50 protein-coding genes (2 of these 50 cut by a window edge) are annotated in these 57,671 nt (G+C 74.5%); 35 read left to right on the forward strand and 15 right to left on the reverse strand.

What is annotated here, in order from left to right; translation table 11 throughout:
* From F1C15_RS12730 to F1C15_RS12755, 6 genes are all read left to right on the forward strand, one after another.
* A protein-coding gene (locus F1C15_RS12730; RefSeq protein WP_056052692.1) for a hypothetical protein crosses the window boundary here: on the forward strand, positions 1 to 28 show its end. The gene continues 581 nt to the left of window position 1, outside the view; only the last 28 of its 609 coding nucleotides appear in the window; the start codon falls outside the window, past its left edge; its stop codon occupies positions 26 to 28.
* Between the two features lie 154 nt (positions 29 to 182).
* Positions 183 to 740, forward strand: a complete 558-nt coding sequence (locus F1C15_RS12735) for an NAD(P)H-dependent oxidoreductase (protein WP_185231610.1) — start codon at positions 183 to 185, stop codon at positions 738 to 740.
* Positions 741 to 1,097: 357 nt separating this feature from the next.
* On the forward strand, positions 1,098 to 2,864 hold the full coding sequence (locus F1C15_RS12740; RefSeq protein ID WP_185231611.1) for an oligosaccharide flippase family protein: 1,767 nt from the start codon (positions 1,098 to 1,100) through the stop codon (positions 2,862 to 2,864).
* Entirely contained in the window at positions 2,861 to 4,420 is a 1,560-nt protein-coding gene (locus F1C15_RS12745) for a glycosyltransferase (RefSeq protein WP_185231613.1), read from the forward strand. Before F1C15_RS12740 ends, F1C15_RS12745 begins: the two co-directional genes overlap by 4 nt.
* A 20-nt stretch (positions 4,421 to 4,440) precedes the next feature.
* On the forward strand, positions 4,441 to 5,544 hold the full coding sequence (locus F1C15_RS12750) for a glycosyltransferase family 4 protein (RefSeq protein ID WP_185231615.1): 1,104 nt from the start codon (positions 4,441 to 4,443) through the stop codon (positions 5,542 to 5,544).
* 161 nt (positions 5,545 to 5,705) lie between these two features.
* Positions 5,706 to 6,275, forward strand: coding sequence for a manganese efflux pump MntP family protein (locus F1C15_RS12755; RefSeq protein ID WP_056052713.1), 570 nt, complete (start codon positions 5,706 to 5,708; stop codon positions 6,273 to 6,275).
* 345 nt (positions 6,276 to 6,620) lie between these two features.
* Here F1C15_RS12755 and F1C15_RS12760 read toward each other — a convergent pair whose 3' ends face one another.
* Entirely contained in the window at positions 6,621 to 7,601 is a 981-nt protein-coding gene (locus F1C15_RS12760; RefSeq protein WP_185231617.1) for a glycoside hydrolase family 16 protein, read from the reverse strand.
* Positions 7,602 to 7,927: 326 nt separating this feature from the next.
* Between F1C15_RS12760 and F1C15_RS12765 the strand changes: the two genes are divergently transcribed.
* Complete coding sequence (locus F1C15_RS12765) at positions 7,928 to 10,219, forward strand: hypothetical protein (protein WP_185231619.1); 2,292 nt, start codon at positions 7,928 to 7,930, stop codon at positions 10,217 to 10,219.
* On the forward strand, positions 10,212 to 12,170 hold the full coding sequence (locus F1C15_RS12770) for a PIG-L family deacetylase (protein WP_219731547.1): 1,959 nt from the start codon (positions 10,212 to 10,214) through the stop codon (positions 12,168 to 12,170). The genes F1C15_RS12765 and F1C15_RS12770 overlap by 8 nt, the downstream gene beginning before the upstream one ends.
* Positions 12,171 to 12,310: 140 nt before the next feature.
* Here F1C15_RS12770 and F1C15_RS12775 read toward each other — a convergent pair whose 3' ends face one another.
* Positions 12,311 to 12,667, reverse strand: coding sequence for a PRC-barrel domain-containing protein (locus F1C15_RS12775; RefSeq protein WP_056052725.1), 357 nt, complete (start codon positions 12,665 to 12,667; stop codon positions 12,311 to 12,313).
* Between the two features lie 150 nt (positions 12,668 to 12,817).
* Here F1C15_RS12775 and F1C15_RS12780 point away from each other — a divergent pair, with 150 nt between their 5' ends.
* The 3 genes from F1C15_RS12780 to F1C15_RS12790 all read left to right on the forward strand — a co-directional run bounded on the left by F1C15_RS12780 (position 12,818) and on the right by F1C15_RS12790 (position 16,848).
* Positions 12,818 to 13,663, forward strand: a complete 846-nt coding sequence (locus F1C15_RS12780; RefSeq protein WP_185231621.1) for a gamma-glutamyl-gamma-aminobutyrate hydrolase family protein — start codon at positions 12,818 to 12,820, stop codon at positions 13,661 to 13,663.
* Between the two features lie 197 nt (positions 13,664 to 13,860).
* Positions 13,861 to 15,297, forward strand: a complete 1,437-nt coding sequence (locus tag F1C15_RS12785) for an MFS transporter (protein ID WP_185231623.1) — start codon at positions 13,861 to 13,863, stop codon at positions 15,295 to 15,297.
* Positions 15,298 to 15,462: 165 nt separating this feature from the next.
* Complete coding sequence (locus F1C15_RS12790; RefSeq protein WP_370543594.1) at positions 15,463 to 16,848, forward strand: NtaA/DmoA family FMN-dependent monooxygenase; 1,386 nt, start codon at positions 15,463 to 15,465, stop codon at positions 16,846 to 16,848.
* 83 nt (positions 16,849 to 16,931) lie between these two features.
* Here the strand turns inward: F1C15_RS12790 and F1C15_RS12795 are convergent, their stop codons facing one another.
* Positions 16,932 to 17,393 carry a hypothetical protein gene (locus tag F1C15_RS12795; protein ID WP_185231625.1) on the reverse strand — a complete coding sequence of 154 codons (462 nt, stop codon included), beginning with the start codon at positions 17,391 to 17,393 and terminating at the stop codon, positions 16,932 to 16,934.
* Positions 17,394 to 17,598: 205 nt separating this feature from the next.
* On the opposite strand from F1C15_RS12795, the gene F1C15_RS12800 reads away from it, so the two are divergent.
* Positions 17,599 to 18,858, forward strand: coding sequence for a D-arabinono-1,4-lactone oxidase (locus F1C15_RS12800; RefSeq protein ID WP_185231627.1), 1,260 nt, complete (start codon positions 17,599 to 17,601; stop codon positions 18,856 to 18,858).
* Complete coding sequence (locus F1C15_RS12805) at positions 18,851 to 19,831, forward strand: aldose 1-epimerase family protein (protein ID WP_255465255.1); 981 nt, start codon at positions 18,851 to 18,853, stop codon at positions 19,829 to 19,831. Before F1C15_RS12800 ends, F1C15_RS12805 begins: the two co-directional genes overlap by 8 nt.
* Positions 19,832 to 19,890: 59 nt before the next feature.
* Here F1C15_RS12805 and F1C15_RS12810 read toward each other — a convergent pair whose 3' ends face one another.
* On the reverse strand, positions 19,891 to 20,208 hold the full coding sequence (locus F1C15_RS12810; protein WP_056052739.1) for a hypothetical protein: 318 nt from the start codon (positions 20,206 to 20,208) through the stop codon (positions 19,891 to 19,893).
* Between the two features lie 201 nt (positions 20,209 to 20,409).
* Between F1C15_RS12810 and F1C15_RS12815 the strand changes: the two genes are divergently transcribed.
* From F1C15_RS12815 to F1C15_RS12855, 9 genes are all read left to right on the forward strand, one after another.
* On the forward strand, positions 20,410 to 20,562 hold the full coding sequence (locus tag F1C15_RS12815) for a hypothetical protein (RefSeq protein WP_185231629.1): 153 nt from the start codon (positions 20,410 to 20,412) through the stop codon (positions 20,560 to 20,562).
* 232 nt (positions 20,563 to 20,794) lie between these two features.
* Positions 20,795 to 21,928 (forward strand): multiple monosaccharide ABC transporter substrate-binding protein, encoded by a 1,134-nt coding sequence (chvE, locus tag F1C15_RS12820; protein ID WP_167258309.1) that lies wholly within the window; start codon positions 20,795 to 20,797, stop codon positions 21,926 to 21,928.
* Between the two features lie 117 nt (positions 21,929 to 22,045).
* On the forward strand, positions 22,046 to 23,575 hold the full coding sequence (gene mmsA, locus F1C15_RS12825; protein ID WP_197982387.1) for a multiple monosaccharide ABC transporter ATP-binding protein: 1,530 nt from the start codon (positions 22,046 to 22,048) through the stop codon (positions 23,573 to 23,575).
* Entirely contained in the window at positions 23,562 to 24,827 is a 1,266-nt protein-coding gene (gene mmsB / locus F1C15_RS12830; protein WP_185231633.1) for a multiple monosaccharide ABC transporter permease, read from the forward strand. The genes mmsA and mmsB overlap by 14 nt, the downstream gene beginning before the upstream one ends.
* Positions 24,828 to 24,980: 153 nt before the next feature.
* Entirely contained in the window at positions 24,981 to 25,970 is a 990-nt protein-coding gene (locus F1C15_RS12835; RefSeq protein ID WP_056052749.1) for a LacI family DNA-binding transcriptional regulator, read from the forward strand.
* Between the two features lie 97 nt (positions 25,971 to 26,067).
* Positions 26,068 to 27,825 carry a ribulokinase gene (araB, locus tag F1C15_RS12840; protein WP_185231635.1) on the forward strand — a complete coding sequence of 586 codons (1,758 nt, stop codon included), beginning with the start codon at positions 26,068 to 26,070 and terminating at the stop codon, positions 27,823 to 27,825.
* Positions 27,822 to 28,532, forward strand: a complete 711-nt coding sequence (locus F1C15_RS12845) for an L-ribulose-5-phosphate 4-epimerase (RefSeq protein WP_056052756.1) — start codon at positions 27,822 to 27,824, stop codon at positions 28,530 to 28,532. Before araB ends, F1C15_RS12845 begins: the two co-directional genes overlap by 4 nt.
* Positions 28,529 to 30,067 carry an L-arabinose isomerase gene (gene araA / locus F1C15_RS12850; protein ID WP_185231637.1) on the forward strand — a complete coding sequence of 513 codons (1,539 nt, stop codon included), beginning with the start codon at positions 28,529 to 28,531 and terminating at the stop codon, positions 30,065 to 30,067. Before F1C15_RS12845 ends, araA begins: the two co-directional genes overlap by 4 nt.
* 233 nt (positions 30,068 to 30,300) lie before the next feature.
* Positions 30,301 to 31,308: an LLM class flavin-dependent oxidoreductase gene (locus F1C15_RS12855; protein ID WP_056052763.1), complete on the forward strand. Its 1,008-nt coding sequence runs from the start codon at positions 30,301 to 30,303 to the stop codon at positions 31,306 to 31,308.
* Positions 31,309 to 31,413: 105 nt separating this feature from the next.
* Here F1C15_RS12855 and F1C15_RS12860 read toward each other — a convergent pair whose 3' ends face one another.
* On the reverse strand, positions 31,414 to 32,652 hold the full coding sequence (locus F1C15_RS12860; RefSeq protein WP_185231639.1) for a mannosyltransferase family protein: 1,239 nt from the start codon (positions 32,650 to 32,652) through the stop codon (positions 31,414 to 31,416).
* Positions 32,653 to 32,757: 105 nt separating this feature from the next.
* Here F1C15_RS12860 and F1C15_RS12865 point away from each other — a divergent pair, with 105 nt between their 5' ends.
* The 3 genes from F1C15_RS12865 (at position 32,758) to F1C15_RS12875 (ending at position 38,267) form a co-directional block, all read left to right on the forward strand.
* On the forward strand, positions 32,758 to 33,855 hold the full coding sequence (locus tag F1C15_RS12865) for a LuxR C-terminal-related transcriptional regulator (protein WP_185231641.1): 1,098 nt from the start codon (positions 32,758 to 32,760) through the stop codon (positions 33,853 to 33,855).
* Between the two features lie 256 nt (positions 33,856 to 34,111).
* Complete coding sequence (locus F1C15_RS12870; RefSeq protein WP_185231643.1) at positions 34,112 to 37,411, forward strand: S8 family serine peptidase; 3,300 nt, start codon at positions 34,112 to 34,114, stop codon at positions 37,409 to 37,411.
* Between the two features lie 154 nt (positions 37,412 to 37,565).
* Complete coding sequence (locus tag F1C15_RS12875) at positions 37,566 to 38,267, forward strand: endonuclease/exonuclease/phosphatase family protein (RefSeq protein WP_307803270.1); 702 nt, start codon at positions 37,566 to 37,568, stop codon at positions 38,265 to 38,267.
* 142 nt (positions 38,268 to 38,409) lie between these two features.
* Here F1C15_RS12875 and F1C15_RS12880 read toward each other — a convergent pair whose 3' ends face one another.
* The gene (locus F1C15_RS12880) at positions 38,410 to 38,691 is read right to left on the reverse strand and encodes a hypothetical protein (RefSeq protein ID WP_056052773.1); all 282 of its coding nucleotides are present in this window, start codon (positions 38,689 to 38,691) and stop codon (positions 38,410 to 38,412) included.
* A 335-nt stretch (positions 38,692 to 39,026) separates the two neighbouring features.
* Here F1C15_RS12880 and F1C15_RS12885 point away from each other — a divergent pair, with 335 nt between their 5' ends.
* Complete coding sequence (locus tag F1C15_RS12885; RefSeq protein ID WP_056052777.1) at positions 39,027 to 39,866, forward strand: aldo/keto reductase; 840 nt, start codon at positions 39,027 to 39,029, stop codon at positions 39,864 to 39,866.
* Between the two features lie 160 nt (positions 39,867 to 40,026).
* Complete coding sequence (locus tag F1C15_RS12890) at positions 40,027 to 40,860, forward strand: Pr6Pr family membrane protein (RefSeq protein ID WP_185231645.1); 834 nt, start codon at positions 40,027 to 40,029, stop codon at positions 40,858 to 40,860.
* Here the strand turns inward: F1C15_RS12890 and F1C15_RS12895 are convergent.
* Both F1C15_RS12895 and F1C15_RS12900 read right to left on the reverse strand, forming a co-directional pair.
* Positions 40,749 to 42,308 (reverse strand): FAD-dependent oxidoreductase, encoded by a 1,560-nt coding sequence (locus F1C15_RS12895; protein WP_185231647.1) that lies wholly within the window; start codon positions 42,306 to 42,308, stop codon positions 40,749 to 40,751. The two genes, F1C15_RS12890 and F1C15_RS12895, sit on opposite strands and share 112 nt — an antisense overlap.
* Positions 42,309 to 42,493: 185 nt before the next feature.
* Complete coding sequence (locus tag F1C15_RS12900) at positions 42,494 to 43,291, reverse strand: alpha/beta fold hydrolase (RefSeq protein ID WP_185231649.1); 798 nt, start codon at positions 43,289 to 43,291, stop codon at positions 42,494 to 42,496.
* Between the two features lie 127 nt (positions 43,292 to 43,418).
* Between F1C15_RS12900 and F1C15_RS12905 the strand changes: the two genes are divergently transcribed.
* Entirely contained in the window at positions 43,419 to 44,117 is a 699-nt protein-coding gene (locus F1C15_RS12905) for an NAD(P)H-hydrate epimerase (RefSeq protein ID WP_255465258.1), read from the forward strand.
* A 50-nt stretch (positions 44,118 to 44,167) separates the two neighbouring features.
* Here F1C15_RS12905 and F1C15_RS12910 read toward each other — a convergent pair whose 3' ends face one another.
* From F1C15_RS12910 to F1C15_RS12925, 4 genes are all read right to left on the reverse strand, one after another.
* Positions 44,168 to 45,559 carry an MFS transporter gene (locus F1C15_RS12910; RefSeq protein ID WP_185234352.1) on the reverse strand — a complete coding sequence of 464 codons (1,392 nt, stop codon included), beginning with the start codon at positions 45,557 to 45,559 and terminating at the stop codon, positions 44,168 to 44,170.
* Between the two features lie 437 nt (positions 45,560 to 45,996).
* A complete protein-coding gene (locus F1C15_RS12915) occupies positions 45,997 to 47,493 on the reverse strand; it encodes a DHA2 family efflux MFS transporter permease subunit (protein ID WP_056052796.1) in 1,497 nt (498 codons plus the stop codon).
* 183 nt (positions 47,494 to 47,676) lie between these two features.
* Complete coding sequence (locus tag F1C15_RS12920; RefSeq protein ID WP_056052801.1) at positions 47,677 to 48,558, reverse strand: ABC transporter permease subunit; 882 nt, start codon at positions 48,556 to 48,558, stop codon at positions 47,677 to 47,679.
* Positions 48,555 to 49,532 carry an ABC transporter ATP-binding protein gene (locus F1C15_RS12925; RefSeq protein WP_185231653.1) on the reverse strand — a complete coding sequence of 326 codons (978 nt, stop codon included), beginning with the start codon at positions 49,530 to 49,532 and terminating at the stop codon, positions 48,555 to 48,557. Before F1C15_RS12925 ends, F1C15_RS12920 begins: the two co-directional genes overlap by 4 nt.
* A gap of 190 nt (positions 49,533 to 49,722) precedes the next feature.
* On the opposite strand from F1C15_RS12925, the gene F1C15_RS12930 reads away from it, so the two are divergent.
* The 3 genes from F1C15_RS12930 to F1C15_RS12940 are packed head-to-tail and all read left to right on the forward strand — an operon-like array spanning position 49,723 to position 51,811.
* A complete protein-coding gene (locus F1C15_RS12930) occupies positions 49,723 to 50,400 on the forward strand; it encodes a DedA family protein (protein WP_255465259.1) in 678 nt (225 codons plus the stop codon).
* Between the two features lie 4 nt (positions 50,401 to 50,404).
* Entirely contained in the window at positions 50,405 to 51,112 is a 708-nt protein-coding gene (locus tag F1C15_RS12935) for a nucleoside/nucleotide kinase family protein (RefSeq protein ID WP_185231657.1), read from the forward strand.
* Positions 51,113 to 51,124: 12 nt separating this feature from the next.
* Complete coding sequence (locus F1C15_RS12940) at positions 51,125 to 51,811, forward strand: histidine phosphatase family protein (RefSeq protein ID WP_185231659.1); 687 nt, start codon at positions 51,125 to 51,127, stop codon at positions 51,809 to 51,811.
* A gap of 12 nt (positions 51,812 to 51,823) precedes the next feature.
* On the opposite strand, the gene F1C15_RS12945 is transcribed toward F1C15_RS12940, so the two are convergent.
* The gene (locus tag F1C15_RS12945; RefSeq protein WP_185231661.1) at positions 51,824 to 52,936 is read right to left on the reverse strand and encodes a hypothetical protein; all 1,113 of its coding nucleotides are present in this window, start codon (positions 52,934 to 52,936) and stop codon (positions 51,824 to 51,826) included.
* Positions 52,937 to 53,011: 75 nt separating this feature from the next.
* Between F1C15_RS12945 and F1C15_RS12950 the strand changes: the two genes are divergently transcribed.
* The 4 genes from F1C15_RS12950 (at position 53,012) to F1C15_RS12965 (ending at position 56,067) form a co-directional block, all read left to right on the forward strand.
* Positions 53,012 to 53,497, forward strand: a complete 486-nt coding sequence (locus F1C15_RS12950; protein ID WP_185231663.1) for a MarR family winged helix-turn-helix transcriptional regulator — start codon at positions 53,012 to 53,014, stop codon at positions 53,495 to 53,497.
* A 182-nt stretch (positions 53,498 to 53,679) separates the two neighbouring features.
* Entirely contained in the window at positions 53,680 to 55,062 is a 1,383-nt protein-coding gene (locus F1C15_RS12955; protein WP_185231664.1) for a M23 family metallopeptidase, read from the forward strand.
* A 98-nt stretch (positions 55,063 to 55,160) separates the two neighbouring features.
* A complete protein-coding gene (locus F1C15_RS12960; protein ID WP_255465261.1) occupies positions 55,161 to 55,691 on the forward strand; it encodes a GNAT family N-acetyltransferase in 531 nt (176 codons plus the stop codon).
* Positions 55,692 to 55,701: 10 nt separating this feature from the next.
* Positions 55,702 to 56,067 (forward strand): hypothetical protein, encoded by a 366-nt coding sequence (locus F1C15_RS12965; RefSeq protein WP_185231666.1) that lies wholly within the window; start codon positions 55,702 to 55,704, stop codon positions 56,065 to 56,067.
* On the opposite strand, the gene F1C15_RS12970 is transcribed toward F1C15_RS12965, so the two are convergent.
* Together F1C15_RS12970 and F1C15_RS12975 are read right to left on the reverse strand one after the other, a co-directional pair.
* Positions 56,064 to 56,984 (reverse strand): hypothetical protein, encoded by a 921-nt coding sequence (locus F1C15_RS12970; protein ID WP_185231668.1) that lies wholly within the window; start codon positions 56,982 to 56,984, stop codon positions 56,064 to 56,066. The genes F1C15_RS12965 and F1C15_RS12970 overlap by 4 nt on opposite strands.
* A gap of 25 nt (positions 56,985 to 57,009) precedes the next feature.
* A protein-coding gene (locus tag F1C15_RS12975; protein ID WP_185231670.1) for a DNA/RNA non-specific endonuclease crosses the window boundary here: on the reverse strand, positions 57,010 to 57,671 show its 3' portion. It continues 319 nt past the right edge of the window; only the last 662 of its 981 coding nucleotides appear in the window; the start codon falls outside the window, past its right edge; its stop codon occupies positions 57,010 to 57,012.

Raw genomic sequence — 57,671 nt, forward strand, 5'->3', positions numbered from 1 at the left:
CGTGGTCAGCACGATCCGCCACGCCTGACCCCGGCCGCCGACCCCGGCCGCCGACCCGGCCGCCGACCCCGGCGACCCGCCGCCCACGGCTGCCTCGCCAGCCTGCGGGAATGCCCCCCGCCCCCGCCGGGTAGTACCTCGGTGACGCGTCACCGTCCGCAGCCCCCACCCAAGGAGAACCCATGACCACCGTCCTCGTCCTCGTCGGCAGCCTGCGCTCCGGCTCCACGAACGCCCAGCTCGCCGAGGCCGCCGCGCAGGTCGCGCCCGCCGGTGCGACCCTGACCGTCTTCGACGGCATCGCCCAGCTCCCCTTCTACAACGAGGACGTCGACGTACCCGGGTCCGTGCCGGAGGCGGCGGTCGCCTTCCGCTCCGCCCTCACCGAGGCGGACGCCCTGCTGGTCGTCACCCCCGAGTACAACGGCACCATCCCCGCGGTTCTCAAGAACGCCATCGACTGGGCCTCGCGCCCCTACGGCGAGAGCGCCCTGGCCGGCAAGCCGACCGCGGTCATCGGCAGCGCGTTCGGTCAGTTCGGCGGCGTCTGGGCCCAGGACGAGGCGCGCAAGTCGCTCGGCATCGCCGGTGCCCGCGTGCTCGACGACGTCACTCTGAGCATCCCCGGCTCGATCGAGCGCTTCGCGGAGGTCCACCCCTCCGACGACGCCGAGGTCGCCCAGCAGCTGACCGCGGTCGTCGCCGCCGTCGTCGCCTCGACGGAGCCCGCCGCGGCCTAGCCCCCCGACGGGCCGGCCCGGGGACGTCCTCGCGGTCGGCCCAGCGTCTCGGCGCCGTCCCCCGGTCGGCCCCGCCGGGGACACCGGCGCTGACGCCGAGGAGCGGACACCGAGGAGGCGCGGGCTCGGGTCCGCGCCAGGGGCCCCGTCCGGGGCGTTGTGGCGCAGGGGGCCATGGGATAGCGTCGGCTCGTCGCTCGACCCGGACGCCGACCCCTCGTCCTGGCCTCGTGACGCACTCTCACCCCGTGCGTCGACGTCGGGCGCGCCCACCCGAACCCCGACAGGACCCGACCCATGCAGGCCCTCCCGCCTGACCGTCACCGGCGCCCCGAACGCCCGACGGCTGCCTCGCCCGTGCCCGAGCACCGGCCCGCGATCGCCGCGCCCGCGATCGCCGAGCCCGCGCCCGCGACCCGCGCGCCCCGAGCGCCGCGCCACCTCGCGACCGAGCCCGCCGGTGCCGAGCCCCCCGCCGTGCCCGTAGCGCCCGCGCCCGTCCCCGCACCCACGTCACCCGAGCCCCCCGCCGAGTCCCGTCTCTTCGGCCGCGGCCTCCTCTACGTCGTCGTCTGGTCGCTGCAGCTCGTCGCCGGCACCGTCGTGTCGCCCGTGCTCGCGCACCTGCTCGGCGTCTCCGACTTCGGGGCGCTCGCCTCGGCGCAGGCGATCTTCCAGGTGGTCAGCGTGCTGGCCCTGCTCGGCCTCGACCAGGCCCTCGTCCTGCAGCACGCCGAGGACGGCGACGCCCGCGCCGCCCGCGGCCTCGTCGCCGTCGGCCTGGTGGTGTCGTTCGTCGCGACCGGAGCCGCGCTCGTCTCCGTGCCCCTGTGGGCCGGGGCGGCCGGGTTCGGCCCCGACCACGACCTCCTCCTCGTCGTCCTGCTGTGGACGGCGCCGTCCGCCGCCGTCCAGGTCATGCTCGCCCTCCTCCTCGCCGAGGACCGCTTCCGCGCCTTCGCGACGACGAGCATCGTCTCGGCCGTCGGCGGCCAGGTCATCGGCCTGACCCTGCTGCTGACGCTCGGGGGCGGCGCGCTCACGTACGCCTGGGGCAGTGTCATCAGCCAGACGCTCGCGATGCTGCTCGGCCTCGTCCTGACGCGCCCGCGCCTCCGGGGCCTCGTCGACCGCGGAGTGACCCGGCGTGCGATCGCGTTCGGCGTGCCGCTCGCCCTCGCGAGCCTCGCCTACTTCGTGCTCAACGCCGGCGACCGGATCGTGCTGCAGCGCCTGCTCGGCCCCGACGCCGTCGGTCAGTACCAGGTGGCATACGTGGTGGGCTCGTCGGTGATCCTGATGCTGTCGTTCACGTCGAACGCCTGGGCGCCGCACTTCGCCCGCATGCGCGACGCGGTCGAGCGGACGGCCCTCGCCGTCCGGTCGCGCGACGAGATCTACCGGCTGCTGAACCCCGTGGTGCTCGCGATCACGCTGGTCACCCCGTTCGCGATGCCGATCCTCGTGCCGGCGAGCTTCGACCCGACGAGCCTCGTCGTGGTCGTCTGGGTGGTGGCCCTGACCGCCTACCCGGCGACGGCCGGCGGAGCCAGCGGCCGCCTCCTCACGATCGAGCGCAAGGCGGGCACGATCGGCGTCATCACGGCCGTGGCGGCGGCGGTCAACGTCGGCCTGAACTTCGTGCTGGTGCCGCTGCTCGGCATCCTCGGCGCGGCGGTCGCGACGGTGATCGCCTACTCGGTGCTGTCGGCGCTGCAGCTCCGCGTGCTGCCCACGCGGGCGAGCTGGCGCGGAGCCCCCGCTCCGCTGCTGTGGTCCGTGCTCGCCACGGTCGTCGTCGCCGGCGCCTCCACCCTGCTGCCCCAGACCCTGGAGTGGAACCTCGGCCGCGTGGTCGTCGCGCTCGCCTGCCTGCCGTGGTTCTTCCGCCGCCTGGCCGCGGCCCGCCGAGGTCCCCAGCCCGAGGGCCCCGAGGAGTCGCGGGTCGAGTCCGCCGACGAGGGCACCGGGGAGTCGCGGGTCGAGCCCGCCGACGAGGGCCCCGGGGAGTCGCGGGTCGAGTCGGCCATCAGCTCCGCCCCCGCGCCGCAGCCCGCCCCGAGCACCGCCCCGCACCCCGCCCCGCACCCCGCCCCGCACCCCGCCCCCGAGGAGACCCCGTGACCCGCGCCCCGCACCCCGCCGACCCGGCGCCCCGGCGGGTGGTGCTCGTCGACCTCTCCCGGCCCCTGCCCGACCTCGCGGCCGACGACCGGCACGCGACCGCCCTCGTGGTGGCGACCTGGCACGGCCGGCCCGTGGGGTCGCTCGAGCTCGCGCTCGACGCCGATCCGGAGGCGACGCGGGCACGGCTTGCGCCGCTGCTCGCGCTCGTGCCCGCGGCGCGCGCCGCGGAGGAGGCGCGACCTCCCCGCCTGGGTGACGACCGCCTCCCGAGCGTCACCGTGGTGGTGTCGACCATCGTCGCGCGTCGGGAGGACCTCGAGCTGATGCTCGACGGCTTCGCCCGGGTCGACCACCCCGACGTGGAGTTCCTGATCGTCGACAACCGCCCCGTGCTGCCGGCCGACGACGTGCTGCCCGGCCTCGTCGCCGGGCGCGACCGGGTGCGGGTCGTCCACGAGCCCCGTCGGGGCATCTCGGCCGGGCGGAACGCCGGGGTCGCCGAGGCCCGGGGCGAGATCGTCGTCTTCACCGACGACGACGTGCGGGTCGAGCCCGACTGGCTCCGCGAGCTGACGCGGCCCTACGTCGACGACCCGTCGATCGACGCCGTGACCGGGCTCATCCTGCCCGCCGAGCTCGACACCCCGGCGCAGATCTGGTTCGAGCGCTACTACGGCGGGTTCAGCGGCGAGCGCACCTGGCAGCCGCTCGTGCTCACCCCGGAGCGGGCCGCCGGCGGGCTGCTCACCGGGGCACGCGTCCGCGTCGAGGCCGACGGCGAGCTCGTGCGGCGCTTCGCCGTCTACGGCGTCGGCGCGTTCGGGGCCGGCGCGAACATGTCGTTCCGGCGGAGCGCCCTGCACCGCATCGGCGGCTTCGACCTGGCCCTCGGCACCGGCACGCCGGCCCGCGGCGGCGAGGACCTCGCGGCCCTCGTGGGCGTGCTCTGGACGGGCGGGCGCATCGCCTACGAGCCGGGCGCCGTCGTCCACCACCGGCACCGTCGCGGCACCGACGAGCTGCTGCACCAGCTGCGCGGCAACGGCCTCGGCTTCACGGCGATGCTCACCGGGCTCGTGCTGCGCGACCCGCGGCACCTGCTCGGCCTCGCCTGGCAGCTGCCCCTGGCCGTGCGGTCGATGGCCGTCCAGAGCGCGCGCCGCATCGGGGGAGGCGCGGGGCCGGTCGTCGAGGACGCCCCGGCCGGTGCCCCGGGCGCGGCCCGTGCTGACCTCGCCGACGGTGGCGCCGGTGCCGCCGGTCCGGACGGTGCCGACGGCGCGGCCGGCGACGCCGGCCACGGCTACCCGCGGTCGCTCGTGCTCGCCGAGCTGCGCGGCTACCCGTCCGGGCCCCGTGCCTACCTCGTGAGCCGTCGCGCCGCGCGGCGGAGCTCGTGGGTCGCGCCGCTCGACGAGCCGAGCTGGCCCGTGCGCGGCCGAGCAGGTCGGGCAGACCGCCCCAGACCGGCCGCGGGCGGCACGGCGACCGCGCCGGCGACCGCGGGCGGTGCCGGTCACCCGGCCCGCGACTCCCTCGTGCCCCGGCCGTGAGCGAGGGGCGGCCCCTGCGGGTGCTGACGACCGTCGAGACGCTCGCGCCGGTCGGCGGCGTCGAGGTCTGCACCCTGCAGGACGTCACGGGGCTGGCGGCCCGGGGGCACGACACGACGGTGCTCTGGCACGTCGACGGCGAGCACCGGGCGGCCTACGAGGCCGTCGGGGCGACGCTGCGCGGGCCGTTCCGGTTCGACGCGGCGCCGCGGAGCGCTCTCCGCGACCTGGCGGCCTTCGGCCCGTCGGTGGGGGAGGCCCGACGGGCCCGCGCTGACGTGCTGTGGCTGAACCGCCCCGAGCAGATCGTCTGGGCGCAGGTCGCGAGGCGTGCCGCGGGCCTGCCCGTGGTGGCGCACCTGCACCACCTGCCGAACTACGAGCGGACCCGCCTCGTGATGTCGGGGGTCGCCCACTTCGTGGCCGTCTCGCACCACATGGCGGCGGTCTGGGTGGCCGCGGGCCTCGAGCCCGAGCGCGTCACCGTCGTGCACAACGCGGTCGACCCGGGCGACTACCCCCTCGGCGGGCCGGCCGAGGCGGAGACCGCGCGTCGAGCGCTCGGGCTCGACCTCGCGCCCGGCGCCCGCGTCGCGCTCGCCTACGGCCGGCTGACCGTCGGCAAGGGCGTCGACGCGCTCGTGAGGGCGTGGGGGAGGCTCGCGCTCGATCCGCGCCGGGCCGTGCTCGTGCTCGCCGGCCCCGAGCCCGACGCGGCCGTCGCCGAGGCCCTCGACGCGCTGCCGCCGGGCAGCTGGCGGCGGCTCGGGCTGCAGGGCGACGTCGTGCCGCTGCTGCACGCCGCGGACGTCGTCGTGATGCCGTCGGCCGAGCCGGAGGCCTTCGGCCGCGTGCTGGTCGAGGCGATGTCGACCGGGCGACCCGCGGTCGCGACGGCGGTCGGTGCCGCGCCCGAGGTGCTGACCGGCGAGTTCGCGCGCTTCCTCGTGCCGCCGCGCGACGAGGCGGCGCTGGCCGCGACGGTCGGCGCGGCCCTCGGGTGGCGCGAGGTCGACCGGGGGCTGGGCGAGCGGGCGCGCGAGCACGTCGCGACGGCCTTCCCGCACGGTCGGCACCTCGACGAGCTCGAGGCCGTCCTGCGGCGGCACATCCGCGCGCGCTGAGAGGTGCGGCGGCGCGGTGCGGCTGCGCCAACCCAGGATTTCGTCTCGTCGAACATGCCTGACCAGCCCTTTCCGTGCAGTCGAGCCCCCGGGGCCGTGCCAGGATCGTCGAGTTCCGCCGGGCGACGACGCCTCGTGCTCGTCTCCTCGAAAGGTCGTCCGTGAGCGTCTGGGCCCTCCTCCTCATCGCCGTCGGCGTCTCCGCCGACGCCTTCGCCGTCGCCCTCGGCAAGGGCCTCCACCTGCGGGCGCGGGCGCTGCGCAACGCCGTCGTCATCGCCCTGGCCTTCGGGGCCGCCCAGGCCCTGATGCCGCTCATCGGCTGGCTGCTGGGAACGGCGTTCGCCCCGGTGATCTCCGGCGTCGACCACTGGATCGCCTTCGGCCTGCTCGCGCTCGTCGGCGGCAAGATGATCTGGGAGGCCGCGCGGGCCCACCCCGACGACGACGTCGACGCCGACCGGGTGCCGCTGCGTGAGCTCGTCGTGCTGTCGGTGGCGACGAGCATCGACGCGTTGGCGGTGGGCGTGACGCTGGCGTTCCTGCCGGTGTCGATCGGCGCGTCGGTCGCGCTGATCGGCGTCACGACGGCGGTGCTGACGTTCGTCGGCGTGCTCGTCGGGGCGAAGGTGGGTTCGGCGCTGGGCCGCCCGGCCGAGATCGCGGGCGGCGTCGTGCTCGTGCTGATCGGGACGAGCATCCTGCTCGAGCACCTCGGCGTGCTCGCCTAGGGCGCGCCGCGCCGCGCCGCGCCGCGCGGTCCCGCGTCGAGCGTTCAGGGGCGGGCCGCGCCGCGGGCCCGCTGCCGGCCCGGGCGGCCGCTGCTCCCTGAATCGTCAACGCGCGTCTGCCGCGGCGCCGCAGCGCGGCCTGACGTCGAGCGTTCAGGGGCGAGCTGCGCCGCGGGGCTGCTGCCGGCCCGGGCGGCCGCTGCGCCCTGAATCGTCGACGCGCGTCTGCCGCGGCGCCGCAGCGCGGCCTGACGTCGAGCGTTCAGGGGCGAGCTGCGCCGCGGGGCTGCTGCCGGCCCGGGCGGCCGCTGCGCCCTGAACCGTCGACGCGCGCCGCGCCCCGGCTCAGCTGTCGTACCGGTCGATCGTCGCCCAGTCGATCTCGACGTGCCCTGCGCCGTCCGGCGGCGTCTCGCCGGCCGCCTCGACCTGCATCACCCAGTGCATCGACGCCGTCGGCAGCGCCTCGCTCGTGGTCGCCCACACGCGGTCGTCGACGAGGTAGTCGATCCGGTCGGGTCGCCACTCGATCGTGTACGTGTGCCAGCCGTCGAACGAGATGCCGGTGTCGCCGACGAACGAGTTCACCGACGGGTCGCCCGGCGTGTGGTTGTAGCCGTTGACCGTGCCGTCGAGGCGCCCCTCGGGGAAGTCGACCTCGCCGTCGTCCCAGTCGTTGTCGTCGCTCCACAGCAGGAAGGCCGCGTAGAACCCGGGCACCGCGTCGGCCCGCATCCGTACGCTGAACCGCCCGTGCACCTGCCCGCCCCACTCGCCGCCGACGAGCGGCACCACGGCGGCGCTCGTGACGGCGCCGTCGCCGGCCGACACCGCGAGGTCGAGCACGCCGTCGCGCACCGACACCGCGTCGGCCCGGTAGTCGCCGATGCCCGACGTGTCGGTGAAGCCGTCGTAGGCGACCCAGCTGTCGTCGTACCGACCGGGGAAGCGCCCGGCCGCGACCGGGTGCGCGAAGTCGTCCGAGAAGGTGCGCGTCCAGCCGGGCCCCGAGCTGGTCGGCATCGCCTGGCCGCTGCCGTTCGGGGCCACGCCGGCCCCGGCCCCCGTCCCGTCCGCCCCCGTCGACGGCGCAGGCTCGGCCGCGGCCGAGCTCGTCGGCTCCGGGCTCGGCGTGCTGGAGGGGCGGTCGGTCACGTCGGGGTGCCTCCCGGGCGTCGAGGTCGAGGTCGAGGTGGGGCCGCCCGCGTCGTCCGCCTGCCGCGCCGTGCTCGTCGACACGGTGGCCGCGACGGCCACGGCGACGGCGGCGACGAGCAGCCCGACGGCCGCGACGACGCGCCTCGGGCGCGGGGGTCTGCGGGGCACGTCTCAGCTCTCCGGCCGTCCGCGTCGGGGTCGCCGCGAGCAGCTCGCGGCCGGGAGGGCCGTCGACAGCCTCGCCGCCGGGGGCTCCGTGGTCAAGCCGAGCGGCCGTCCTGCCCGCAGAAACGCCCTGATGCCACCCGTTCGAGGGTCGCGGGGCCTCCGGGGTGCCGAGCTACACTCACAGGACCGGCAGGCTACCCGCGCCCGCCGTACCCGAACGACGCCGGCCTCGACCGTGCGTGCCCGCGACCCCTCCGCCCCGCCCCACCCAGGCTCGGCGGGCGAGCACGTCCCTCCCCGCCGACGGCAACCCCTGGAGATCGCTCGTGCCCCGAGTCGTCCCCGTCACCGTGAGCGCGCGCCCCGACGGCGTGCACCCCGAGCTCCCGCGCGACGGAACCCCCCTGCCCGTCCCGACGATGGGCCCTGTGTCGCGCCTCGCGGCCGCCGCGCTCGTCGCCCTCACCCTGCTCGGCCTCGCGGTCGCGCTGGTCGCCGACCTCGTCGTGCTGCGCCAGGCGACCGCCACGGTCTTCCTGCTGCTCGAGCTCGGCGTCGCGCCGGCGCTCCTCGCGCGCCCGCTGCGCGCCTCCCGCTTCACCCTGGTGGCTCTGGTCGGCGGTCTCGTCGCCGCGGTGCTGACCGGCATCACGATGGCGACCCTGCACGTCTGGGTGCCCGTCCCCGCGGCCGTCGTCGTCGCGACCGCCACCGTCGTGATGCTGGTGGTCGCGGTGCGACGCGACCTCCGGGCACTCCGCGACGGGCGCCTCCCGCAGGCCCCGGCCGTCGAGGTGCCTCGGCCCGGCGACCAGGCCCCGGACCCCCGTGCCCTGGACCGACGGGCACTGGACCCCGAGGCCCCCGCCGAGGCGCGGGCCGCGTCGACCGCCCGCCTCCCGCTGGTGCCCCTCGCCACCGTCGCCGGGGTCGCCCTCGTGGTCGTGGCGTCGCTGCTCGTCCGGGGCGACCCGCCCCCCGGCGGCCTGCTCTCGATCGAGGGCCCGCTGTGGTGGGCCGGCCTCGTGCTGCTCGTGGCGGCCGCGGTCGTCGCCGTCGTGTCGCGACGCAGCCCGGCGCTGCCCCTGATGAGCCTGAGCGGCGTCGCTGTGCTGTCGCAGGCGATCGCCTACGGCACCCCGACGATGGTCTCGGCGGCGCGGCACGTCGGCGTGGTCGAGTCGATCCGGGCGAACGGCGGCACGTCGACCGGCGTCGACATCTTCCAGTCGTGGTCGGGGCTGTTCGCGGCCGTGGCCTGGGCCGCCGACGTCGCGGGCCTCCGCGACGTGATGGTGGTCGCGACCTGGTGGCCGGTGATGATCAGCCCGCTGATCACCCTCGCGGCGACCGTCCTCGCGGCGAGGTTCCTGACCGACGACGGCCGCGCCTGGATCGCCGGCGGGCTGTTCGGCCTGACGCTCACGCTCAACACGCTGTACTTCTCGCCCCAGTCGCTCGGCGTCGTGCTCTCGCTGTCGGTCTTCGCGCTGGCCCTCAGCGGTCGCCCGCCGATCTCGGGCGCGCGACGTCGGTCGCGCCCCGCGTCGGTCGCGCCGTGGCGCCTCGCCGCCGTGCTGGTGCTGGGCTGTGCCCTCGCCGTCACGCACCAGATCTCGCCGTACCTCACCACGGCGGCGCTGGTCGTGTTCGTCGCGTTCCGGCTGATCCGCCCGTGGTGGCTGCCGACGCTGGTGCTGGTGCCCGCCGTGCTGTGGGCGCTGTCGAACGCGTCGGTGCTCGGGGCCTTCCTGCTGCCGACCGCCTTCGGCGACGTGGTGTCGAACGCCGCGCCGCCCGCGCACTCGGCCGCGACCCTGCCCGTGCCGGTCGTCAAGACCCTCGCCTTCACGCTGCCCGCGGCCGTGCTGGTGCTGCTCGGCCTCGTCGCGCTCGTGACGGTCGTGCTGCGGCGGGGCGACCGCCGCGCCTGGGCGCTCGCCGTCGCGGCGGTCAGCCCGGTCAGCCTGGTGGTCGCCACGAACTACGGCGCCGAGGGCATCTTCCGCGTCACGCTGTTCGCCGCGCCGTGGCTGAGCGTGCTCGCGGCGTCGCTGCCCTGGCACCGGCTGCTGCCGCGGCTGGCCCGGTCGTCCGCCCGTGCCCGCCGGCGGGCCGCGGTGGTCGTGACCTCGGTCGCCCTCGTCGTCGTGGTCGGCGTGAACGTCTTCGGCGCCACCGCCCTCGACTGGAACCGGGTCGCGAGCGCCGACACGACGCGCGTCACCGCCCGCTACGAGGAGACCGCGGCCGCCGGCGCCGCGCTGCTCGTGCCCGGCACCGGCAACGCCACCCCCGGGGCCCGCACCGCCCGCTACGACCAGGTGCAGTACCTCACCCGTGAGGCGCTCGGCGGCTGGCCCGACACGTCGTCGTACGACGCGGCCGCCGACGAAGCGCGCCTCACCTCGGGCCTCGAGGCGTGGGACGCGACCGAGCGGTGGGTCCTCGTCTCCGACGTGGTCGGCGCCTACGACGACCGCTACGGCTTCCAGTCGTACGACGACTACACCGAGCTCGCCGCGGCGTTCGCGGCCGACGACCGCTGGGAGGCCGTCATGACGACGCCCACCGCCACCCTCTACCGACTGAGCACGACAGGAGCCGGCGATGAGTGAGCCGACCAGCACGACGGCCCCGAGCCGGGGGGAGTCGCGGGTCGGCACCCGCAGGACGCCCCGGCGCCCGTCCCCCCGCGCCCTCCGCCTCGTGGCCGTCGCCGTCGCCGCGCTGGCCCTCGCGCCGCTGTTCGTCGGGCCGCTGGCCGCGCCGGCCGAGGCCGCGACCACCGGCACCGCCGCCCTGCCCGCCGCCCCGTCGCTGCGGCAGTCCGGCTGCGCGGCCGGCACCACGCTGTCGGTCGTCGCGCACCAGGACGACGACCTGCTCTTCCAGAGCACGGCCCTCGGCGCCGACCTCCGCGCCGGGCGCTGCGTCACCACGGTCTACGTCACCGCGGGCGACGCGGGGCGTGCGTCGACCTACTGGCGCGGCCGCGAGGCCGGGGTCCGGGCGGCCTACGCGCAGACGCTCGGCGTGGCCGACACGTGGTCGTCGACGACCGTCTCGCTCGGCGGCCGAGCCGTCGGGCTCTCCCGCCTCGGCGGGTCGTCGAAGGTCCAGATGGTCTTCCTGCACCTCCCTGACGGCGGCCTCGACGGGAAGGGCTTCGCGGCCACCGGCCGGCAGAGCCTGCCCCAGCTGTGGGCGGGCACGCAGTCGCGCCTCAGCACCGTCGACGGGCTCACGAGCTACTCGCTGGGCGAGCTCCGCGCGCAGCTCGTCACGATCATGAAGGGCGTGGCCCCGACCAACGTCGACACCCTCGACCACGTCGGAGCGATCGACGACGGCGACCACCCCGACCACCACGTCGTCGCCTACCTCACCGACGCGGCGCGGCGGCAGCTCACCACCGCGCCCGGCTTCGCCGGCTGGCGGGGCTACGGGCTCTCGCAGCTCCCGGTGAACCTCACCGACGACCAGGTGCGGGCCAAGTCGCTGGCGTTCTTCCGGTACGCGGCCTCCGACGACGGCACCTGCGCGAGCTGGGACGCCTGCTGGGGCCGCCCGGAGTACTCCTGGCTGTCGCGCGAGCAGACGGTCGGCACGCCGACCACGACCGCCCCGGGCGGAGGGCCCGTCACCACGACGCCCGCCCCGACGACGCCGACCCCGACCGACCCGGCGACCGACGTGACCGCCGGCGCGGTCGCGACCGCCAGCTCGGAGAACGGCGCCGACGGCCAGACCGCCGCCGCTGCGATCGACGGCGTCGCCGACGGCTACCCGGGCGTCGCCACCGCCGAGTGGGCGACGGTCGGCGGCCGCGCCGGCTCGTGGCTCCAGCTCACCTGGGCCGCGGCCCGCAGCGTCGACCGCCTGGTGCTGAGCGACCGTCCGAACGCCGACGACCAGGTGACGGGCGCGACCCTGACGTTCTCCGACGGCTCGACCGTCACGGTGCCCGCGCTGGCGAACGGGGGAGGCGCCACCACGGTCTCGTTCCCGGCCCGCTCCGTCTCGTCGGTGCGCGTCACGGTGACGGCCGTGTCGTCGACCACCCGGAACGTCGGCCTGGCCGAGGTGCGGGTGCAGTCGACCGCCGCGGCGACCACGACGCCCGCCCCGGCCCCCGCCCCGACCCGTGTCGACGTCACGGCCGGCGCCGTCGCGACGGCGGCGTGGGACGACCCGTCGACGGGCCAGACCGCCGACAAGGCGATCGACGGCGTGGCCGACGGCTACCCGACCGCGCCGACCGCCGAGTGGGTCGCCCCTTGGGGGCGCACCGGCGTCACCCTGACGCTGACCTGGCCCGCGGCGGTGACGACCGACCAGGTCGTGCTGCACGACCGGCCCAACGGCTCCGACCAGGTGACCGCCGGCACCCTGACCTTCTCCGACGGGTCGACCGTCGACGTGCCCGCCCTGGCGGACGACGGCTCGGCCACCACCGTGTCGTTCCCGAGCCGCAGCACCATGTCGGTGCGCTTCACCGTCACCGGGGTCAGCGCCAGCACGGGCAACGTGGGCCTGGCCGAGATCCGGGTGCGGGGCACGCGCTAGCCGAGCCGCGGGCGGTGCGGCCGGCCGCCCGCCCGCCTGCGCGCCTGCCCGTCCGCATTCCTGCCCGCCTGCACGACGAGAGGCGCGGTGCCGACCGGCACCGCGCCTCCTCGCTGCTCCCGTCGACCGACGGGCGCCGCCTAGCGGCGGCCGAGCCGCCGCTCGCCGCCCGTGCCGAGCGTGTAGGGCAGGCTGTAGTAGGCGAACAGCTCCTGCTCGCGCTGGGCCTCGAGCTCACCGTCGGTCTCGATCGACGGCGCCTCCTTCGCGAGCTTCTTGTCGAACTGCACCTTGAGGTGCTTCGGCGCGACGAGCGCGCCGTCGAGCGGCACGAAGACGAGGCGGGTGCGGCCGAGGATGCCGACCTGGACGGCGGCGAACGACGGCACGTCGCTCGACGTGTCGAAGTAGATGCTCTCGAGCGTGCCGATCTTGTCGCCGGTGGGGTCGACGACCGCGAGGCCGACCCAGTCTCGGAGGTTCTCCGGTTCGAACATGGCGTGACCTCTCTGCCGCCCCGGCGTGGTCCGGGGTCGTGCGCCTCCGACGGTACCGGCCCGGACCACCGTGCGCCCTGCCGAGCGGCGGGTCGCGTCGAGCTCTCAGGAGACGGCGTGGCGGCGTCCCCCGGGTGGCACGATGGGCGCATGTCGCTCCTGAGCCCTCGACACGACGACGCCCGCCCCGACGAGGCCGGCACCGACGACGCCAGCACCGCCGACGCCCACGGCGCCCGGCGCCTGCTCGTCGTCGACGTGGCCGACGGCGGCCGCGACGACCCCGCGTTCGAGGCCGAGCTGCAGCGGCTCACCGCCTCCGTCGTCGCCGCCGCCGAGGCGCTCGGCCTCGTGGTCGACCGCGTGGCCGCCGCGCAGGCCGGCGACGACGAGCTGGGGCGCCGGCTGGCCGCGGCCGACGCCGTCGTGCTCACCGGCGGCGAGGACGTCGACCCGTCGACCTACGGCGGCGACGTCGCCGAGCCGCACGGCGGCCAGACCTTCCCCGACGCCGACCGGGCGCAGATCGCCCTGGTGCGCGCGGCCGTGGCGGCGCGCACGCCGCTGGTCGGCATCTGCCGCGGCATGCAGCTCGTGAACGTCGCCCTCGGCGGCGACCTCGTGCAGCACCTCGACGGCCACGTCGCCGCCGACGTCGACGACAGCATGGTCGACCACGCCGTGAGCGTCGCCGACGACAGCAGCCTCGCCGGCGTGCTCGGGGCGACGACCCTCGACGTGCGCAGCTCGCACCACCAGGCCGTCGCCCGGCCCGGGCGGGGCCTCCGCGTGGTCGCCTGGGCCGCCGACGGCACGGCCGAGGCGATGGAGCACGAGGAGGCACCCCTCTGGTGCGTGCAGTGGCACCCGGAGGACGCGGGGTCGCGCGGCACCGTCCTCACCGACCTGCTCGTCGCCGCGCGCGACGCCGCCGGGGCCCGCGTCGACCCGGGGCGCGCGCCCGGGGCCCCGCCGGTGCGTGCGCCCAGGGCGTAGCCCGGCCCGCTCGGGGGCCTTGCGGGCGGGGGAGGGGGCCGTGTCACACTGGACGGACAGCGCCCTCGTCGTGGAGCGGCAACACCCCCACACCCGTCAGACCTGACCCGCGACGAGTGCGCAGCGCCCCGGCCCCGGCCCCGGCGCGTCCCGACGCTCGTCGTCGTGCGCCTCCGTGCGGGAGAACGGAGGCCCTCGTGACCGACTCCACCACCCGCCCCGCCGACCGGCCCGAGACCGAGCCCGTCCGCGTGCCCTCGACCTACACGGGCTCGATGCGCGTCAGCGACGTCGGCACCGCCGACCGCGCCGCCGAGGCCGCCGCCGCCCGCGGCACCGCCCACGTGCTGACCCCGTCGGCCGTGGTCGGCATCGCCGTGCTCGGCCTGTCGACCTTCCTCGCCATCACCACCGAGCTCATGCCGGTCGGCCTGCTGTCGACGATGAGCGTCGACCTCGGCGTCTCCGAGTCGCGCATGGGCGTCGTCGTCACGGTCTACGCGCTCGCCGTCGCCCTGCTCGCCCTGCCGCTCACCTGGGCGACGGCCCGCGTGCCGCGCAAGGCCGTGCTCGTGACCACGCTCGTCGGCTACACGGCGTCGAACCTCATCGTGGCGCTGGCTCCCTCCTTCGCCGTGGTGTGCGCCGGCCGGGTCGTCGGCGGCGTCGCGCACGCCCTCTTCTTCTCCGTCGCGTCGGCCTACGCGACGCGCATCGTTCCTCCCCGGCTGGCCGGCCGCGCGATCGCGTTCGTCTACTCGGGCAGCTCGCTCGGCTTCGTCATCGGCGTGCCGCTCGCGACGACGGTCGGCGACCACCTCGGCTGGCGGGCCGCCGTCGGGGCCGTGGCCGCCGCCTCCGCGCTGCTCGCCGTCGTCGCGGTGGCGTTCCTGCCCGCGGTGCGGGGCGAGTCGTACCCGCACGTCGGCTCGGTCCGGTCGTGGGCCCGCACCGGGCTGCTCGCCGTGGTCGTCGCCGACCTGCTGCTCTTCGCCGGGCACTACGTGGTCTACACGTACGTCGGGCCGTACCTGGTGACCGCGGGCCTCGGCGACGACGCGGTCGGCACGGCGCTGCTGGTGCTCGGGGCGACCGGCGTGGTCGGGCTGCTGACCGCGGGCGCCTTCGTCGACCGCGCCCCGCGGCAGACCCTCCTCGTCGCCGTGGCGACGATGACCGTCGCCCTCGCGGCGCTGCCGCTGGTGCACGGCTCGCTCGTCGGCACCTTCGTCGTCGCGGGCGTGTGGGTCGCCGCGAACGGCACGACCGGCACCCTCTTCATGGCGGCGGCGATCCGCACGGGCGGCGTCAGCCCCGACATCGCGGGCGCGCTGATCAACGCGGGATCGAACGTCGGCATCGCCGGCGGCGCGGCGCTCGGCGCGCAGCTGACCGGGGTCACCGGCCTCGGTGCGCTGCCGTTCTCGGCGGCCGTGGTCGTCGCCGCGAGCTTCGTCGTCGTGGCGCTGGCCCGCCGCGGATTCCCGCTCCACGGTCACGCGCAGGAGCAGCTGTCGACGTCGAACCTCCGCACCATCACGTCGTCGGTCGCGGCCGTGACGGGGTCGGTGCCGGTGGTGCGCGGCACGGCGACGGGCTCCGGCCCGGCCGTCACGGGCGGCCGCCGCCGCTGAGCCCCGGCCCGGCGCGACCGAGCGCAGAGCGACGCCCGGCCCGACCCGCACCGACCCAGCGCAGAGCGACCCCGCCCCGCCCCGCCCGGCCCCGGCCCCGGCCACCCGCCGCAACGCGGCGCAACGCGCCCCCGGCCGGAGGCGCGGTGTGGCATCGTCGTCGACGTGACCGACACCGAGACCCGCCCCAAGCAGCTCATCCTCAACCTGTTCGAGATGAACTGCGTCGGGCACATCACGCACGGCCTCTGGCGCCTGCCGGGCAACCACCGGCGCGAGTACACCGACATGGCGTACTGGATCGAGCTGGCCCGCCTCGCCGAGAGCGGCGGCTTCGACGCCGTCTTCCTCGCCGACGTGCTGGGCACCTACGACGTGTACGGCGACAGCCCGGCCCCGGCGCTGCTCGAGGGCATCCAGGCACCGGCGAACGACCCGATGCTGGTCGTCCCCGTCATGGCCGCCGTCACCGAGCACCTCGGCTTCGGCGTCACGGCGTCGACGAGCTACGAGCCGCCGTTCGCGTTCGCCCGCCGCATGTCGACCCTCGACCACCTCACCGAGGGGCGGGTCGGCTGGAACGTCGTCACCTCGTACCTGCCGAGCGCCGCCCGCAACTTCGGTCTCGACGACCAGATCCCCAAGGAAGAGAGGTACGCCCGCGCCGCGGAGTACCTCGAGGTGCTCTACGCCCTGTGGGAGGGCTCGTGGGAGGACGACGCCGTCGTGGCCGACCCCACGGCCGACGGCCTGGCTCCCGGCTCGGGCGTCTACACCGACCCGTCGAAGGTGCACGCGATCGACCACGTGGGCCGGTTCTTCCGGGTCGCCGGCCCGCACCTCAGCGAGCCGTCGCCGCAGCGGACCCCGGTGCTCTTCCTCGCGACGGCGTCGCCCACCGGCGTCGCGCAGGCCGCGCAGCACGCCGAGGTGGTGTTCACCGGCGGCCGGGCCGTGCGTCAGGTGGCCGAGGCGACGCGCGCCGCGGCCGTCGACGCCGGCCGGTCGGCGGACGACGTGTCGTTCATCGTGCAGGCCGGCGTCATCACGGCCGAGACCGAGGAGGCGGTGGCCGAGAAGCTGGCCCTCTACCGGTCGTTCGCGAGCGAGCAGGGCGCGCTCGTGCACCGCAGCGTCCCGTTCGACGCGCCGTCGCACCCGCGCGACCGCACGGTGCGTGAGGCCCTCGAGGCGGAGGGGCGGCTCGACCACCCCGGGGCGGCGGCCCTGCCGCTCGACATCACCGTCGGCCAGCTGGTCGACAGCGTCGACGAGGCCTGGGGCGGCGCGTTCTTCGTGGCCGGCACCCCGACGGTCGTCGCCGACGAGATCGAGCGCTGGCTCGACGAGGAGGGCATCGACGGCATCAACCTCCGCCAGTACCACTCCTTCGACACGCTGCGCGACTTCGTCGAGCTCGTCGTGCCCGAGCTGCGGCGTCGAGGCAGGGTGCGTGAGGCGTACGTGCCGGGCCAGACCCTGCGTGAGCGGTACACCGGGGGCGGCCCGCGCCTCCCCGACTCCCACCCCGCGGCGTCGCACCGCCGCTGACGGGGCCGTGCAGGAGGCGGTGGTCGCGCCCCGGGGGAGGGCTCGACCCATCGGGCGGGCGCGACCTAGCGGGCGGGCGTGGCCTAGCGGGCGGTCCCGGCCCGGTACCGCGCCGGGGTCGGCGGCACGCGCAGCCAGGCGGTGCGGGTGACGCCGTCGCGCGAGACCCACTCGACGAAGACGGTGCCGAGCGCGGCCAGCTCGTCGAGCTCGCCGGGCGTGGCGATGCCGACGGAGGCGCCGCGACGGAGGGACGACGCGGTGCGGACGACGTCGTGCGGCAGCTCGACCGACACCCGGCGCGGCGTCTGGCCGCCGATCGCGCGGAGCACGAGGCAGGTGCCGAGGGGCACCGCGGGGTCGCTGCCGTCGTTCGGCGACTGCAGGTACGTGAGGTAGAAGCGGGGGGCGCTGCGGCGGCGGAGGGCGACGACGCGCTCGGGCCGGACGGAGGAGGGGTCGACGCGGGGGCGGGTCCGGCCGCGGGCGCCGAGGCGCGCGCCGGTCGCGGTGACGCCGTCGGCGTCGGAGCTGGTGGTGCTCATGCTGGAGGGTCCCCTGGTCGTGGTGGTGCGGCGCCGTCCTGTCGGCGCATGCCAAGGCAACCGCACGGCCGGTGTCCGCGCAACGGAGGACACGGGCCCAGTTGGGGGGACACCTCGGCCCCAGAGAAGGGGGACCGGCCGCCTCGGGCGCTCGGAGTGAGCGCTCACGTAGACTGGCCACCGCCATCCGAGCCGAAGGAGTCTCATGCACAACTGGGCCGCCAACGTCGAGTACTCGACGACCGACCTCCGCCGTCCGGCCACCGTCGACGAGCTGCGCGACGTCGTCGCCTCCAGCCGCCGCGTGAAGGCGCTCGGCTCGCGCCACTCGTTCAGCCGCATCGCCGACACCGACGGCGTGCTCGTCTCGACCGAGGCGCTGGGCGTGCCGATCGAGCTCGACGCCGACCGCGACGTCGTCCGCGTCGGCGCGGCCGCCACGCACGCCGTGCTGGCCCGCGAGCTGCAGCGCCACGGCCGGGCCCTGCCCAACCTGGCCTCGCTGCCGCACATCTCCGTCGCCGGCGCCGTCCAGACCGGCACCCACGGCTCGGGCGTCGGCAACCCCGCCCTCTCGGCCTCGGTCAGCGCGGTCGAGATCGTCCGCGCCGACGGCTCGCTCGACGTCGTCCGCCGCGGCGACGAGGCCTTCGAGGCGACGGTCGTGGGCCTCGGCGCCCTCGGCGTCGTGACGGCCCTCGAGCTCGACACCGTGCCGACGTTCGACGTCGTGCAGACCGTCCACCAGGGGCTGCCCTGGGCCGCCGCGCTCGAGCAGCTCGACGCCGTGCTCGCCCACGCCTACAGCGTCAGCCTGTTCACCCGCTACACCGGCGACGTCGTCGAGCAGGTCTGGAGCAAGGCCCGGGTCGACGGCGTCGGCTCGTCGGGCCTCGACCTCCGCGAGCTCGGCGCGCGCCCGGCCGAGGCCGCGCTGCACATGCTGCCCGACACGGCGGCCGACGCGGTGACGCCCCAGCTCGGCGAGCCCGGGCCGTGGCTCGACCGGCTGCCGCACTTCCGCGCCGAGTTCACGCCGAGCGCGGGGGAGGAGATCCAGAGCGAGTACCTGGTGCCCGCCGAGCACGCGGCCGCGGCCGTCGAGGCGCTCCGGGCGATCGGCGACCGGCTCGCCGAGGTCATCTTCGTCAGCGAGATCCGCACGGTCGCGCCCGACGCGGCGTGGCTGAGCCCGAGCGGCGGCCGGCAGAGCGTCGCCTTCCACTTCACCTGGCGACGTCAGGCGGAGGCGGTGCTGGCGGTGCTGCCGGTGGTCGAGGAGGCGCTGGCCGGCTTCGACGCACGACCGCACTGGGGCAAGGTGGCGACCCTCGACCACGAGACGCTGCGCGCCCGCTACCCTCGCCTCGACGACTTCGCGGCGCACGCCGCCGCCGTCGACCCGGAGGGTCGCTTCCGCAACGCCCACCTCGACACCGTCGCCCTCGGAGGACACCGTGCCTGACGTCACCACGACCACCCCCACCACGACCGGCCCCGCCACGACCGGCCCCGCCGGCCCGCTGCCCGTCAGCGGCGCGCCCGTCTCGCTCGAGCACGGCCCCTACCGGGCCGAGCTCGCGGCCGTCGGCGCGACCCTCCGCAGCCTCACGCACGACGGCCGCGACCTCGTCGTCCCGTTCGCGGCCGACGTGGTCCGCCCGCTCTACCGCGGGGCGCTTCTCGCGCCGTGGCCGAACCGCATCGTCGACGGCGCCTACGACGAGGCGGGCGAGACCCTGCAGCTGCCGCTCAACGAGGTCGAGCGGGGGCACGCCCTGCACGGGCTGGTCGGCTGGGCCGAGTGGCGCGTGGAGTCGAGCGAGCCGCACCGCGCCTCCCTCGTGACGGAGCTGGCCCCGAGCGACGGCTACCCCTGGCGGCTGGCGCTCCGCGCCACCTACGAGCTCGGCGACGCCGGCCTCACCACGACCGTCGAGGCCACCAACGTCGGCGTCGGCGAGGCGCCCTACGGCGTCGCGCCGCACCCGTACCTCGTCGCCGGCGAGGGCCGGGTCGACGACTGGGCCCTCACCCTGCCGGCCGACAGCTACCTCGAGGTGACCGACGACCGCCTCGTGCCGACCGGCGTGCACGGGGTGACCGAGCGCGACGGCTTCGACTTCCGCGAGGAGCGCGTCGTCGGCGAGACCTTCGTCGACCACGCCTTCACCGAGCTGGCGCGCACCGGCGACGACCAGGTCGCGACGGCACGGCTGACGGCGGCCGACGGCCGGGGCGTCGAGATGACCTGGGGCCCCGAGCTGCCCTGGGTGCAGGTGCACACGGCCGACCGTCCGGAGCGCGAGAACGACCGCGTCGGCCTCGCCGTCGAGCCGATGACCTGCCCGCCCGACGCCTTCACGAGCGGCATCGACCTGGTGCGCCTCGCTCCGGGCGAGAGCCACGTCGCGAGCTGGACGATCACCGCGATCTGACGCCGACGGCGCGGGCGCCCGGGCAGCCGGGTGCCTGCGCCTGCGCCCGCGCCTGCCCCCTAGGCGCTGAGCGCCTCGTGGCCGAGCGGCTCCGACTGCCAGGTGACGGCCGACACCGTCCCGGTCGACAGCCGCAGCAGGGCCGCCTCGAGCGCGCGGCGGGTGCGACGCCCGGCCAGCTCGTCGCGCACCACGACGTCGAAGCGCAGCAGGTCGGGCAGCTCCGTGAGCAGCACCGTGCCGGCGTCGGCGAGCTGCACGAGGTACTGCCCCTCGTCGACGCGGGCGGCGGCGTGCTCGGCCAGCAGGCGTCGCGACAGCCAGAACAGGCCGGCGCTGTCGTGCGCGGTGTGGACGGTGGCGGTCACGGCGAGCATGCAGTCATGGTGCCTCGTCATCCGCTCAGGCCCGTGAACGCCGTGTTGCGAACGTGTGAACCATGCCGGATGCGCGGACGACTTGACATCGGACGGATGCTCATTCAGTATTGCCCCGAACCACCCGATGTGAGCGCTCACATGACAGTGATCGAGCACGACGGTTCACTCCGAGACACGTTCTCTGACGAAGAGGTCACCGTGAACACCAGCACCCCCGACGGCTCGCGCGCCACCCCCGCGTCGACCGTCCGCCCCCGCCGCTCGCCCGCGGCGACCGCGCCCGACGCGTCCGCGTCGCCGACCCGCGGCACGGCTCGCCGCGCCCCCGTCACGGCCCTCGACGCCGTCTGACCCCCGACCCCCGACGGGCGCTCACGCACCCCGTCGGCCCGTCCCCGACGCGGCCCCGCCGCCGACCAGGACGCGCTCCACCGGCCAGCCCGGCACGCCCTCCCGCGTGCCTCCCCGGCCGTCCGCACCACCGAGCACCACGCACGAGCACCACCCTTCAGCACCACCTCCACAGCATCACCATCCGTCATCGACGACGCCGTCGAGATGACACGGACACGAAGGAATCACCGTGAAGAACAAGAAGCTCATCGTCGGCATCGTCGCCGCCGGTCTGGCGATCTCCCTGGCCGGCTGCTCCGGCGGAGCGGGCGGCCGCGGCGGCGACAGCGGCAGCGGCAGCAGCGGAGGCGACAACTCCGGCGCCCTCGTCGGCGTCGCGATGCCGACCAAGGTCTCCGAGCGCTGGATCAAGGACGGCGACGCCGTCAAGAGCGCCCTCGAGGACAAGGGCTACAAGGTCGACCTCGAGTACGCCGACAACAAGATCCCCCAGCAGGTCCAGCAGGTCAGCAACATGATCACCAAGGGCGCCAAGGTGCTCATCGTCGCCTCGATCGACGGCGGCTCGCTGAGCGACCAGCTCGACTCGGCCGCCAAGGCCGGCATCAAGGTCATCTCGTACGACCGCCTCCTCACCGGCAGCGAGAACGTCGACTACTACGTGTCGTTCGACAACTACAAGGTCGGCGTCGACCAGGCCACCAGCCTGCTCACCGGCCTCGGCCTCGCCGACGCCGACGGCGCGAAGATCGACGGCGCGGCCGCCAAGAACATCGAGGTCTTCGCGGGCAGCCCCGACGACAACAACGCGACGTTCTTCTTCAACGGCGCGATGGAGACCCTCAAGCCCTACCTCGAGGACGGCTCGCTGACGATCGGCTCCGGCCAGGACCAGTTCACGCAGGCCGCCACGCTGCAGTGGGACCCGGCGACCGCCAAGGCCCGCATGCAGAACCTGATCGCCTCGACCTACTCGGGCGGCACGAAGCTCGACGGCGTGCTGTCGCCCTACGACGGCATCTCGATCGGCATCATCTCGGCGCTCGAGGGCGCCGGCTACAGCGACTCGGCGCTGCCGATCGTGACCGGCCAGGACGCCGAGGCCGCCTCGGTCAAGTCGATCATCGCCGGCCAGCAGTACTCGACGATCTACAAGGACACCCGTCAGCTCGCTGACCAGTCCGTCGTGATGGCCGACGACATCCTCAACGGCAAGACGCCCGAGACGAACGACGACAAGACGTACGACAACAAGGCGAAGGTCGTCCCGACGTACCTCTTCCAGCCGACCATCGTCACGAAGGACAACTACAAGGAAGTCCTCGTCGACAGCGGCTACTACACCGAGGACGACCTCAAGTAGGTCACGCCCCCTCGGGGCGGGGGAGGCGCGGCTGACGCCAGCCGCGCCTCCCCCCTCCCCGGCCCCCTCAGCACCACCCACACGGAAGAAGGAACAGTGGCGAACACGATCCTGGAGATGCGCGACATCACCAAGACGTTCCCCGGCGTCAAGGCACTGCAGGACGTCACGCTGGAGGTCGAGCGCGGCCAGGTCCACGCGATCTGCGGCGAGAACGGCGCCGGCAAGTCGACGCTGATGAAGGTGCTCTCGGGGGTCTACCCCGCCGGCTCCTTCGAGGGTCAGATCCTCCTCGACGGCCAGCCCGTCGAGTTCAAGAACATCAACGACTCCGAGGCCGCGGGCGTCGTCATCATCCACCAGGAGCTCGCCCTGAGCCCCTTCCTGTCGATCGCCGAGAACATCTTCCTCGGCAACGAGCAGTCCAAGGGCGGCTTCATCGACTGGAACAAGACGAACCTCGACGCCGCGGGCCTGCTCGCCCGGGTCGGCCTCCGTGACAACCCCATCACGAAGGTCACCGACATCGGCGTCGGCAAGCAGCAGCTGGTCGAGATCGCCAAGGCGCTCTCGAAGAAGGTCAAGCTGCTCATCCTCGACGAGCCGACCGCGGCCCTGAACGACGACGACTCGGCGCACCTGCTCGACCTGATCAAGAGCCTGCAGGGCCAGGGCATCACGTCGATCATCATCAGCCACAAGCTCAACGAGATCAAGGAGATCGCCGACAAGGTCACGATCATCCGCGACGGCAAGACGATCGAGACCCTCGACATGCACGCCGGCGAGGTCTCGGAAGACCGCATCATCAAGGGCATGGTCGGCCGCGACCTCGAGAGCCGGTACCCGGCCCACGAGTCGTCCATCGGCGAGGAGCTCCTCCGCATCGAGGACTGGACGGTGCACCACCCGCTCGACGCGTCGCGCGAGATCATCCACCAGGCCAACCTGGCCGTCGCGGCCGGCGAGATCGTCGGCATCGCGGGCCTCATGGGCGCGGGCCGCACCGAGCTCGCCATGAGCGTCTTCGGCAAGAGCTACGGCACCGGCATCTCGGGCACCGTCTACAAGCGCGGCGAGAAGATCGACACCAGCACGGTGACCAAGGCCATCGCGGCCGGCATCGCCTACGCCACCGAGGACCGCAAGAAGTACGGTCTCAACCTGATCGACGACATCCAGCGGAACGTCTCCGGCTCCGCGCTCCGGAAGCTCGCGAAGCTCGGCTTCGTGAACGGCTCCGAGGAGAGCACGGTCGCCGAGCGCTACCGCAAGAGCATGAACATCAAGGCCCCCACCGTGGCGGCCGTGACGGGCAAGCTCTCCGGCGGCAACCAGCAGAAGGTCGTGCTCTCCAAGTGGATGTACGCCGACCCCGACGTGCTCATCCTCGACGAGCCCACCCGCGGCATCGACGTCGGGGCGAAGTACGAGATCTACACGATCATCAACCAGCTGGCAGACCAGGGGAAGGGCGTCATCGTCATCTCCTCCGAGCTCCCCGAGCTGCTCGGCATCTGCGACCGCATCTACACCCTCTCGGAGGGGCGCATCACGGCCGACGTGCCGATCGCCGACGCCACCCCCGAGTTCCTCCTGAAGTACATGACCCTCGAGCGAGAGAGCCCCGTCAATGAGCGCGCCTAGCCCCACCCAGGCCACCGAGCCCAAGCCCACCGGAACGGGGAACTCCTCGCCGCGCGGCCAGTCCGGCTCCGTCAACCCGATCACCGGCGCCGTGTCGTACCTGGCCGGCCAGCTGCGTCAGATCGGCCTCTTCATCGCGCTGATCGTCATCGTGCTGTTCTTCCAGATCACGACCAACGGCATCACCCTCGCGCCGATCAACGTCTCGAACCTGGTCGTCCAGAACAGCTACATCCTGATCCTCGCCATCGGCATGGTCATGGTGATCATCGCCGGCCACATCGACCTCTCGGTCGGCTCGGTCGTCGCCTTCACCGGCGCCATGGCCGGCGTCATGATCACGCAGTGGGGACTGCCCTGGCCCGTGGCCGCGGTGCTCTGCCTCGTGATCGGCGCCCTGGTCGGTGCCTGGCAGGGCTTCTGGATCGCCTACTTCGGGATCCCGGCGTTCATCGTGACGCTGGCGGGCATGCTCGCCTTCCGCGGCGCGGCGCAGATCGCCCTGCAGAACCAGCAGATCTCGCCCTTCCCCCAGGGCTTCCGCAACATCGGCTCCGGCTTCCTCCCGGCGTTCGGCACGACGGGCTACGAGCCGCTCACGCTGATCCTCGGCGCCATCGCCTCGGTCGCCCTGATCGGCACGGGCCTCCGCGGCCGAGCCATCCGTCGCAAGTACCAGCTCGAGGACGAGCCCTTCCTGTGGTTCATCACGAAGATGGTCTTCACGGTCGCCCTCGTCATGTACATCGGCTTCCTCCTCGCCAGCTACTCGGGCACCCCGATCGTGCTGGTCGTGCTCGCCGTGCTCGTCGTCGTCTACTCGATGGTGATGAAGAACTCGGTCTTCGGCCGCCACGTCTACGCCATCGGCGGCAACCTGCACGCCGCTGAGCTGTCGGGCGTCAAGACCAAGCGCGTGACGTTCCTGCTGTTCGTCAACATGGGCGTCATCTCGGCCCTCGCCGGCCTGGTCTTCACCGGCCAGCTCAACCTCGCCAGCCCCAGCGCCGGCAACGGCTTCGAGCTGGACGCCATCGCGGCGGTCTTCATCGGCGGCGCGGCGGTCACGGGCGGCATCGGCACGGTCACCGGCGCCATCGTCGGCGGCCTGATCATCGGCATCCTGAACAACGGCATGTCGATCCTCGGCGTCGGCACGGAGTACCAGTCGCTCATCAAGGGCCTGGTGCTGCTCGCCGCGGTCGCGTTCGACGTCTTCAACAAGCGTCGCGCCGCGTCCTCCCGCAAGTAGGAGGCGAGACGTCGACCGGTCGGTCGGTCGACGACACGAGGAGGCGCGGGTCGAGGTCGACCCGCGCCTCCGGCGTCCCCGCAGGGGTCGCCTCCCCGCAGCACGGCCGGGCACCCGCCCGGCTCCCGGCCCTCGTTCCCTAGGATCGTCTCCGTGCCCACCCTCTTCGACGTCGCCAGGGCTGCCGGCGTCTCGCACCAGACGGTGTCCCGTGTCGTCAACGGCGACCCCACCGTCCGCCCGGTCACGAAGGCCAAGGTCGACGCCGCCGTCGAGGCCCTCGGCTACCGCCCGAGCCTCGCCGCCCGGGCCCTCGCCAGCCGCAAGACGCGCTCGATCGGGCTGATCAGCACCGGGTTCCCGTTCTACGGGCCGTCCAGCACGATGCACGGCTTCAACGGCGCCGCGCGGCGCGCCGGCTACCAGGTGTCGATGGCGACGCTCGACAGCGACGACGCCGACGGGGTCCGCCAGGCGGTCGACGCGCTCGTGGGCCAGGCCGTCGCCGCGGTGGTGCTGATCGCCCCCGACGCCGAGGCGCTCGACGTGCTGCGCTCGGCCGACGTGACGGTGCCGCTCGTCACGGCCGACAGCGTCGCCGACGACGGCCACCACCCGGTCTCCATCGACCAGGCGGCCGGCGCCGAGCGGGCGGTCGAGCACCTCGCGTCGCTCGGCCACCGGGCGGTCGCCCACGTCGCCGGCCCCGACGCCTGGATGGACGGCCGCGACCGCGAGCGCGGCTGGCGCGACGCCTGCGCGCGGCTCGGCCTCGACGCCTCGGTGCTGCTCCGCGGCGACTGGACCCCCGCCTCCGGCCACGCCCTGGGGCGCGAGCTCGCCCGGCGCGACGACGTCACCGCGGTGTTCTGCGCCAACGACCAGATGGCGCTCGGCGTCGTGCACGCGCTCACGGAGGCCGGCGTCCGCGTGCCCGGCGACGTGAGCATCGTCGGGTTCGACGACATCCCCGAGGCGGAGCACTTCCTCCCGCCGCTGACCACCGTCCGCCAGGACTTCGAGGCCCTCGGCCGCCGCATCATGGACACGGTCGAGGCCGTGCTCGGCGGCGACGAGACGCCCGTCGCCCCGATGGCCCCCGAGCTCGTCGTGCGGCTCTCGACCGCGCCTCCCCGGCACTAGCCGACCCGCGCCTCCGACCGGGGGCGCGATTGCACGCGTGAGCGCTCACGTGGCACAATGTGAGCGCTCACTTTCACCACCATGACAAGGATGTTCCATGGCAGCGACCCCTGACCACGCCGACTCCCACGTCGTCGGCGTCGACTTCGGCACCCTGAGCGGACGGGCCGTCGTCGTACGGGTCTCCGACGGCGCCGAGCTCGGCAGCGCGACGTTCGAGTACCCCCACGCGGTCGTCGACCGCACCCTGCCCGGCACCGGCGAGCGCCTGCCCGCCGAGTGGGCCCTGCAGGTGCCGAGCGACTACGTCGACGTGCTGAGGAACGCCGTCCCGGAGGCCCTCGCCGCCTCGGGCGTCGACCCGGCCAGCGTCGTCGGCATCGGCACCGACTTCACCGCCTGCACGATGGTGCCGACCACCGCCGACGGCACCCCGCTCAACGAGCTGCCCGAGTTCGCCGGCCGCCCGCACGCCTACGTCAAGCTGTGGCGCCACCACGCCGCGCAGGGCCAGGCCGACCGCATCAACGAGCTCGCCCGCGAGCGCGGCGAGTCGTGGCTGCCCCGCTACGGCGGGCTCATCTCGAGCGAGTGGGAGTTCGCCAAGGGCCTCCAGCTGCTCGAGGAGGACCCGGAGGTCTACGCCGCGACCGAGCACTGGGTGGAGGCCGCCGACTGGATCATCTGGCAGCTCAGCGGGCGCTACGTCCGCAACGCCTGCACCGCCGGCTACAAGGGCATCCTCCAGGACGGCGAGTACCCGAGCCGCGAGTTCCTCGCCGCGCTGAACCCCGACTTCACCGACTTCGCCGAGTCGAAGGTCGCCCACGAGATCGGGGCGCTCGGCTCCGCGGCCGGCACGCTGACGGCCGAGGCCGCCGGCTGGACGGGCCTGCCCGAGGGCATCGCCGTCGCGGTCGGCAACGTGGACGCGCACGTCACGGCCCCCGCCGCCAAGGCGACGCAGCCCGGCCAGATGGTCGCCATCATGGGCACGAGCACCTGCCACGTCATGAACGGCTCCGAGCTCGCCGAGGTCCCCGGCATGTGCGGCGTCGTGGACGGCGGCATCACCGAGGGCTTCTACGGCTACGAGGCCGGCCAGTCGGGCGTGGGAGACATCTTCGCCTGGTACGTCCGCAACCAGGTGCCGCAGTCGGCCGTGGACGCGGCCGAGGCCGCCGGCAAGAGCGTGCACCAGCACCTCACCGACCTCGCCTACGAGCAGCCCGTCGGGGCGCACGGCCTCGTCGCCCTCGACTGGCACAGCGGCAACCGCTCGGTGCTCGTCGACCACGAGCTCTCCGGCGTCATCGTCGGCCAGACGCTCAGCACCACGCCGGAGGAGGGCTACCGCGCCCTGCTCGAGGCCACGGCCTACGGCACGCGTCGCATCGTCGAGGCGTTCAACGACTCCGGCGTGCCCGTCACCGAGTTCATCGCCGCGGGCGGCCTGCTGAAGAACCGCCACCTGATGCAGACCTACAGCGACGTGCTCCGCCTGCCGATCTCGACCATCCGCAGCGAGCAGGGCCCCGCGCTCGGCTCCGCCATCCACGCCGCCGTCGCGGCCGGGGCCTACCCCGACACGCGCGTCGCCGGCGAGGCCATGGGCAGCGTCGACCGGGCCACCTACACGCCCGACCCCGACGCGGCCGACGCGTACGACGCGCTGTACGCGGAGTACCTGCTGCTGCACGACTGGTTCGGGCGCGGCGGCAACGACGTCATGCACCGTCTCAAGGCGATCCGCCGCGACGCGCTCGGCTCGGGCCGGGCGGCGACCGACGCCGTCGACCCGGCCCGCGCCTCCGGCGAGTCCGAGGCCCCGGCCGTCGAGGGGGCGAGCGCATGACCTTCATCGACCGCGCCACCGAGTCGGCCATCGACGAGACCCGCCGGGCCGTCTGCGACCTGCACGCCGAGCTGACCCGCTACGGCCTCGTCGTCTGGACGGGCGGCAACGTGTCGCAGCGCGTGCCCGGCACGAACCTCTTCGTCATCAAGCCGAGCGGGGTCGACTACGACGACCTCACGCCCGAGAACCAGATCCTCTGCCACCTCGACGGCACCGTCGTCGCCGGCAGCCCGGGCAGCGACCGCAGCCCGTCGAGCGACACCGCGGCGCACGCCTACGTGTACCGCCACATGCCGAAGGTCGGGGGAGTGGTGCACACGCACTCCACCTACGCCACGGCCTGGGCGGCCCGCGGCGAGGCGATCCCGTGCGTCATCACGGCGATGGCCGACGAGTTCGGCGGCGAGATCCCCATCGGGCCGTTCGCGATCATCGGCGACGAGTCGATCGGCGAGGGCATCGTGCAGACGCTCGAGGGCCACCGCAGCCGCGCGGTGCTGATGCAGAACCACGGCGTCTTCACCATCGGCAAGGACGCCCGCGACGCCGTCAAGGCCGCCGTCATGACGGAGGACGTCGCCCGCACCATCCACCTCTCGCGCCAGCTCGGCGCACCCCTGCCCATCCCGGCCGAGAGCATCGACGCTCTCTTCGACCGGTACCAGAACGTGTACGGCCAGAAGCCCTCAGGAGACCTGTCATGACCAGCCCCACCCCGAACACCGTCGACCCCGTCGCCTTCCTCGCCTCGAAGCAGGTCTGGTTCCTCACCGGCAGCCAGGGCCTCTACGGAGAAGACACGCTCCGCCAGGTCGCCGAGCAGTCGAGGGCCATCGCCGACGAGCTCGCCGCCGCCTCCGACGTGCCCGTCGAGCTGGTCTGGAAGCCCGTGCTCACCGACGCCGAGTCGATCAAGCGCACGATGCTCGAGGCCAACCTCGACGACAGCGTCATCGGCGTCACCACCTGGATGCACACCTTCAGCCCGGCCAAGATGTGGATCGGCGGCCTCGACGCCCTCCGCAAGCCGCTGCTGCACCTCCACACGCAGGCGAACGTCGAGCTGCCCTGGGGCGAGATCGACTTCGACTTCATGAACCTCAACCAGGCCGCGCACGGCGACCGCGAGTTCGGCTACGTGCAGACCCGCCTCGGCGTCGCCCGCAAGACCGTGGTCGGCCACGTCAGCGACCCCCGCGTGCAGCACCAGGTGGGCACGTGGATGCGCGCCGCGGCCGGGGCCGCCGCGATGCGCTCGCTCAAGCTGGCGCGCTTCGGCGACAACATGCGCTTCGTCGCCGTCACCGAGGGCGACAAGACCGAGGCCGAGCTGGCGTTCGGCGTGCAGGTCAACACCTGGGGCGTCAACGAACTGGCCGAGGCCGTCGCCGCCGCCCCGGAGCAGGCCGTCGACGACCTCGTCGCCCTGTACGAGCGCGACTACGACGTCGCCCCCGAGCTGCGCGCCGACGGTGCCCGCCACCAGTCGCTGCGCGACGGCGCCGCGATCGAGCTGGGGCTGCGCTCCTTCCTCGAGGCCGGCGGCTTCAGCGCCTTCACGACCAACTTCGAGGACCTCGGCGCGCTGAAGCAGCTCCCGGGCCTCGCGGTGCAGCGCCTCATGGCCGAGGGCTACGGCTTCGGCGCCGAGGGCGACTGGAAGACCGCGGTGCTCGTGCGCGCCGCCGCCGTGATGGGCGCCGGCCTGCCGGGCGGCGCCTCCCTCATGGAGGACTACACGTACCACCTCGTGCCCGGCGCCGAGAAGATCCTCGGCGCCCACATGCTCGAGGTGAGCCCGACGCTCACCGCGGGCCGCGCCTCCCTCGAGGTGCACGAGCTCGGCATCGGCGGCAAGGACGACCCGGTGCGCCTGGTCTTCACGGCCGACCCGGGCGAGGCCGTCGTCGTGGCCATGAGCGACGTCCGCGACCGGTTCCGCCTGACGGTCAACGTGGTCGACGTGGTCGCCCCCGACGCCGACCTGCCGAACCTGCCCGTCGGCCGCGCCGTGTGGGAGCCCCGCCCGTCGTTCGCCGTGTCGGCCGAGGCCTGGCTCACCGCCGGCGCCGCCCACCACACGGTGATGTCGACGGCCGTCGGCCTGGAGGCGTTCGAGGACCTCGCGCGCATCCTCGAGACCGAGCTGCTGATCATCGACGAGCACACCACGATGCGCGAGTTCAGCCGCGAGGTGCGCTGGAACGCCGCGTACCACCGCCTGGCGCGCGGGCTCTAGGCGCCATCGGGCCGGAGGCGGTCCGCACCTCCCTGAACGGGGTGCGGGCCGCCTCCTCGGCGTCCGGGCCCGTGTCGAGGGCTCAGGAGGGAGCCGCCGCCCGTGCCGCGCGACGACCGCCCGCGCCGCGCGCTCCTGAACCGTCGACGCGGGGCGACGCAGCGCGGCCCGGGCTCCCCGCGTCGGCGACGGGCGTCGGGAACACGACCCGCGCCTCCGTGGTTGGGCCCACCATGACCGTTCCCCTCTCGATCCTCGACCTCGCTCCGATCGCCCCCGGCGAGACCGCCCGCGACAGCTTCGCCGCCTCGGTCGCCCTCGCCCAGCAGGCCGAGGCGAGCGGGTACCGACGCGTCTGGTACGCCGAGCACCACAACATGTCGTCGATCGCGTCGAGCGCGACGTCCGTCCTGATCGCCCACGTGGCGAGCCAGACCTCGACCATCCGCCTCGGGTCGGGCGGGGTCATGCTGCCGAACCACTCGCCCCTCACCATCGCCGAGCAGTTCGGCACGCTCGAGACCCTGCACCCGGGGCGCATCGACCTCGGGCTCGGCCGGGCCCCCGGCAGCGACCAGGCCACCTTCCGCGCGCTGCGCCGCGACCCCGCGTCGTCCGAGCGCTTCCCCCAGGACGTCCTCGAGCTGCAGGCGTTCCTCGCCGGGGAGTCCCGCGTGCCCGGCGTCAGCGCGACGCCCGGGGCCGGCACGGCGGTGCCGCTCTACATCCTCGGCTCGTCGCTCTTCGGCGCCCAGCTGGCCGCGGCGCTGGGCCTGCCCTACGCGTTCGCGTCGCACTTCGCCCCCGATGCCCTGCACCAGGCGGTCGCGACCTACCGCCGGGAGTTCCAGCCGTCGGACCAGCTCGACCAGCCGTACGTGCTCGCCGGCGTCAACGCCATCGCCTCCGACGACGCCGACGACGCCCAGCGCCAGTTCGCCGAGATGAAGCGGGCCCGCCTGATGATGCTGCTCCGCCAGAGCGGCCAGGTCACCGTCGACCGCACCTTCAGCGACGACGAGCTCGACCACCTGCTCCGCACGCCGGCCGGTGGCCACGTCGCGAGCATGACGACCTACACGGGCGTCGGCACCGGCGACGAGGTGGCCGACTACGTGAGCCGGTTCGCGCACAGCGCCGACGCCGACGAGGTCATCGTGGCGCACGCGTCGCTCCGCACCTCCGATCGGCTGCGCTCGGTCGCGCTGCTCGCCGAGTCGACGGCGCGGGTCCCCGCCTAGCCGGCGCGGCGGGGCCCGCTCAGGCGGTCGCCCCGCGCGGACCCGCCTCGGCGGCGCTGCGCGGGCCCGCCCCGGCGGCGGCGCCGCGGGCGCCCGCCCCGGCGGTCAGGGCGCGACGTACAGCCAGAGCAGCACCGCGGCGACCGGCTGCAGCACGAGGCTGGTGCCGAGCAGGCTCCGGCGCAGCCAGGGCCGTTCGCCGATCGCGCGACTGCCGAGCAGCGGCGTCAGCGGCATGAGCAGGCGGAACAGGCTCTGCTGCGGCAGGAACACCGCGAGCAGGTAGAGGCCGAAGCTCACGACGAAGCCGTGCACCTCGTGGCCGAGCTGTGCCGTCGACCGTCGGCTGAGCCACCAGGCCGCGAGGGCGATGATCAGCAGCACCAGGGCGATGCCGGCGACCCCGAGCCAGCGCCCCGCGAGCAGGAACCACGGCGTGAGCGGCACGAAGTCGGGGCGCCCGACGTAGTCGACCCACCAGGCCATCTCGGTCTGCAGGTAGGCGTCCGGCTCGCCCGTGGCGAGGTGGGCCACGACCGGCCAGGCGAGCCCGGCCGCGGCGACGACGAGCCCCGCGACGACGATGCGCGTCAGCTCCCGCCGGTCGAGCGACGCGCGCTCGGTGCGCCAGCGCACGACGAGGTGGATCGCGAGGGCGAGCGCGAGCGCGAGCGCCCCCGGCCGGGTGAACGCCGCCACCACGCCGCAGAGCAGCACGAGCTGGTACTGGCGGCGCTGCAGCGCGAGCACGCCGGAGAAGAGCAGGAAGAGCGACAGGCTCTCGGCGTAGCCGACGCTGAGCACGTACGACAGCGGGCCGAAGCAGAAGAGCAGCACGGCCCAGAACGCGCTCCGGTGCCCGACGCGGGGCTCGAGGAGGCGGTGCAGCACGATGACGGCACCGGCGCCGGCGGCCGTGGCGATCAGCACCGAGGCGACCGCGAAGCTCATCCCGGTGGCGACCATCAGCAGGTGGCACAGGGTCGGGAAGACGGGCAGGAACGCCCACTCGTTGGGCAGCACCTCGCCCGCCGCGTCGGTGGGCAGCGTGCCCGGGTAGCCGTGCAGGGCGATGGTGCGGTACCGGTCGCTGTCCCACGAGACGGTGAAGTCCAGGAACGACCGCTCGCTGCCGGGCGTGACGAAGGCCGCCCCGGTCAGGGTCGCGACCTCGTAGACCACGAACAGGATGGTCGTCGAGAAGACGCGCGACACGAGGTACAGGGCCAGCAGCCCGGGCCAGCGGCCGGAGAAGCGGCCCGCCAGGTCGAGGGCCGGCCAGCGGAGCGACCGACGCCGGAGGTCGACGGAGGGGCCGGAGGCGGTGGTCGCCTCGCCGCTCATCGCGCGTTCCGTCGGGGGGTCATCCCGACGACGCTACCAAGAGGGAGGCGCGACCGCCTGGTCCCGATGTCGTCACGGAGCCCGACGACCGTGCACCATGGGACGATGCCCCTGCCCTCGCTCGCCGCCCTCGGCATCGATGCCGTCACCGCCGACGTCTACGAGTTCGTGCTGTCGAGCGGCGACACCGTCGACGTCGGCACGATCTCGGCCGTCCGCGCGCTCGACGTGGCGACCGTGGTCACGGCCCTCGAGCAGCTGCGCAACCTCGGCCTCGTGCACCGGACGGCCGACGGCACGGTCGCGCCCGACGGCACGAGCACCGCCGGCTACGGGGCCGTCGACCCCCGCGTCGCCGTCTCGGCGCTCGTCGCGGCGCGCGACGAGCAGCTCGCCGACGCCCGCACCGCGGTGGCCGACCTCGGGGCGCTCTTCGACGACGGCCGCCGCCAGGCCGACCCGTCGGGCTCGACCACCGTCCTGACCGGGCACGCCGCCGTGGGCGACTGGTACTCGCGCCTCCAGCACCGGGCGCGCCACGAGTTCCTGGCCTTCGACCGCCCGCCCTACGTCGTCGCGACGAACGAGTCCGTCGAGCGGGGCGCCCTCGGCCGCGGCGTCCGCTGGCGGGCCATCTACACGGTGGCCAGCTTCACGGGCGACGGCAGCCTCCAGGGCATCCACCGGCTCGGCGCCCACGGCGAGGAGGCGCGGGTCACCCACGACCTGCCGGTCAAGCTGGCGGTGGCCGACCGGGCCGTCGCCCTCGTCTCCGTGGGCCCCCTCGACGACCCGACCGCGCCTCCCGAGGCCCTCGTCACGGAGTCGCCGGCCCTGATCGCGGCGCTCTGCGACCTGTTCGAGTCGCGCTGGCGCACCGCGCTGCCCGTGCCCGCCCTGCCGACGGCCTCGGTCGACGGCTCGCCCGACTGGGCCGAGGTCGCCGCCCGGCTCGCGGCCGCGACGAGCGGCGACGAGGGCGCGGTGCCCGAGGGCGTCCCGACGTCGTCGCGCCCGCCGACCGTCGACGAGCGAGACCTGCTCGCGCTCGTCGCCGCGGGCGCGACCGACGAGGTCATCGCCGCGCAGCTCGGGGTCTCGCCGCGCACGCTGCGGCGGCGCCTCCGTGACCTCTTCGACGAGCTCGGCGCGAGCAACAGGTTCCACGCCGGCGTCGAGGCGGCGCGGCGCGGCTGGGTCTGACGAGGCTCGGATGGTACGCCCCGCCCCGCCCCGACAGCCCTCGTCCAGCCTCCTCCCCGGGCTCGCCCAGCAGCGTCGCCAGGGGGTCACGAGGCGGACACCGGGCGTACCCCGTCCCGTTGCGCGGAGGTAAACATCGTGGCCGAGTGAGGTCACTGGCCTGCTCCGGCCAGGTCCCCCCGTAGTGGGGTCGGCGCATTCTCAGGTAACTCTTACGGGAGACCGCGGCACGGGCCGCGGCATGCGAAAGGCACCCGTGATCAGATCGTCCGGCCGTCGACGGCCGTTGTACCCCACCGCCCTGCTCGTTACCGGCCTCGTCGCCGCCGGGGCGATCGCGCTCCCGGCGACCGCCGCGTCCGCCGCCGACGGGCCCGTCGTCGTGAGCGACTCGGAGTTCACCGACGGCAGCTACGTCGTCACGCTCCGCGACCCGGCGGTCACCGCCTACGACGGCGGGAAGTCCGGCTTCGCCGCGACCGCGACGCCCGACGAGGGGGTCGACCTCGCCGACCCGGCGACGTCGAAGTACGTCGAGCACCTGCAGAGCGAGCAGGAGGCGGTGGCCGGCTCGGTCGGCGTCACCCCCGTCGCCACGTACCAGGTCACCACCAACGGCTTCGCGGCCGACCTCACGGCGGCCCAGGCGAAGCAGCTCGTCGGGTCGTCGAAGGTCGCGGCCGTCGTCAAGAACGAGATCCTGCACACGACGGCCGTGCCGTCGACCGACTACCTCGGCCTCTCCGGCGCCGACGGCGTCTGGGGCACGCAGGGCACCGGCGAGGGCGTTGTCGTCGGCGTCATCGACACCGGCATCGCCCCCGAGAACCCCTCCTTCGCCGGCGACGCGCTGACCGCGACGCCGAGCGACACCGTGCCCTACACGACCGCGGCGGGCATCTCGTACGAGAAGTCCGACGGCGGCACCTTCACCGGCGTCTGCCAGCGCGGTCAGCAGTTCGACGAGACCGACTGCAGCACGAAGATCGTCGGGGCGCGCTACTTCCTCGCCGGCTTCGGCGAGGACCGCATCGAGACCGCCCAGAACGGCGAGTACGTCTCGCCCCGCGACGGCGACAGCCACGGCTCGCACACGGCCAGCACGGCCGCCGGCAACGCCGACGTGCCCGTGACGATCAACGGCCGCGACTTCGGCGACATCTCCGGCGTCGCCCCCGACGCCAAGGTCGCCGCCTACAAGGTCTGCTGGACGGGCAAGGTCTCGGCGGAGGTCGCCGACGGCTGCGCCACGGCCGACCTGCTGAGCGCCATCGACGCGGCCACCGCCGACAACGTCGACGTCATCAACTACTCGATCGGCGGCGGCAGCGCCACGTCGACCAACTCGCTCACCGACCAGGCGTTCTACAACGCGGCCGCGGCGGGCATCTTCGTGGCGGCCTCGGCCGGCAACTCGGGCCCCGGCGCGTCGACCCTCGACAACGCCGCCCCGTGGATCACCACGGTCGCCGCCAGCACCATCCCGAGCTACGACGCCACCGCGTCGGTGACCGGGCCCGACGGCGTCGTCACGAACTACCTCGGCGGCTCGACCTCGCTGTCGACCGACCCGGCCGGCGTGACCGGCCGCTTCGTCGACGCGCTGTCGTCCGGCCTGCCCGGCGTCGACCGGACCGCCCTGTCGTACTGCACCGGCGGCACCCTCGACCCGGCGCTCGTCACGGGCACCATCGTGCTCTGCGACCGCGGCGTCACCGACCGCACGGCCAAGTCGGCCGAGGTGCAGCGCGCCGGCGGCATCGGCATGGTGCTGGTCAACAAGACCCCGAGCTCGGTCGACGTCGACGCCCACGTCGTCCCGACCGTGCACGTCGACGCCGGCGCCGGCAACGTGAACTACACCGCGCTGCACGCCGCCGCCGCCCCCGGCACCTCGACCGTCACGCTCCTCGACGGCAACCCGACCGGCCAGCCCGAGCCCGCCACCCCGCAGGTCGCCGGCTTCTCGTCGCGCGGCCCGGTCGAGGCCGACGGCGGCAACGTGCTGAAGCCCGACGTGGCCGCCCCCGGCGTCGCCATCCTCGCCGCCGGCGCGAACGCGGAGGGCGCCGCGGCGACCTACGAGTTCCTCTCCGGCACGTCGATGTCGTCGCCCCACGTGGCCGGCCTCGCGGCGCTCTACCTCTCGGTGACGCCCACCGCGACTCCCATGGAGGTGAAGTCGGCCATGATGACCACCGCCGGCGACACCGTCGACACCACGGGCGCGCCCTCGCAGGACGTCTTCGCCCAGGGCGCCGGCCAGGTGCAGCCCGCCGACATGTTCGACGCCGGCCTGCTCTACCTGAGCGGCGTGGCCGAGTGGGACAGCTACATCGCCACCCTCGGCAGCGCCGAGGGCTCGCAGCTCAACCAGGCCTCCATCGCCGTCGGCGCGCTGCTCAACTCCACGACGGTGACCCGCACCGTGACGTCGACCGGGGCGGGCACGTACACCGCCCAGCCCGTGTCGCTGCCCGGCGTGGCCACCACCGTCTCGCCCTCGACCCTGTCGTTCACGGGTGCCGGCCAGACCGCCTCGTACGAGGTGACCTTCTCCCGCACCACCGCCGCGTACGACCAGTACACGACGGGCTACCTGACCTGGACGGACGGAGGCGCCCACACGGTGCGCAGCCCGCTCGCGGTCCGCCCCGTGGCCGTCGACGTGCCGAGCGACATCACCGGCACCGGCGTCACCGGCAGCGCCGACGCGCCCATCACCTCGGGCGGCGACCAGACCCTGGCCCTGTCGGCCGAGGGCCTGGTGAAGGGCGAGCGGACGAGCGGCAGCGGCACGGTCGGCGACCTCGACTACGTCGACGTCACCATCCCGGCCGACACGCAGTTCGTGCGCTACCAGCTGACGGCCGGCGGAGCGGACGCCCCCGCGGTCGACGAGCCCGTCGACTTCGACCTCACGCTCTACGAGCTCGACGCGACGGGCACCCCCGTGGCGATCACCGCGACCTCCGCGACCTCGGCCGCGGACGAGCAGATCGACATCACCAAGCCCGAGGCCGGCAGCTACCTGCTCGAGGTCGCGTACTACTCGGGCGGCGAGACGATGACCTACGACCTCGACGCCTACACGCTGATCCCGTCGGCGTACACCGGGTCGTTCGCGGTCTCGCCGACCACCCTGACGCTGGCCTCGAACCAGGAGGCCGTCGTCACGGCGTCGTGGACGGGCCTCGAGCCGGAGTCGCAGTACCTCGGCCGCATCGTCTACGGGGCCACCGGTCGCGTCACCTACGTGACGGTCGACTCCGGCCCCGCGGTCACCGCGCCCGTCGACCCGGGCACGCCCGCCCCGGCGCCCGGCGACCCCGGTGCCGGCGCCCCCGGCACGGGTGCTCCCGGCGCCGGCGGAGCGGGCGGCACGGGCGGCGGGAACGCCGCGCCGGCGGCGAGCGACCTGGCCTTCACCGGCCAGGACGTCGCCCCGATGATCGCCGCGGGCGTGGCCCTGCTGCTCGCCGGCCTCGCGGCCGCCGTGATCGGACGACGCCGCCTGCGCAGCATCGCCGTGACGGAGCGCACGCCGGAGGCGTAGCGGCCTGACGGCTCCACGGCCGACGCGACCGGAGGCGGTCCGCAGCTCCCTGGGGGAGGTGCGGGCCGCCTCCGTCGTGTGTCGGGTCGACCACGCTGTCCTCCGCGCGCAGCCTGCACCTGATGGAAACATCGAGGGACTAGGTTCGTCACTCGTGGACGACGAGACCGGCAACACGATGCGCGTGGTGAGCTACAACCTGCGCGAGCACACCGCCAAGCACGAGATCCAGGCCCTCGCGGAGGACCACACGGCCGACGTGCTGTGCCTCCAGGAAGCCGACACGAACGACATCCCCGAGTCGTTCGGCGCGTACACGCTCGCCGCGTCGACGCGCAACAACCGGCTGGGGCTCGCGGCCTACTACCGGGCCGAGCGCTTCGAGCTGCTCGGCACCAACGTCTACGCGCTGAAGAAGTCGATGCACGACCGCGTCATGTCGCCCGCGCACGAGCGCCTGCTGGCCATGCACCTGCACGACCGCCTGTCGGGGCAGGACGTCCTGATCGGCTCGTTCCACGCGGCGCCGCTCACCGCGACGAACGGCCTCCGCAAGAAGCAGGTCGAGTCGGCGCACCAGCTGATGCGGGCGCTCGCCCCCGGCGTGCCGATGCTCATGGTCGGCGACTTCAACTACCCGTGGTTCCACGGCGGGCTGAAGAAGCGCATCGAGCGCGACGGCTTCACGCTGACCCGCAGCAGCACGCCGACGTACCTGGGCTACCGCTACGTGAAGGGCCACTTCGACTTCGCGACGAGCTACGACCTCACGATCGAGGACGTCGTGACGCTGCCGGCCGGGGTCAGCGACCACCGGCCGATCCTGGTGCGCGCGCGGGGGCTGGCGACCGCCTGACCCGCCGCGCCCGCACGCACGACGCCGCCCGCCCCGATCTCGTCGGGGCGGGCGGCGTCGTGTCGGCCGGGGGCCGTGGTCGCTGCCCCCTCGGGGGCGTGACCGGCGTGCGGGAGTCGCGGGGCGACTCCCGCAGGAGCGGCTAGGCCGCCAGCGCGAGCGCGCCGGTGCTCACGGCGTACGCCTGCACGATGGTGCGGCTCGGCTCGCGGCGCCAGCTGCGGCCGGGGATGACCCAGCCCTGGGCGCCCTCGACCGTGACGGCCGAGCCGACGCGGACGGCGTCGGTGACGACGTCGGCCCAGGCGCGGACGACGAACTCGGCGCCGCGGTCGTCGACGACGACGAACTCGACGAGGCGGGGGGTGGACGGGGAGGGCTCGGTGGTGACCGTGCCCGAGACGGTGATGATGTTCTCGTTCATGATGTGTTTCTCTCGGTGCTCTTGCTCTGTGGCACGCAGCGCGGGGCGTGCGTGGTCCGCCGTTCTCGGCGGGTCGGACGGTGCGTCCGCAGGTCGGTGACCTGGTCGGGCCTCGCTCTCGAGCGACGGACCGGTGAGTAGGCGGGCTGGTGAGGCCCGGACCGGTGGTGCTCGTGAGGCTGTTCGATCCGGCCTGCGTGTGGACGACAGGCCGTGGATCGGGGACGATCTGAGAGGATCATCGCCAAGCGACTCATGACTGTACCACGATGCGACCGAGAGAACCAGGGGCGTTGGCCGGGACGCCGTCGGGCGCGAGTGGTTGCCTGGTGTGCATGACCACGATCCCCACCATCACCCTGAACAACGGCGTCGAGATCCCCCAGCTCGGCTTCGGCGTCTACCAGATCGAGCCCGACGAGACGAAGGATGCGACGCTCGCCGCCCTCGAGGTCGGCTACCGCCACATCGACACGGCCGAGATGTACGGCAACGAGGCCGGCGTCGGCGAGGCCCTCCGCGCCTCCGGCCTCGACCGCTCCGAGGTGTTCGTCACCTCCAAGCTCAACAACGGCTTCCACCGCCGCGACGACGCGCTGAAGGCGTTCGACGGCACCCTCGACGCCCTCGGCAGCGACTACGTCGACCTCTTCCTCATCCACTGGCCCCTGCCGACCACCGACGTCGACTACCTCGAGACCTGGAAGGCCCTCGAGGAGATCCACGCGACCGGCCGCGCCAAGGCCATCGGCGTCTCGAACTTCCAGCAGGCCCACCTGCAGCGCCTGCTCGACGAGTCCGACGTCGTGCCCGCCGTCAACCAGATCGAGGTGCACCCGTACCTCACGAACGACTCGCTGCGCCTCTTCGGCGTCGAGCACGGCATCCACACCGAGGCCTGGTCGCCCATCGCCCAGGGCAAGGTGCTCGACGACCCGACCCTCGTCGAGATCGCGGAGCGCGTCGGCAAGTCGACCGCGCAGGTCACCCTGCGCTGGCACGTGCAGCGCGGCGACATCGTCTTCCCGAAGTCGGTCACGCGCAAGCGCGTGGAGGAGAACTTCGCGCTCTTCGACTTCGAGCTGAGCGACGCCGACGTGGCCGCCATCACCGACCTCGACAAGGGCGAGCGCACGGGCCCCGACCCCGACACGTTCGACTACATCCCGTCCTGATCCCGCCCGGGGCCCGCGACCGCGGGCCCCTCGCGGCGTCGATCGCACCAGCGCCGACCGGGCGCGGCACCCGTGCCGCACCCGGTCGGCGCTAGTACGCTCGTCGTCTCCGCCGCTGCCGGACCGGGCCGCGGCAGGTCGCCGAAGGAGAACCGTCGAAGTGCGTCACGTCGTGGGGGGCCTGCGCCTCCTGGCCGCCGCCGTGGGCCTCGTCGCGCTCGTGGGCAACTTCGTCTACGTGCTCGGCTTCTCGACCTTCACGTCGTTCAACTACTTCAGCTACTTCACGCAGCAGAGCAACATGTCGAACGTCGTCGTGCTCGTCGGCTCGGGCGTGGCCGCCCTCCGCGGGCGGTCGGAGTCGCCGCTCTTCGTCTCCGTCCACGCGCTCGTCACGACCTACGTCATCGTGTCGGGCATCGTCTACGGCATCATCGTCGCCGAGTCGCTGGCCAACGGCTACGCGATCGGCGTGCCCTGGTCGAGCCAGGTGCTGCACTTCTGGATCCCCAGCTACGTGCTCGTCGACTGGGTGCTGGCCCCGGGGCGCAGCCGCATCAGCTGGAAGGTGCTCGGCGTCGTCCTCGTCTACCCGGTCGTCTGGGGCGTGGCCACGATCGTCCGCGGCGCCGACGTCGGCTGGTACCCCTACTTCTTCCTCGATCCGGCGCAGGTCTCGTGGCCCGGCGAGTTCCTGATGTACAACGCCATCGCGCTCGGCACGATCGTCGCGGTGCTGACCGGGCTGATCGCGCTCAGCCACCTGCGGCCCCGCGGCCCGCTGGCCGGCACCGCGCCTCCGCCCGGGCACGCCGACCAGCCCGGGGGCGGGGCGGGCTCCGGTGCGACAGGGGCGGCCGGGGCGGCTGGCGCGGCCGGGGCTCAGGAGGCGGGGGTCGAGTCGGGGGTCGTGGTCTCGCCCGGCTCGGTGCCGGCCCCGTCGTCGCCCTCACCGGCGCCGTCGTCGGCCGGGTCGTCGAGCAGGTCGAGGTAGGGCTGCAGGCTCGCCATCGCCTGGGCGACGGCCTCGTCGTCGTCGAGCTCGAGGGTCGCCAGGGCCGCGTCGCCGCCCGTGAGGGCGATGAGCACCGGCTCGCCCGTGACCGGCTCGAGGTTGAGGAAGACGCGCCAGCGGGCCGTGTCGTCGGCGACGACCCAGACGGTGGCCGTCGTCGACCAGAACGCGCGCTCGAAGCGCAGCCAGAGCACCTCCTGGTGGCCGACGCCCAGGGCGTCGATCGCGTCGAGGTGCTGCTGCGGGAGCTCCGGCGAGAACTCGACCGACGCCTCCTTCAGCACCCCCAGCGGGACGGTGACGACGGCGCGGTCGGCGGAGAGCGACTCGCCGGTGGCCGTGCGCAGGCCGACGCCCTCGTCGCCGTGGCGGATGCGCACGACGTTGCTGTCGCGGAGCACGTCGAGGCCCCGCAGCTGGGCCGTGACGAACGACGAGAAGCCGCCCGTGACGAGGGCGGCGTCCGCGGGCAGGACGAGGTCGGAGACGCCGGAGGCGCTGCCGGCGTCGAGCTCGCGGGCGGCGAGGGCCGAGGCGCCCGCGCCGAAGCGGACCGGCAGCACCTCGTCGACCACGACGGCGAGCCGGTCGGCGTCGGAGACTCCCGAGGCGTCGGGCTCGGCCGACACCTGGTCGGCCCCGGAGCCGGCCAGCGCCTCCGCGAGGGTGGGGGAGCCGGCGCGGCCGACCGCCCACTCGGCGGCCCGGGCGAGGGCGGAGGCGGTCGTCGCGTCGAGCACGGGGCCGTCGGTGACGAGGGCGGCCCCGTCGGCGGCCCGGGCCTCGACGGTGGGCTCGAGCCGGGTCAGGGCCACCCCGCCGAGGGCCAGGGCCGCGCGGAGGGCGACGGCCGCGTCGCCGAGGGGGACGCCGGCGCCGAGCTCGACGGGGAAGGGCCAGTCGTCGCCGTCGACGCTGTGGACGCGGCCCCCGACGCGGTCCCTGGCCTCGATCACGACGACCTCGAAGCCGCGGTCGGCCAGGCTGCGCGCGGCCGTCGCCCCGGCGACGCCGGCGCCGACCACGGCGATGCGCTCGCCCGGCTGCGCGACGTCGGCCACGGCGTCGGCCACCTCGAACCCGCTCGCCCGCGCCCCGGAGACCGTGCCGGGCGACACCGACGCCGTGGCCTCGCCGGCGAGGAAGACGCGGTCGCCGAGGGGCTCGCGGAGCGTCCGCCGGCTGTCGGGCCCGGCGTCGGGGGTGAGGTGGCTCGTCGCACCGAGGGCGTACGGGTCGCGGGCCCAGTCGCTGCGCCGGAAGGCCACCGGGGCGACGCCCTCGGGCAGCGGGGTCGGCGTGGGCGTCGGGGTCGCCGTGGGGGTGGGGGTCGCCGTCGGCGGCGGGGCGTCGGTCGTGCAGGCGGCCAGCAGGAGCACGGCCCCGGAGACCGAGCCCGTCAGGAACGCGCGACGACTGATGCCCATGGTGCGTCCATCATCGCAGCGACGGGCGGCCGTGTCGCGCTCCACGGGCGCGTCGCATCCGTCGAGCGCGTCGAGCGCGTCGAGCGTTCAGGAGCGGCCGGTGTGAGCGGCCCGTCGCGGGGCGCCCCGCGCGGCTGCCTCCTGAACCGTCGACGCCGGGGCGGCGCGCTGACGCGCCGGGGCGCTCAGGCGTCGACGGCCTCGAGGAAGGTCCGCAGCAGGTCGGTCACCTGGTCGACCGGCTGCAGCGACGACGCGTGGTCCTGGCCGACGAGCTCGTAGAACGCGGCCTCGGGCATGCGGCGTGCGGCGTCCTGCGACTCGCGGTGCCGCTCGACGTCGCGGGTGCCCGCGAGCAGCAGCGTCGGCACCGTGACCGAGTCGAGCTGCTCGGCCGTGAGGCCGCCGCCCGTCTCGGCGGCGGTGAAGAACGCCGCCAGCGCCTCCGGGTCGTCCTGGCGGAAGGCGAGCCGCGTGCCGGGGTCGAGCGGGCGGCCCATCGCGAGCTCCCACCCGGCGATGAACGAGTCCATGCCCCCGGTCGTGAGCCGCTCGTGCCAGTCGGGCGTGAAGGTCGCCCCGATGTTGCCGTTCATGGGCGCCCAGCTGCCCCCGACCGTCGTCAGGGTGCGGAGCAGCTCGGGCTCGTGGGCCGCGATCGACAGCCCGACCCGGGCGCCGAACGAGTAGCCGACGTAGTGCACCGGCGCGAGCCCGGTGGCGTCGAGCACGGCGGCGACGTCGCCGCGGTGGTGGGCCATCGAGTAGGCGGCAGGGTCGTGGGGCCCGCCGCTCCGGCCGTGGCCCCGCAGGTCGAGGGCGACGACGGTGAAGTCGCGCTCGAGGTCGCGGAGGTAGCCGAGCCCGCGCCAGCTGCCCTTCGACAGGCCCGAGCCGTGCACGAGCAGCAGCGGGGCGCCGTCACCGGCCACCTCGTAGGCGATCGCGGTGCCGTCGACGGGGCTGTGGGCCTCAGAACGCATCCGGCCAGTCTGGCAGGGAGGCACGCCCGCGTGCCCGGACCGGTCCGTTCGTGCCCGGATCGCCCCGGTCCCGGGCTACATCCCTCGGAGCGAGCGCGGGAGGCGCGGGTCGGCCACGATGGACCCCATGGTCCACGGATGGTCGGCAGAGCAGGTCAGGGCGGCCGAGGCGCCGCACCTCGAGGCGGGCGAGCCGCTGATGCAGCGCGCGAGCGACGGCCTGGCGGAGGCGGTGCGCGGTCTGCTGCGCGACTCCGGCCGGTGGCCCGCCCCCGTGGTGCTGCTCGTCGGCAGCGGGTCGAACGGGGGCGACGCGCTCTTCGCCGGGGCGGGGCTCGCGGCCGACGGCTGCCCGGTGACCGTGGTGCCGACCGGCTCCCGGGTGCACGAGGCCGGCCTCGCCACGGCCACCGGGGCCGGTGCCGTCACGGACGACCCGGCCGCGTGGGCCACGCCCGAGGGCGCCGGTCGGCGACTGCAGGAGACGGGTGCCGCGGTGCTGCTCGACGGCCTCGTCGGTACGGGCACGAGCGCCGACCCCGCGCTGCGCGGCCGCGCGCGGGACGTCGTCGAGGCCCTGCTGCCCTCGCTGCGCCAGCCGGGCGCGCCCGCCGTGGTCGCGGTCGACGTGCCCAGCGGCGTCGGCCCCGACGACGGCAGCGTGCCCGACCCCGCCGTGCTCCCGGCGACCCTGACGGTCACGTTCGGCGGCCACAAGGCCGGGCTGCTGCTCGAGCCCGCGGCAGGCCTCGCGGGGGAGGTCGTGCTGGTCGACATCGGCCTGCTGCCCGACCTCGCCCGGATGACGCCGCTCGTCACGCGCTGACGAGCGGCGCCGGCCTCACGACCCGGCCCGGCCTCACGACCGGCCCGGCCTCACGACCGGGGCTTCACCACCGACAGGGGGCTGGTGATCGCCTCGAGCGACTTCCGTTCGGCGGCCACGCCGAAGACGAACGCGATGACGCCGCCGACCAGCATGATGCCCGCGCCGAGGAAGTAGCCGAAGGTCAGCGGCCCCCGGTCGGTGCCGTCGCCGATCAGGGCGCCGTAGAGCGTCGGGGCGACCGCGCCCGCGATCTGGCCGAGCGCGAAGAAGTAGCCGATGACCTGGCCGCGCAGCTCGAGCGGGAAGATCTCGCTCACCGTGAGGTACGCCGAGGACGCGCCCGCCGACGCGAAGAAGAACGACACGCACCAGAAGACCGTCTGGGTCGTCGCGCTCAGCACGTCCATGTGGAAGAGCACGGCCGACACGGCCAGCACCACGGCCGAGACGCCGTAGGTGAGGAAGATCATCTGCCGGCGGCCCCAGGTGTCGAAGAGGTGGCCGAGCAGCAGCGGGCCGAGCAGGTTGCCGATCGCGAACGGGAAGAAGAAGTACTGCGTCGACGCCGGGTCGGTGCCGTAGAAGTTCTGCAGCACCAGGGCGTAGGTGAAGAAGATCGCGTTGTAGAGGAACGACTGCGTGATCATCATCGTCGCGGCGACGAGGGTGCGCTTCGGGTAGTCCTTCACCAGGGTGCGGACGATGACGCTGAACGAGATCCGGCCGTCGCCGGCGATCTCGAGCGCCTGGTCGTCGCTGACGGGCTCCAGGTGCCGGCCCTCCGCCTCCACCCGCTTCTCGATGTCGGTGACGGTGGCCTCGGCCTCCTCCTCCCGGCCGTGGGTCATCAGCCAGCGCGGGCTCTCGGGGATGTGCCTGCGCAGGTAGATGATGATCAGCCCGAGCACCGGGCCGATGAAGAAGCCGATGCGCCAGCCGACGTCCTCCGCGAAGTAGTCGGTGTTCAGCAGGAAGAGGTTGGCGGCCGAGCCGAGGGCCGCACCGCCCCAGTACGTGCCGTTGATCGCGATGTCGACGCGGCCGCGGTAGCGCGACGGGATGATCTCGTCGATGGCCGAGTTGATCGCGGCGTACTCGCCGCCGATGCCCATGCCGGCGATGAAGCGGAACACGGCCAGGAAGGCGAAGTTCGGCGAGAGCCCGGCGAGGCCGCTGGCGACGAGGTAGATCGCCAGCGTGAGGATGAAGAGCTTCTTGCGGCCGAGCGTGTCGCTCATGCGCCCGAAGATCAGGGCACCGGCGACCTGGCCGAGCAGGTAGATCGTGCCGAGGTAGCCGACCTGCGCAGCCGTGAGGCCGAGGTCGGCCTGGAAGCCGGCGGAGGCGACGATCTGGATCTCGAGGCCGTCGAGCACCCACGAGAAGCCGAGGCCGACGACGATCGTCCAGTGGAAGCGGGTCCACGGCAGCCGGTCCATCCGGGCCGGGACGAGGCTGCGCCGGGGAGCCCCGGTCGCCCCCTCGGCGGTGGTGGGCGTGTTCGACATGGGTGCCTCCCCGGGTGCTGCGCTCGACGTACGGAGCGGCCGCGGCGCAGGTGCCGTCGGCCGGTCGGGGAGTGCAGGCGCTGCAGGAGTGCAGCCTCTGCACGGGCCGCGACCGGTCGAAGCTACTCCCCGCCCGGGGCCGGTGACCGGTGCCCCGGAGGGGCTCGCGGCGGAGGCGTCGAGCGTTCAGGGGCGACCGGCTCGGCGGGGCGCCGACGGCCCCCCGGACGCCGCTGACGCCTGAACGCTCGACACGGGGTCGGCGCGCAGGCGTCAGTGGGCGGAGGTGGGGGAGGCGGAGCCAGCCGGAGCCGGCCTGGGAAGGCCGCGGGCCGGGGAGGCGCGGTGTCCGCCCCGAGGAGGGTCGGCTAGTGCGCGACCACCTTCTCGGCGCCCTCGACCACCGGCGGCCGGCGGACGAAGAACGAGCCGACCACGGCGAACACCGAGATGACCGCGCCGACGAGGAAGGCCGCCCGCACGCCGCTGCTGGCGGCGGCGACGTCGCCCGCGCCGCCGGAGGCGGCCGTGGTCGCGGCGAGGGTCATCACGGTGACGAACACGGCCGTGCCGGCGGCGCCGGCGACCTGCTGCACCGTGCCGACGACCGCGCTGCCGTGCGAGTACAGACGCCCCGGCAGCGAGCCGAGGCCCGACGTGAAGAGCGGCGTGAACATGAGGGCGAGGCCGATGCTCAGCGCGACGTGCGCCCCGAGCACCATCGGGATCGGCGTCGACTCGGAGACCGTCGACAGGAACCACAGCACGGCGCTGACCAGGGCGGTGCCGGGCACGAGCAGGACGGTCGGGCCGTACTTGTCGAAGAGGCGGCCGACGATCGGCGACAGGAGGCCCTGGACGAGCCCGCCCGGCAGGAGCAGCAGGCCGGTCGCGAGGGGGTCGAGGCCGTGCACGTTCTGGAGGTAGATCGGCAGGACGATCAGCGTGCCGAACAGGGCGATCATGCCGATGCCGAGCACGAGGGTCGACATCGTGAATGTGCGGGAGGCGAAGGTGCGGAGGTCGAGGAGCGCCGTGTCGGTGCGCTGCAGCGCGCGCTGGCGCAGCACGAACGCGACGAGGGCCACGACGCCGACCGCGAGCGGCACCCACGCCGGCACGGCGGCCTCGGCGCCCTCGCCGAAGGTGCTGAGCCCGTAGACGACGCCGCCGAAGGCGAACGCGGAGAGGATGACCGACAGCACGTCGAGGGGCACCTTGGTGGGCGTCGTCACGTTCTTGACGCGGACGGCCCCGAGGGCGAGCGCCGCGAGGGCGATCGGCAGCACCAGGATGAACATGAAGCGCCACTCGAGGACGCTGAGGATGAGGCCGGAGATGGTCGGGCCGATGGCCGGGGCGACCGAGATGACGATCGAGATGTTCCCCATCGTGCGGCCGCGGGTCGCCGGCGGCACGAGGGTCAGGACGGTCGTCATGAGCAGCGGCATCATGATCGCCGTGCCCGACGCCTGCACCACGCGGCCGATCAGCAGCACGCTGAAGCCGGGCGCGATCGCCGAGATGGCCGTGCCGAGGCTGAACAGGCTCATCGCGGTGATGAAGACGGGGCGCGTGTCGAAGCGCTGGAGCAGGAAGCCCGTGATCGGGATGACGACGGCCATCGTCAGCATGAAGCCGGTGGTCAGCCACTGGCCGGCCGTGACCGTGATGTCGAGGTCGCGCGTGAGGCTGGGCAGCGCGACGCCCATGATCGTCTCGTTGAGGATGACGACGAAGGCCGAGACGAGCAGCAGGCCGATGACCAGCTTGTTGCGGGCGGCGGTCGCCGCGTCGGGGCCGTCGTCGGCGCCGGCCGCGCCGGCGGGGGCGGCGGTCGTGGGGCGGGCGGTGTCGCTCGTCATGGCGGTGCTCCTGGGGAACGAGGGCGGATGGCGGGAGGCGACCTCACCGTCGAGACGCTCCAGGGAGAAGGCCCCGCCCGCCTGGATCATTCCCGCGGATCGCCCCTGGATGTGCCGGGAGCCCGCGAGCCGCCCCGAGGGGCGGCCGGCGGGCTCCGAGGCCGAGCGGTGACGGCGGCGGCGTCAGACGTCGCGGCGCTTCACCGCGGCGACCGCGACGACGAACAGGGCGACGACCCAGCCGGCGAGCACGCCGAGGGCCTGCCACGGCGTCAGCACCACGGCGTCGTCGACCGTCGGCGGGGTCAGCATCGACGACCCCTCGACCTGGTACTCGAAGACCCGGGTCGCGGCCTGGGGCGGGGTGAACTCGTACAGCGTGTATATCCACGGCTCGGAGATCACGGCCATGCCGATCGTGAAGATGATCGGCAGCACGAAGACCAGGCCGATCGACGCCGCGATGCCGCCGGCCCCGTTGCGGATGACCGCGCCCAGCCCGAACGAGATCATCGCGATCATCGCGACGCTGGCGGCGGCGCCGACCAGGGACCACCACAGGCCGGTGTCGCCGAGGTCGAGCTCGATGCCCGTCGACGACGAGAGCAGGGGCGTGCAGACGAGCGCGGCGACGACCAGGGCGAGGCCGGAGACGACGAAGGTGCTGACGCCGACGATCAGCACCTTGGCCACGAGTGCGGGCGTGCGCCGGGGCACGGCGGTGAAGGTGGAACGGATCATGCCGGTGCCGTACTCGCCGGTGATGACGAGGGCGCCGAGCACCGCGGCGACGAGCTGGGCGAAGGCGACGCCGATCGTGATGACCTGCACGCCGAGCGCCTGCTGCTGCTCGGCCGTGGCCTCCATGCCCTCGAAGCCGCTGGCGACGGAGGCGAACAGCGCGCCGAACCCGACGACGATCACGACGATGACGGCGAAGCACCACGCGGTCGAGCGCAGGCTGCGGAGCTTGATCCACTCGGAGGCGACGACGTGGGCGAAGGTCACGCCGGGCCCGACCGAGTGGCCGTGGGCGGAGCGTCGGGTGGGGGCGGCGGCGGTCATCGCGAGGCTCCGGGGGTCGTGGCGGCCTTCTCGGCCGCGGCGGGGGAGGCGGGGGTCGCGGCGGCGGCGCCGCCCGCGTGGTACTCGACGGAGTCCTGGGTGAGCGACATGTAGGCCTCCTCCAGCGAGCGCACCACCGGGGTCAGCTCGTGCAGGACGATGCCGCGCGAGGCGGCGAGCTCGCCGACCCGGGCCGCGGTGACGCCGGGCAGCTCGAGCGAGCCGTCGTCGGCCGTGACCGGCTCGACGCCGTGCTCGGCGCGGACGAGCTCGACGAGCTGGGGCAGGTGCGGGCTGCGCACGCGCACCCCGTCGCCCGAGGCCTGGGCGATCACCTCGCTGACGGGGGCGTCGGCGAGCACGCGGCCGCGGCCGAGCACGATCAGGTGGTCGGCGGTCTGGGCCATCTCGCTCATCAGGTGCGACGAGAGGAAGACCGTGCGCCCCTCGGCGGCGAGGTGGCGGGCCAGGGTGCGGACCCAGACGACGCCCTCGGGGTCGAGGCCGTTGACCGGCTCGTCGAAGATCAGGGTGGCCGGGTCGCCGAGCAGCGCCGCAGCGATGCCGAGACGCTGGCCCATGCCGAGCGAGAACCCGCCGACGCGCTTCTTCGCGACGGGCTCGAGCCCCGTGAGGGCGATGACCTCCGCGACGCGCGAGCGGCCGATGCCGTGGGTCGCGGCCATCGCGTGGAGGTGCTCGGAGGCGCTGCGCCCGCGGTGCACGGCCTTCGCGTCGAGCAGCACGCCCACCTCGCGGAGGGGAGCCCGGTGCTCGGCGTAGGGGCGGCCGTTCACCGTCACCGAGCCGGAGCTGGGGCGGTCGAGGCCGACCACCATGCGCATCGTCGTCGACTTGCCCGCGCCGTTCGGCCCGAGGAAGCCGGTCACGATGCCCGGCCTCACGGTGAACGACACGTCGTCGAGGGCGACCCTCTGGCCGTACCTCTTGGTCAGGTGCCGAGCTTCGATCATGTGGTGGGTTCCTCCCCGGGGCCGTCCGGCGCCGCAGCGCCGCCCCCGCGCGGTCGCACGGCGGTCCTCGACCGACGATAGGGCCGCGGGCGCCCCGGCGGCATCCGCCGACCGGACGAGGCGGAGCGGGCCCGGCTGCGCTGCGCGGGGGAGGACCGGTCGTGCCCGCCGACCTTGTTACAGTCCTCCGGTGACGACCGACGCGCTCCTCGCCTCCCTGCCCGCCGCCTCCGGGGGGTTCCTCCTCTTCGACCCCGAGGCCCTGCTGCCCGCCCTGGGGCCGTGGGCGCTCGCCGGCATCTCGCTGATGATCTTCATCGAGTCGGGCGTGCTCTTCCCCTTCCTGCCCGGCGACTCCCTCCTGTTCACGGCCGGCCTGCTGCACGAGCCGCTCGGCCTCGAGGTGTGGGTGATCGCGCTCTGCGCCTTCGTCGCGGCCTTCCTGGGCGACCAGGTCGGCTTCTTCCTCGGCCACACCTTCGGGCGCCGGTGGTTCCGCCCCGACGCGCGCGTCCTGAAGACCGCGCACCTCGAGAAGGCCGAGGCGTTCTTCGCCAGGTACGGCGGCGTCTCGCTCATCCTCGGCCGGTTCGTGCCGATCGTCCGCACCTACGTGCCCCTCGCCGCCGGCACCGCGGGCTACACCTACCGCAAGTTCGTCGTCTTCAACGTCGTCGGCGCCTTCCTCTGGGCGGTCGGCATGGTCGTGCTCGGCTCGCTGCTCGGCGGCGTGCCGATCATCCGCGACCACGTCGACGTCTGGGCGATCGTCCTCGTGGTCGTGTCGGTGATGCCGATCGTCGTCACCGTGCTGCGCAAGGCCCTGGTCGGCCGGCGTGACCGGGCCGCCGCCGCGAAGGGCCTCTGAGGCCGTGACGGCGGGCGCGACGCGGGCGAGCGAGGCCGCGGCCGGCCTCGTCGACCGGCACCGCGCCTCCGGCCGGCGCCGCACCGTCGTCGGGCTGGCGGGCGAGCCCGGCGCGGGCAAGAGCACCCTCGCGGCCCAGCTCGTCCTCGCGCTCGGGGCCGCGGGGCTGAGCGCCGTCGTCGTGCCGATGGACGGCTTCCACCTCGCGAACGTCGAGCTCGACCGCCTCGGGCGTCGCGACCGCAAGGGCGCCCCCGACACGTTCGACGCCGACGGATACGTCGCGCTGCTGCGGCGTCTCGCGGCGCCGGGGCCGCGCCCGGTCTGGGCGCCCGACTTCGATCGCGACCTCGAGGAGGCGGTGGCCGGCTCGATCGCCGTCGCGCCCGAGGTCGAGGTGGTCGTCACCGAGGGCAACTACCTCCTCGTGGACGCCGAGCCGTGGACGGCGGCCCGCGCCGCCCTGCACGAGACGTGGTTCGTCGAGGTCGATCCGGCGGAGCGCCTGCGGCGGCTCGTCGCCCGGCACGTGCGCTTCGGCAAGGACGAGGAGGCAGCGCTCGCGTGGGCGACCGGCCCCGACGAGGGCAACGCCCGGCTGGTGCGCGCCGGGCGGGCCTCGGCCGACCTGGTCGTCGTCGCGGACGCCGGTGCGGGCCCGGGCCCGGGGCACGGCCTGCGCCCGGAGACCGGCGTCGGGGGCCTCTCGTAGGCTGGGCGCATCATGCGACTGCTCCTGATCCGACACGGCCAGACCCCCGACAACGTCATCGGCGCCCTCGGCACCACCGCGCCCGGCGCCCGCCTGACCGACCTGGGCCTGCGCCAGGCGGAGGCCCTGCCGGCCGCGCTCGCGGCGGAGACGATCGGCGCGCTGTTCGTCAGCACGCTCGTGCGCACCCAGCTGACGGCGGCGCCCCTGGCCGCGGCGCGGGGCCTCGAGCCCGTCGTGCTCGACGGCCTCCGCGAGGTCGTCGCGGGCGACCTCGAGATGCGCAACGACCCCGCTGCGGGCGCTGCCTACATGGGCACGGTCGCCCGGTGGGTCGTCGGCGACCGCGACGCGCGGATGCCCGGGGCCGAGAGCGGCCACGAGTTCCTGGCCCGCTACGACGCGGCGATCGAGCGCGCGACGGCCGACGGCCACGACACGGTGGCCGTGGTGAGCCACGGCGCGGCCGTTCGCGGCTGGGTCGGCTGCCGGGTGGCGGGCGCGGGCGGCACGTTCGTCCGTGACCACGACCTCTCGAACACGGGCGTGGTCGTCGTCGAGGGCAGCACGACCGACGGCTTCCGCCTCGTCTCGTGGGAGGGCACGCCCCTCGGCGGTGCCGACCTCGACGACCCGACGGCCGACGACCCGACGGGCGAGGCCCCGGCCGACGTCGTCGACGCCGCTGCGCGGCCGTAGGGCGGGGGTCGCCTAGGCGGCGACCACCTCGTCCTCCTCCGTCACGGGCGCGAGCTCGTCGGCCAGCCGCGTGCGGCGGACGCTGCCGAGGTGCACGAGCCCGGCGACGAGCAGGCCGGCGACCAGCCAGAGGGCGAGCACGAGCACGTCGCGGCCGACGCCCTGATCGGCGAAGTAGACGACGGTCTGCGTCGCGTGCAGCCACGCGGCGCCGTTCCAGAAGCTGCTGAGCGCGGCGAAGAACGGCGGCACGAGGCCGGCGGCGAACACTCCGCCCGAGCTGGTGAAGTTGAGCATCACGAAGAGCATCGTGAGCACGGGCGTGGTCCAGTGCCGGAGCAGCGGGTGCAGGCCGACGCCGATGACGACGATCGTCGAGACGTACAGCCAGCTGAGCAGCCACAGCTGGCCGAGGGCGTGGTCGACGATGCCGTAGACCGGCCCGACGACGACGGTGCCGATCGCGGCCACGACGGCAGCCGTGACGACGGCGATGCCGAGGCGGGCGGCCAGGCGCGTGCGGGCCGGAGCGACGACCGCCGAGATCGCGGCCGCGCTCGCGTACCCGCCGACGCTGAGCGCGACGAGCAGGAAGAAGAGGCCCTGGCCCGTGGGGTCGCCCTCGCCCGAGGGCACGACGTCCTCGACCTGCAGCGGCAGCTGCTGCTGGTACGCCACGGGCAGGAAGACCTTCTGCACGACGGACGCCGTCGTGTCGCTCGCGGCGCTCGAGACGAAGAGGGTGGCATCGTCCGCGGTCGCCTCGTAGGCCGCGACGACCTCCCGGTCGGCGACGAGGCCACGGGCGGCGCCCTCGTCGGCGACCGTGCGGACGTCGAGGGCGTCGGGCGCCCGGTCGTTGAGGGTCTGGGCGAAGACCTCCGCCTCGGCGGTGGTGCCCACGACGGCGATCGGCAGGTGGTGGGGCGCGGGGTGGCCGAACGCGCCGAGGTACGCCAGCGCCATCCCCGCGGCGAGGAAGAGGGGGATGAGGAGGTGCAGGCCGAGCCCTCGCCAGAACCGGGGGTCGAGCCGCGGGCGGCGGCCCGCCGTCGGGGCGGCGGTCGCGGTCGCGGTCGCGGTCGGAGCGGTCGTGGTCGAGGGGGAGTGTTTGTGTTGCACCATGCAACACACTGTAGCCCTCGAGTCCGTGCGGTGCCAGCTCGTCGTGCTCGGGCTCGCCCTCGTAGGCTCGGGGGCGTGCAAGCCGACGACCAGACCACCGGCATCGACGCTGTCTACGCCGAGCTCGAGCGGGTCTCCCGCCGGGCGGTGGCGCGAGCCCGTGCCCGGAGCGCCCCCCTCTCGTTCGTCGAGCACTCGCTCGTGACCTTCATCGCCTCGCACCCGGGCTGTCGGGCGATCGACATCGCCGCCGACTTCTCGCTCAACCGGTCGACCGTCTCGCGTCAGCTCGCGGGCCTGGTCGAGCTCGGGCTCGTGACGACGGTGGGCGAGGAGGCGCCGGCCGGGTCGGCGGAGACGCGCCGCGGCCAGGTGCTCGCGCTCACCCCCCGCGGCGACGAGCTGCTCGCACGCTCCGTCGACGCCAACCGCGCCGCCCTCGCGGAGCGACTGGGCGACTGGCGGGCGGACGAGGTGGAGCAGCTCGCCGCGTCGCTGCACCGTCTCAACAGCGCCTTCGGCGACGGCGCCCCCGGGGGACAAGACGCGGTGCCGGTGTGACTCCTGTGACTCGTGAGGCCCTGTGTGCACCCTCAACTGGGGACAGATCCATCCACAGGCATCGGGCCCGACGGGTTTACCCTCGCCGGTCGCGCACCTAGGGTGGAGGAGTTCCCCGGCCGGGAGGACGCGCCCACGAGGTGCGGAGACCGGCGTCCCTCCTGCAGTTAGGTACCGCCTCCGTGAGCCACGCCGTCTCCGTCCCGTCCGCCCGCAGCGCCCTCGTCGCTGTCACGACGCTCCTGGTGGCCCTCGCCATGGTCGTCGCGGGCGTGGTGGTCGGTGGCTCGCCCGCCCGGGCGGCGTCGTACCCCAGCTGGGACGACGTGACGGCGGCGCGCGCGAACGAGAGCACGAAGCAGGCGCAGATCACCGAGCTCCAGGGTCTGCTGAGCGGGCTCCAGACCTCTGCCGCCGACGCGCAGGCCGAGGCCGACCGCCTCGGCGCCGCCTTCCAGGCCGCGCAGGAGTCCGTCGACGCCGAGGCCGCCAAGCTCGCCGAGCTCGAGGCCCAGGTCGCCGAGAAGAAGGCCGTCGCCGACGAGAGCCAGAAGCGCGCCGGCCAGGTCGCCGCGCAGCTCGCACGGACGGGCGGCGGAGACGTCTCGACCCAGCTCGCCGCCGACGCCCAGGGCGCCGACGACCTCCTGTACCGCCTCGGCGCCATGAGCAAGATCACCGAGCAGGCCGAGGGCATCCGTGCCCAGGCCGTCGCCGACCGCAACGTCGTCCAGTCGCTGACCGACCAGGCGGGCGTCGCCAAGAAGGCGCTCGACGGCCTGCGCGACGCCGCCGAGACCTCCATGTCGGAGGCCCAGGCCGCGTCCGACGCCGCCGCCGCGGCCGTCACCGCCCAGCAGGAGAACGAGGGTCGCCTCCAGGCCCAGCTCGCCGCGCTCCAGTCGGAGACCGCGGTCACCGAGCAGCAGTACCAGGCCGGGGTGGAAGCCGAGAAGGCCCGCCTGGCCGCCGAGGAGGCCGCACGTCAGGCCGAGGCCGCGCGTCAGGCCGAGGCCCTCCGCCAGCAGCGCGCCGCGGCGGCTGCGGCCGCGGCCGCCGCGGCGGCCGCGAGGCCGGCCCCGGCCCCCGCGCCCGCCCCGGCGCCCTCCCGCCCGGGCACGTCCGCTCCCGCGCCCGCTCCGTCCCCGTCGGGCGGCGCCTGGGTCCGCCCGAGCGGCGGCGGCATCTCGAGCGGCTACGGCATGCGCGTCAACCCCGTCACCGGCATCTACACGAACCACGACGGCATCGACCTCGCCCCGGGCTGCGGATCGCCGATCTACGCGGCGTCGTCCGGCACCGTCGACTACGCCGGCTCGTACGGCGGCTACGGCAACTACGTGCGCATCGCCCACGGTGGCGGCCTCAGCACGGCGTACGGCCACATCGTCAACGGCGGCATCCGGGTCTCGAAGGGCCAGTCGGTCGTCGCCGGCCAGCTGATCGCCCTCGTCGGCTCGACCGGCAACTCGACCGGCTGCCACCTGCACTTCGAGACGCGCGTCTCGGGCGCCTCGACGAACCCGGTGCCCTTCATGGCGGCGCGGGGCGTCAGCCTCCGCTAGCGGGCCTCGGCTCCGATCGAGGGCCTCTGCACCGGCCTGGCGTTCAGAGCAGACCGCGGGCGCGGAGCAGACCCCGGGCGGAGTGGCAAGATCGACAGGTGTCGAACGCTGCCGCCCTGCCCCCCGTCCACCTCGAGCACGTCGACTGGCACGACCCCCGCGCCGCCGAGCTCCGCGCCCGGATGGACGCCGAGATGTCGGCGGTCTACAGCGCGGGCCGCGAGCCCGACCCCGACGACGTCGTGGCCGCGCGGGACGCCGCTCTCCTCGTGCACCCCGAGAAGGTCCGCGCCACCCTCCTCGTGGTGGACCCCGGCGGCACGGCCCTCGGCCACGCCGCCCTCTACGACCGGGGCGGCGAGTGGGAGGTCAAGCGCGTCATCGTCGACCGTGAGCAGCGCGGCCGGGGCATCGGGCGCCTCCTGATGGCCGGCGTCGAGGCCGACGCCCGCGCGGCGGGCGCCCCGCGGATGATCCTGCAGACCGGTGACCGCCAGCCCGACGCGGTGGCGCTGTACGAGAAGACCGGCTGGACGGGCATCCCCACCTACGAGCCCTACGTCACGACCATCCCGCAGTCGATCTGCTTCGAGAAGGTGCTCGTCGGGGCGGAGCAGCACGCCGGTTAGGGTGGGCACCGTGATCACGCGACGCGACGCCGCCCTCCGCCTCGACATCCCGCTCGAGATGGCCGCCCGGCACGGCATCCCCGCCCGCCTCACGGTCGACGAGCTGCTCGAGCTCGAGAAGTCGCCGCCGGCCTGGCTGGTGCAGTCCCGCGCGAACCGCACGGGCAAGCCCGTCTGGGTCGACCTGTCGTGCGTCGTCTGCGGCTACCACGAGGCCGCGCGGCCGAAGAAGTGGTGGCCCGAGTGGACGCACCTCAGCTGTGACGACCACCACGCCGACGAGCTGCCGGCCCCGGCAGAGGGCGTCGTCCGCACCGAGGTCGACGGCGTCGGCAGCCGCTTCGTGGCGGTCGTCGACGTCGAGCTGAGCCGCTAGGCGCCGTAGCCGACCGACGCCGGCGGAGCGATGCCCGCGACGACGTGCACGGCCGCCTGCCGGGCGTCGTCGGCGAGGAGCTGTCGCTGCAGGTGCTGGTCGTGCCACCGGGCGAGCTCGCGCGGGGTCACGTCGTCGACGCCGTCGGCGACCGTGTAGCGGAAGGCCGCCGCCTCGCCGTCGACGGCGACGGTCCGTCGCTCGCCCAGCTCGGTGCCGTCCGCCGCGTCGACGAAGACCTCACGGCCCGGGTCGTCGGAGGCGGGCAGCACGACGTCGACCCGGGGGTGCGCCGCCCCGGCGGTGGGACCCTCGACCCCCGTGCCGAGCCGCGCCTCGACGAGGCGGGCCGAGTCCCCGACGCGGGCCGACTCCGCGCGGCGGGCCGACTCCGCGGCGGCGGGGCGGGTCTCGTCGTGCCCCGCGGCGACGTCGTCGACGACCCGTCGCACGTCGTCGTCGATGCGGTCGCTCTGCTGCTCCAGCGCGGCGGCGGCGGCGCGCAGCCAGGCCTCGACGGCGCGGGTCTCGTCGGCGGACCAGCCCGTGGGCTCGGCCGAGCTGACCGAGAAGTCCGCCGCGTCGATCGACCACTCCCAGGCGAGCAGCGCCCGCGTGAAGGCGGAGGGGGAGGGCAGCACGGCGAGGGTGCCCCGCCGGAGGCCGGGCGCCCAGTGCAGCTCGGGGTCGGTGAACAGGTGCTGCACGGCGGCGGCCTCGGGCAGGGCCGCCGTGGCGGGCACCGCGAACCAGGCCCGGATCGCCCGCCACGACGACGACCCCCGGGGGAGGGCGTCGTGGTCGCGCGGCACGAGCACGGTCAGCGGTCGGCCGCCCTCGTCACGCCCCGCGGGGTCGCGCACGGCGGGGTCGAGGTCAGCGGGGTCGAGGTCGGGCACGGAGGTCGATGATGCCACGCGGGGCCCGGAGGCGCGGGGCGGGTCAGAAGGTCAGCTGATCGACCGAGGTGAGCGGCACCCAGCCGGGGCGCAGCCCCTCCGGTGGCTGGACGGTCGGCACGGTCTGCAGGGAGTCGGCCTCGGCGAGCTGCGCGATCTCGAGCCCCGTGAGGGCGGCGATGTCGCGGACGGGCACCTGGAAGGTGCGGTACTCGCCCAGGGGCGGCGGGTCGCCGGCCTCGTGGGCCCGGGCGAAGGCGGCCTCGAGGTCGACGCCGTCGAGCTCGGGCCCCTGGTCGAGCAGGTAGCCCGCGGTGCGGAGCGCGGCACCGCCCCGGGTCGCCCAGGCCGCGATCTTGAAGAAGCTGCGGGGGATGCGCACCCCGCGGTAGGGAGCGTCGTCGTCGAGCAGCACCGGCCCGGTGAAGACGGTCAGGCGCTGCCGGTGCACCTGGGCGTACTGCAGCACCTGGTCCTCCAGGCCGAGCCAGAGCTCGGCCGACTGGTTGAAGTCGGCGGCCTGCGGCGCGGCGTTCGTGTACGAGAACGTGTCGCGGTTCGCGCGGGAGGCGACGGCGGGCGAGCCCCAGACCGGGTCGCGTCGGCGGACGAGGTGGCCGCGGTCGAGGTCGTTGCGGGCGTAGACCTCGGGGCCGCACTGCTCGTCGGCGGGCACGCGCTCGTCGAGGTGCCAGTCGTCGCCCC

Origin of the sequence: Frigoribacterium sp. NBH87, assembly GCF_014217665.1 — a bacterium.
Lineage (GTDB): Bacteria > Actinomycetota > Actinomycetes > Actinomycetales > Microbacteriaceae > Frigoribacterium > Frigoribacterium endophyticum.

Bases quoted from the DNA above. Each gene is read 5' to 3' on its own strand.
- F1C15_RS12865 (WP_185231641.1), top strand. From the start codon at position 32,758: ATGCCCCTGCCCTCGCTCGCCGCCCTCGGCATCGATGCCGTCACCGCC.
- F1C15_RS12925 (WP_185231653.1), bottom strand. From the start codon at position 49,532: ATGATCGAAGCTCGGCACCTGACCAAGAGGTACGGCCAGAGGGTCGCC.
- F1C15_RS12945 (WP_185231661.1), bottom strand. From the start codon at position 52,936: ATGGTGCAACACAAACACTCCCCCTCGACCACGACCGCTCCGACCGCG.
- F1C15_RS12845 (WP_056052756.1), top strand. From the start codon at position 27,822: ATGACCTTCATCGACCGCGCCACCGAGTCGGCCATCGACGAGACCCGC.
- F1C15_RS12795 (WP_185231625.1), bottom strand. From the start codon at position 17,393: ATGAGCACCACCAGCTCCGACGCCGACGGCGTCACCGCGACCGGCGCG.
- araA (WP_185231637.1), top strand. From the start codon at position 28,529: ATGACCAGCCCCACCCCGAACACCGTCGACCCCGTCGCCTTCCTCGCC.
- mmsA (WP_197982387.1), top strand. From the start codon at position 22,046: ATGCGCGACATCACCAAGACGTTCCCCGGCGTCAAGGCACTGCAGGAC.
- F1C15_RS12800 (WP_185231627.1), top strand. From the start codon at position 17,599: ATGCACAACTGGGCCGCCAACGTCGAGTACTCGACGACCGACCTCCGC.
- F1C15_RS12775 (WP_056052725.1), bottom strand. From the start codon at position 12,667: ATGTTCGAACCGGAGAACCTCCGAGACTGGGTCGGCCTCGCGGTCGTC.
- F1C15_RS12810 (WP_056052739.1), bottom strand. From the start codon at position 20,208: ATGCTCGCCGTGACCGCCACCGTCCACACCGCGCACGACAGCGCCGGC.
- araB (WP_185231635.1), top strand. From the start codon at position 26,068: ATGGCAGCGACCCCTGACCACGCCGACTCCCACGTCGTCGGCGTCGAC.
- F1C15_RS12735 (WP_185231610.1), top strand. From the start codon at position 183: ATGACCACCGTCCTCGTCCTCGTCGGCAGCCTGCGCTCCGGCTCCACG.
- F1C15_RS12905 (WP_255465258.1), top strand. From the start codon at position 43,419: ATGGTCCACGGATGGTCGGCAGAGCAGGTCAGGGCGGCCGAGGCGCCG.
- F1C15_RS12940 (WP_185231659.1), top strand. From the start codon at position 51,125: ATGCGACTGCTCCTGATCCGACACGGCCAGACCCCCGACAACGTCATC.
- F1C15_RS12885 (WP_056052777.1), top strand. From the start codon at position 39,027: ATGACCACGATCCCCACCATCACCCTGAACAACGGCGTCGAGATCCCC.
- F1C15_RS12895 (WP_185231647.1), bottom strand. From the start codon at position 42,308: ATGGGCATCAGTCGTCGCGCGTTCCTGACGGGCTCGGTCTCCGGGGCC.
- F1C15_RS12860 (WP_185231639.1), bottom strand. From the start codon at position 32,652: ATGAGCGGCGAGGCGACCACCGCCTCCGGCCCCTCCGTCGACCTCCGG.
- mmsB (WP_185231633.1), top strand. From the start codon at position 23,562: ATGAGCGCGCCTAGCCCCACCCAGGCCACCGAGCCCAAGCCCACCGGA.
- F1C15_RS12900 (WP_185231649.1), bottom strand. From the start codon at position 43,291: ATGCGTTCTGAGGCCCACAGCCCCGTCGACGGCACCGCGATCGCCTAC.
- F1C15_RS12880 (WP_056052773.1), bottom strand. From the start codon at position 38,691: ATGAACGAGAACATCATCACCGTCTCGGGCACGGTCACCACCGAGCCC.
- F1C15_RS12780 (WP_185231621.1), top strand. From the start codon at position 12,818: ATGTCGCTCCTGAGCCCTCGACACGACGACGCCCGCCCCGACGAGGCC.
- F1C15_RS12770 (WP_219731547.1), top strand. From the start codon at position 10,212: ATGAGTGAGCCGACCAGCACGACGGCCCCGAGCCGGGGGGAGTCGCGG.
- F1C15_RS12915 (WP_056052796.1), bottom strand. From the start codon at position 47,493: ATGACGAGCGACACCGCCCGCCCCACGACCGCCGCCCCCGCCGGCGCG.
- F1C15_RS12920 (WP_056052801.1), bottom strand. From the start codon at position 48,558: ATGACCGCCGCCGCCCCCACCCGACGCTCCGCCCACGGCCACTCGGTC.
- F1C15_RS12910 (WP_185234352.1), bottom strand. From the start codon at position 45,559: ATGGACCGGCTGCCGTGGACCCGCTTCCACTGGACGATCGTCGTCGGC.
- F1C15_RS12855 (WP_056052763.1), top strand. From the start codon at position 30,301: ATGACCGTTCCCCTCTCGATCCTCGACCTCGCTCCGATCGCCCCCGGC.